Source organism: Pseudomonas syringae, assembly GCF_021605415.1.
Taxonomy (GTDB): domain Bacteria; phylum Pseudomonadota; class Gammaproteobacteria; order Pseudomonadales; family Pseudomonadaceae; genus Aquipseudomonas; species Aquipseudomonas syringae_S.
In genome coordinates, this window is record NZ_WKEQ01000017.1 from 56,235 (window position 1) to 103,855 (window position 47,621).

Genomic DNA, 47,621 nt, shown 5'->3' on the forward strand with positions numbered 1-47,621 from the left:
GCATACCCTGGAAGTCCAGGTCGACAAATCCATGGGCATTACGGCGCTGTTCGGCCAACTCGCTTTGCAGAACATTGAAGTGCTCAGCCTGCGCAATAAAACCAATCGCCTTGAGGAGCTGTTCGTGTCCCTGGTGGAGAAAAATCTGTCGAAGGTGGCGGTATGAGTTCCGAGCTGCAACCCAACCTCGTTGCCCTCAATACCATCGTTTATCGTGAAGTCAGACGCTTCACCCGGATCTGGCCGCAGACCTTGCTGCCCCCGGCGATCACCATGGTTCTGTACTTTGTGATCTTCGGCAATCTGATCGGCCGGCAGATCGGCGACATGGGTGGCTTCACCTACATGCAGTACATCGTGCCGGGGCTGATCATGATGTCGGTGATCACCAACTCGTACGGCAACGTGGTGTCGAGTTTCTTCGGCAGCAAGTTCCAGCGCTCCATCGAAGAGTTGATGGTCTCGCCGGTCTCGCCGCACACGATCCTGATCGGGTACACCCTGGGCGGTGTGCTGCGCGGCTTGATGGTCGGCTTCATCGTGACCATGCTGTCGATGTTCTTCACTGATTTGCAGGTGCATCATCTGGGCGTGACGATTCTGGTGGTGGTACTGACGGCGACGATTTTCTCGCTGCTGGGCTTCATCAACGCTGTGTTTGCACGCAACTTCGATGACATCTCGATCATCCCGACATTTGTCCTGACGCCGCTGACGTACCTTGGCGGGGTGTTCTACTCGATCAGCCTGTTGCCGCCGTTCTGGCAGACCGTGTCGCTGGCCAACCCGGTGCTGCACATGGTCAACGCCTTCCGTTACGGCATTCTGGGTGTGTCGGATATTCGTATCGGCATCGCGATCACCTTCATGCTGGTGGCGACGGTTGTGCTGTATGTCGGCTGTGCGCGGTTGCTGGTGAGTGGGCGCGGGATGCGTACCTGACGCCAGATTGCGTCAGCTTCTTCGCGAGCCCGGTCCCCACAAAAAAGCGGCCTCCACATCGGAGGCCGTTTTGCATTCAGGACTTTCTGTTTTTCTTGCGCCGCGCCCACTGCCGCGCGACCCACCAGCGCCAATACATCATCACCAGGCAATAGGCGAGGGCGCCGAGTACCAATCCGACCACGACCGAGCCAAGCAGAAAGGGTTGCCACAACGTCGACAACTCGCCGCTGATCCACTCCCAAGTCAATTCATCCGGCAGATGCCGTGCTGGAACATCCATCAGCCAGGCGCCGGTCTGATAGGTGCAAAAAAACACCGCCGGCATGGTGATCGGGTTGGTCAGCCAGACCAGACTGACCGCAATCGGCATGTTGCCACGCACCATGATCGCCAGCATGGCCGCCACCAGCATCTGCAACGGAATTGGCAAGAACGCCGCGAACAAACCGACCGCCATCGCCCGGGCCACTGAATGGCGATTGAGGTGCCAGAGGTTCGGGTCATGCAGCAACTTGCCGAGAAAGCGTAAGGATTTGTGTTCCTTGATGCTCGTCGGATCGGGCATGTAACGTTTGAATAAGCGCCGGGGCATAAGGCTTCTCGGTCGGTTAAGGCGGCAAGTATGTCTGGATTCGATGAACTGCCCATTCAGACTTTGTGACAATTGATAACGACGTCCGTGCGTAATCAACGCTATGCCTAGTGAGTGAACTCTCAAGGACGGGCGTATGCGCACAGGGATGGTGGCGCTGGCAGTCGGTCTGCTGCTTGCGGTTTTTTTGCCGGCGTTGCCACCGGTCGGGTTGATCGTGGTTTTGCCGGTATTGGGATTGATGCTGTTGCCGTTTCGCAGCTATCCGCTGGCGTTTTTCCTGTTCGGCTTTAGCTGGGCCTGCGTCAGCGCGCAATCTGCGTTGAACGATCGGCTGCCGGCGAAACTGGGTGGCGAAACTCGCTGGGTCGAAGGGCGCGTGGTCGGTTTGCCGCAGAACAGTGATGGAGTGGCGCGGTTCGAATTGGCGGACGCTCGCTCGCGTCATGAAAAACTGCCGCCGTTAATGCGCCTCGCCTGGTATGGCGGGCCAGCGATCAACAGCGGCGAGCGTTGGCGTCTGGCGGTGAAACTGAAAAGCCCCGGCGGCCTGCTCAATCCTGATGCATTCGATTATGAAGCGTGGCTACTGGCGCAGCGCATCGGCGCCACCGGCACCGTAAAAGACGGCCGGCGCCTGGCTGCGGCGCAGTGGGCGTGGCGCGACAGCATCCGTCAGCGGTTGCTCGAAGTGGATGCCCAGGGTCGGAGCGGCGCCCTGGCGGCACTCGTGCTGGGCGATGGATCCGGGCTCAGCCGCGAGGACTGGCAAGCCTTGCAGGACACCGGCACCGTGCACCTGCTGGTGATTTCCGGCCAGCACATCGGATTGTTGGCGGGGGTGGTTTATCTGCTGATCGCCGGTCTGGCGCGTTATGGATTGTGGCCGCTGCGCTGGCCTTGGCTACCGTGGGCCTGTGGTTTGTCGCTGGGCACCGCGCTGGGTTACGGCATGCTCGCAGGCTTCGATGTGCCGGTTCAGCGAGCATGTGTGATGGTCGCCCTGGTGTTGTTGTGGCGATTGCGCTTTCGTCATCTCGGCGCCTGGTGGCCGCTGCTGCTGGCGCTGGATGGCGTGCTGTTGCTGGATCCGTTGGCAAGCTTGCGACCAGGTTTCTGGTTGTCCTTCGCGGCGGTGGCGGTGCTGATTTTCACTTTCGGCGGTCGTCTCGGCCCCTGGCGTTGGTGGCAGGCGTGGACGCGGGCGCAATGGCTGATCGCGCTCGGGCTGTGTCCGGTGCTGCTGGGGCTGGGCCTGCCGATCAGCGTCAGCGGGCCGCTGGTCAATCTGTTCGCGGTGCCCTGGATCAGTCTGGTGGTGTTGCCGCCGGCGTTGCTCGGCACGTTGCTGTTGCCGGTGCCCTCTGTTGGCGAAGGGCTGTTGTGGCTGGCCGGTGGATTGATCGATTGGCTATTCCGCGTGCTCACCATTATTGCCGGGCAATGGCCAGCGTGGATCCCGGTGGCAATACCGTGGTGGGCGTTGTGCTTGGGCGGTCTCGGAGCATTTCTGTTGCTGTTGCCCCGAGGCGTTCCGCTTCGTCCTTTAGGCTGGCCACTGATGTTGCTGTTGCTAATGCCGCCTCGGGATCGGGTTCCCGAAGGCGTCGCCGACATCTGGCAACTGGACGTAGGGCAGGGCCTCGCCATCCTGGTTCGCACTCGCCATTACACGTTGCTGTATGACACCGGGCCGCGCTTCGGTGATTTCGACATGGGCGAGCGCGTGGTGCTGCCGGCCCTGCGCAAACTGGGCGTGGAGCGTGTCGATCTGATGCTGCTCAGCCACGCCGATGCCGATCACGCGGGAGGTGCGTTGGCGGTTACCCGGCGATTGCCGGTCACGCGAGTTTCCAGCGGCGATCCGCTGCCACTGCCCGCCGAGTTGCAGGCCGGAGGCTGTGAAAACGGTCGGCAATGGCGATGGGACGAGGTCAGTTTCCACCTCTGGCAATGGTCGGGTGCGAAGGAAAGCAACCAGCGCTCGTGCGTCCTGCAAATAGAAGCCAACGGCGAGCGGATACTGCTGACCGGCGACATCGACATCCACGCCGAACAGGCATTGCTGGAGAGTCCGCTGGCCGTCACCACCCATTGGCTGCAATCGCCGCACCATGGCAGCCGCAGTTCTTCTTCAATGGCATTGGTCAAGGGGCTTAATCCACACTCCGTGCTGATATCCCGTGGGCAGGGCAATTCATTCGGTCACCCGCATCCGACCGTGCTGGCCCGGTATCGCAAGCAGGGGCTGCGCATTTACGACAGTGCCGATGAAGGTGCCATTCATCTGCAACTGGGCACATTTCGCCCGCCCCGGACAATGCGCCAGCAGCGGCGTTTCTGGCGTGAACAGCCGCCGCAAGCGCCCTGAGCGCTGCCGACGGGCGCGATCACGGTCGTCGGGGCGGCGGGTCTCTATCGCCAGTCGGTATGCTAAAGTGGCGCACTTTTTCGAGGGGACTGTCACTGTGTGGGAATTGGTCAAATCCGGCGGCTGGATGATGCTGCCGATCATTTTGAGTTCCGTCGCCGCCATGGCGATCGTCGCCGAACGCCTGTGGACGTTGCGCGCCAGCCGTGTCACCCCTGAGCACCTGCTCGGTCAGGTCTGGGTGTGGATCAAGGACAAACAGCTCAACAAGGAAAAGCTCAAGGAATTGCGCGCCAACTCGCCGTTGGGCGAAATCCTGGCCGCTGGCCTGGCCAACTCCAAACATGGTCGCGAGATCATGAAAGAGTGCATCGAAGAGGCGGCTGCCCGAGTCATTCACGAACTCGAGCGCTACATCAATGCGCTCGGCACCATCGCTGCCATGGCGCCGCTGTTGGGGTTGCTGGGCACGGTGCTGGGCATGATCGATATTTTCAGTGCCTTTACCGGCAGCGGTATGACCACTAATGCGTCGGTGCTGGCCGGTGGTATTTCCAAAGCACTGATCACCACGGCGGCGGGCCTGATGGTCGGCATTCCGGCGGTGTTCTTCCACCGTTTCCTGCAGCGACGCATCGATGAACTGGTGGTCGGCATGGAGCAGGAAGCGATCAAGCTGGTCGAAGTGGTGCAGGGCGACCGTGACGTCGATCTGTCCGAGGGCAAAGCGTGAAATTCCGTCGCAAACCTCGGGAGACCGTGGATATCAACCTCGCTTCGTTGATCGACGTGGTGTTTATCCTGCTGCTGTTTTTCGTCGTGACCACAACGTTTACCCGTGAAACCCAATTGCGTGTCGATCTGCCGGAGTCGGTCAGCGGTTCGCCCGCCGAAGACCAGCAGGCCAAGCAAGTGGACGTGGCCATTAGTGCCGAGGGCGTGTTCTCGGTGAATAACCAGATCTTGCCAAAAAATGATCTGGCGACCCTGATGGAAGCCATGCAGCGCGAATCCAACGGTGATACCAACTTGCCATTGTCGATCAGTGCCGACGGCAAGACCCAGCACCAATCGGTGATCACTGCCATGGACGCGGCTGGCAAGCTCGGTTTCAGTCATTTGCGCATGACCACGGTCGAGGCGGCGCCGAAGCCCTGATGGCCATGTCCGATCGTTTGCTCGCCGCGTGGTATCAGGGACATCCGGCCCTGATGTTGTTGCGGCCGCTGGAATGGTTATACCGCCGTGTCGCGGTCGCCAAGCGCCAGCGCTTCCTGAACGGCGAAGGTGAGATTTACCAGCCGCCAGTGCCGCTGATCGTCGTCGGCAATATCACCGTGGGTGGCACTGGCAAGACGCCGATGATCCTGTGGTTGATCGAACACTGCCGGCGTCGCGGTTTGCGGGTCGGCGTGGTCAGTCGTGGCTACGGCGCCAAGCCGCCGCAGTTGCCATGGCGGGTCGAGGCCGATCAAAGCGCTGACGTTGCCGGTGACGAACCGCTGCTGATCGTGCAGCGTACCGAGGTGCCGCTGATGATCGACCCGGATCGCAGCGCCGCCGTCAAAGCCCTGGTGGACAGCGAGCCGCTGGATCTGATTCTGTCCGATGACGGCATGCAGCATTACCGCCTGGCCCGGGATCTGGAGTTGCTGCTGATCGACGCCGCTCGTGGTCTGGGCAATAAACGTTGCCTGCCCGCCGGTCCGTTGCGCGAGCCGGTCGAGCGGTTGCAGAGTGTCGATGGCGTGCTGTTCAACGGTGCCTTTGATGATCGTGACGACGGTTTTGCGTTTCGCCTGCAGCCGTCGGCGCTGGTCAATCTACGCAGTGGCGAACGCAGGGCGCTTGATCATTTCCCGGCGGGCCAGAAGCTGCATGCGGTCGCCGGGATCGGCAATCCGCAACGTTTCTTCAATACCCTCGAAGCGCTAGACTGGCGGCCCGTGCCCCACGCATTTGCCGACCACGCCGAATACAGCGAGCAGGCCTTGAATTTCATGCCGTCATTGCCATTGGTGATGACCGAAAAGGACGCGGTGAAGTGCCGTGCCTTTGCCGCTGGCGACTGGTGGTATCTGGCGGTCGATGCCGTGCCGTCACCGGCCTTCGTGGCCTGGTTCGACACCCAGTTGATGCGCCTGTTGCCGAATCGTCTTTTGCCTTAAACCATTTTTATCCAGGGAATGTTCATGGACACCAAATTGCTCGATATCCTCGCATGCCCGGTCTGCAAAGGCCCGCTCAAGCTCAGCGCCGACAAGACCGAACTGATCAGCAAGGGAGCAGGCCTGGCCTATCCGATCCGCGACGGCATCCCGGTGATGCTCGAAAGCGAAGCGCGCACCCTGACCACCGACGAGCGTCTGGATAAATGAGCACCGCGTTCACCGTTGTTATTCCATCGCGTTTCGCCTCGACCCGTCTGCCAGGCAAGCCGCTGTTGGCGATTGCCGGCAAGCCGATGATCCAGCACGTCTGGGAACAGGCGAGCAAAAGTAGCGCCGCCCGTGTAGTGGTCGCGACCGATGATCCGCGCATCGTCGAGGCCTGCAAAGGTTTCGGCGCTGAAGTGGTGCTGACCCGTGAAGATCACAACTCCGGCACCGACCGATTGGCCGAAGTCGCTGTGAAACTGGGTCTGGCCGCCGATGCCATCGTGGTCAACGTTCAGGGTGACGAGCCGCTGATTCCGCCGAGCGTGATCGATCAGGTCGCCGCCAACCTCGCGGCCCACACCGAAGCGCGCATGGCCACGCTGGCCGAGCCGATTGAGGACGTGCAAACCCTGTTCAATCCCAATGTGGTCAAGGTGGTCAGCGACCTCAATGGCCTGGCGCTGACGTTCAGTCGCGCAACGTTGCCGTGGGCGCGTGATGCCTTCGGCACAAGCCAGGACGTATTGCCCGAAGGCGTGCCGTATCGCCGTCACATCGGCATCTACGCCTATCGCGCCGGATTCCTGCAAGATTTCGTCAGATGGGGGCCGTGCTGGCTGGAAAACACTGAATCCCTCGAGCAATTGCGTGCCCTGTGGCACGGCGTGCGGATCCATGTGGCCGATGCATTGATCGCACCGCCAACCGGTGTCGACACCCCGGAAGACCTCGAACGCGTTCGTCGCCTGCTGGAGGCCTGATGCGCGTTTTGTTCGTGTGCCTGGGGAACATCTGCCGTTCGCCCACCGCTGAAGGTGTGTTGCGCCACAAACTGGGCGCCGCCGGGCTGCTTGAGCAGGTTGAAGTGGCCTCCGCCGGCACAGGCGACTGGCACGTCGGCAATGCCCCGGACAAGCGCAGCCAGGCCGCCGCGAAACTGCGCGGCTATGACCTGTCGGCCCAGCGGGCGCAACAGGTCAGCCGTGCCGATTTCGCCAGTTACGACCTGATCCTGGCCATGGACAACAGCAACCTGCGCAATCTCAAGGCGCTGCAACCGTCCACCGGCAAGGCCGAGCTGGATCTGTTCCTGCGTCGTTACGCAGGGCTGGTCGACGAAGTGCCGGATCCGTATTACGACGGCGATCAGGGTTTTGAGCAGGTGCTGGACCTGATCGAGCGGGCCTGTGATCAGTTGGTCATCGAAGTGAAAGGACGGTTATGAGTTTGCAGGTGCAGTCGCAGGTTTCCCTGAAACCGTTTAACAGCTTTGGCGTGGATGTGCAGGCGCAGTTGTTTGCCGAGGCCCATAACGATGAAGACGTGCGTGAAGCGCTGGCCTATTGCGCCGCTCATGATTTGCCGTTGCTGGTGATTGGCGGCGGCAGCAATCTGTTGCTGACCGCTGACATTCAGGCGCTCGTGTTGCGCATGGCCAGCCATGGTATCCGTGTCATCAGTGACGACGGCAACCGCGTGGTGCTCGAAGCCGAGGCCGGCGAGCCTTGGCATCCGTTTGTGCAGCACACCTTGGCGCTGGGCTTGTCGGGACTGGAAAACCTCAGCCTTATTCCCGGCACGGTCGGTGCCGCACCCATGCAAAACATCGGCGCCTACGGGGTTGAGATCAAGGACGTGTTTGCCGGCCTGACGGCACTGGATCGGCAGACAGGCGAACTGCGTGATTTCACTCTGGAAGAATGCAACTTTGCCTACCGCGACAGCCTGTTCAAGCAGCATCCGGGGCGCTGGCTGATCCTGCGGGTGCGCTTTCAACTGGATCGTGTCGCCCATCTGCATCTGGAATATGGCCCGGTGCGACAGCGCTTGACGGAGCAGGGCATCGAGCAACCGACGCCGAGCGATGTCAGTCGCGCAATTTGCAGCATTCGTAGTGAAAAATTGCCGGATCCGGCGGTGCTCGGTAATGCCGGCAGTTTCTTCAAGAACCCGTTGGTATCGGCGGCACTGGTTGCGCGCATCAAGGAACAGTACCCGGATCTGGTCGCGTACGCACAACCGGACGGGCAGATGAAACTGGCGGCCGGTTGGTTGATCGAGCGCGCGGGTTGGAAAGGTTTTCGCGACGCCGATGCCGGCGTGCATAAGTTGCAGGCGCTGGTGCTGGTCAACTACGGCGCGGCCACCGGCCTGCAACTGCTGGATCTGGCGCAACGCATTCAGAAAGACATTGCTGAGCGTTTCAACGTCGAACTCGAGATGGAGCCGAATAGGTATTGAGGCAGCTGTGAGCTTTAAGCTTTGAGCGGCAAGCTACAATCTTTTGTGCCGGTTCAGACTCTTTGCTTTTACTTGAAGCTTGCAGCTCGAAAGCTTGCAGCTAAAAAGAAGCCCTGCCGTGCAGGGCTTTTTTGTTAATGCTGGGTTAACTTAGCGAGCTAACGATGCGTATCATTTGCTCCACCAAAGGCCCGGTGCAGACGTTCCCGTCCGCGCAAGAGAGCCCATTAGCCTGAGTCGATCTGCGTGAACCACCGCCGACCTGTCGGCGGCAGATTGCTCGACCCCATGACCAATAGACAATATGCGGGCGTGCCCATGATTACCCTGAAGCTCAATGGCCAAGACCATCAACTCGATGTCACGGAAGATATGCCGCTGCTCTGGGCAATCCGTGACGTCGCCGGATACAACGGCACCAAATTCGGCTGCGGCATGGGCCTGTGCGGCGCTTGCACGATTCATATCGAAGGCGCCCCGGCGCGCAGTTGCATCACACCGATCGGCTCGGTGGTGGGGCAGAACGTGACGACGATCGACAACCTGCACACCGACCCGGTCGGTCAGGTCGTCCAGCAAGCCTGGCTCGATACCGCCGTGGCCCAATGCGGTTATTGCCAGGGCGGGCAGATCATGTCGGCCACTGCGTTGCTCAAGACCAATCCAAATCCGAGCGACGAGCAGATCGAAGAGGCAATGGTCGGCAACATCTGCCGCTGCGGCACCTACAATCGCATCAAGACTGCCATCCGCCAGGCCTCCACTCACCTGAAGGAGGCGAAAGCATGAGCCGCTTACCGAACGATTTTGCGCTGAGCAACTTCAGTCGCCGGGGCTTCCTTAAAGGCGTCGGCGCTACAGGCGCGTTGGTGCTGGCCGCAAGCTGGGGTTGGCAGGATGCGTTAGCTGATGAAAAAGAGAAAAAATTCGGCGCCGATGGCATGCCGAACGGCTGGGTCGACGATCCGAAGGTTTACATCAGCATCGCCGCCGATGGCACCGTCACCGTTGTGTGCAACCGCTCGGAAATGGGCCAGGGTGTGCGCACCAGTCTGGCCATGGTCGTGGCCGATGAACTCGACGCCGACTGGGCGCGGGTCAAGGTGCAGCAGGCGCCGGGCGATGAAGTGCGCTTCGGCAACCAGGACACCGATGGCTCGCGCAGCATGCGTCACTGGTACGAGCCGATGCGCCGTTGCGGCGCCGCCGCGAGAACGATGCTTGAGCAAGCGGCCGCCGAGCAGTGGAAAGTCCCGGTCGGCGAATGCCATGCGCAGTTGCACAAAGTTGTACACAAGCCTACCGGCCGTGAACTGGATTACGGCGCCCTCGCCGCAGCGTCCAGTGCGTTGCCGGTGCCGGCTCGGGACAGCCTGAAACTCAAACAGCCCTCGGAGTTTCGTTACATCGGCAAAGAAGGCACCAAAGCCATCGACGGCGCCGATATCGTCAATGGCCGCGCGGTGTACGGTGCCGACGTGCATTTCGACGGCATGCTTTACGCCACCATTGCTCGTCCGGCGGTGTATGGCGGCAAGGTCAAATCCGTCGATGACAGCGCTGCACTGAAAGTGCCGGGCGTGCTTAAAGTCATGCAAATCGAAGGTCGTCCGCTGCCCTCGGAATTCCAGCCCCTGGGTGGTGTGGCTGTGATTGCCAGCAATACCTGGGCGGCGATCAAGGGCCGGGAAGCACTGAAAATCGAATGGGACGACGGCCCCAACGCCAGTTACGACTCGATCGCCTATCGCAAAGAGCTGGAAGCCGCGTCGCTCACACCCGGCAAAGTGGTGCGCAACACCGGCAGCATCGATGACGCCCTGAAAGGCGCCGCCAGCACCCTTGAAGCGTCCTACTATTTGCCGCACCTGGCACAGGCGCCGATGGAGCCGATGGTCGCCATCGCCCGTTACAAGGACGGCGTCTGCGAAGCCTGGGCGCCGAGTCAGGCGCCCCAGGTCACCCGTGAACGAATCGCCGAGCGGCTCGGTGTGCCGTTCGATAACGTCACCGTCAACGTCACGTTGCTGGGTGGTGGATTCGGGCGTAAGTCCAAACCGGACTTTGTCGTTGAGGCGGCGATCCTTGCCAAGGAATTCCCGGGCAAAGCCGTCCGGGTACAGTGGACACGAGAGGACGACATCCATAACTCGTACTTCCACACCGTTTCCGCCGAATACCTGAAAGCCGGCCTTGATAAAAACGGCATGCCGTCCGGCTGGCTGCATCGTACGGTCGCACCGAGCATTACCGCGTTGTTCGCGCCGGGCATGAATCATGAGGCGGCATTCGAGCTGGGCATGGGCTTCACCAACATGGCTTATGCGATTCCCAACGTGCGTCTGGAAAACCCGGAAGCCAAGGTGCATACGCGGGTCGGCTGGTATCGCTCGGTGTCGAATATTCCCCATGGTTTCGCGATCCAGAGTTTCGTCGACGAGTTGGCCCACAAGGCCGGCGAAGACCCGCTCAAGTATCAGATCAAATTGCTCGGCCCGGATCGTCAGATCGATCCGCGCACGTTGAGTGAAGAATGGAACTACGGCGAGTCCCCCGAGCGATATCCGATCGACACCGGGCGCATGCGCACTGTGCTGGAAACTGCGGCGAAGGCAGCGGGCTGGGGACGCAAATTGCCCAAGGGTCGTGGCCTCGGGCTGGCGGTGCATTACAGCTTCGTCACCTACGTGGCGGCAGTCATTGAGGTTGAGGTGAAGGACGATGGCACGTTGATCGTCCATAAGGCCGACATCGCTGTGGATTGCGGGCCGCAGATCAACCCGGAGCGCATCCGTTCGCAGTTCGAAGGCGCGTGCGTCATGGGCCTGGGCAACGCTGTGCTGGGTGAAATCAGCTTCAAGGACGGCAAAGTGCAGCAGGACAACTTCCACATGTACGAAGTAGCGCGGCTATCACTGGCGCCGAAAGAAGTTGCCGTGCATCTGGTGACCCCGCCGGGTGATGTGCCGTTGGGTGGTGTCGGTGAGCCAGGTGTGCCGCCGATTGCGCCGGCGCTGTGCAATGCGATCTTCGCCGCGACCGGCCAACGCATTCGCAACCTGCCGGTGCGTTATCAGTTGCAGGGCTGGCAGAAGGCGCAAGCCTGATGGACAGCGCCGACCTCAATGTCCTGCGCAGTGTGCTCAAATGGCGCCGCGCCGGACAGCGGGTGATTCTGTTCAGCGTCGTTCAGACCTGGGGCACCGCGCCCCGGGCACCTGGGGCGATGCTGGCCTTGCGCGAAGATGGCGTGGTGATCGGCTCGGTATCCGGCGGTTGCGTCGAGGACGATCTGATCGCCCGTCTGCATGACGGGCGGATTTGTGCCGACGGGCCACCGGTGCAAATGATTACCTATGGCGTGACACGGGAAGAGGCGGCGCGTTTCGGTCTGCCCTGCGGTGGCACGTTGCGCCTGACCGAAGAGCGGGTAGAGGATCCGGACTGGGTGGCTGAGTTGCTCGCCCGTTGCGAAGCTCACCAAATCGTCGCCCGCGAGCTAAACATCGCCACGGGCGAAGTGGTGCTGCATCCCGCGACTAAAAACGACTCGCTGACCTTCGATGAGTACACCTTGCGCGCCATTTATGGCCCGCGCTGGCGCTTGCTGTTGATCGGCGCCGGCCAGTTATCGCGGTACGTGGCCGAGATGGCGCGTTTGCTGGATTTTGAAGTGCTGATCTGCGATCCGCGAACCGAGTTTGTTCACGGGTGGGAAGAGCAGCACGGCCGGTTTGTCTCCGGTATGCCGGACGACGCAGTGTTGAACATCGAGACTGACGAGCGCACGGCCATTGTTGCCCTGACCCACGATCCGCGTCTGGACGACATGGCACTGCTGACGGCTCTGGACTCCAAAGCGTTTTATGTCGGCGCGCTGGGTTCACGAGTGAACAGTCACAAGCGCAGGGATAATCTGGCTCAGCTAGGCTTGTCGGAACAGGCCATCGCGCGTTTGCACGGGCCGATTGGTCTGCCGATCGGCAGCCATTCGCCGGCAGAAATCGCCTTGTCGCTGATGGCGGAAATCGTTGCGATCAAAAACGGGGTCGCGTTGCAGCAGGAGCGTGTATGAGTTCGTCGATTGCAGTGATTGTGCTGGCAGCGGGCGAGGGTCGTCGTTTTCGTGAAGTGGCGGGTGCTGACAAGGACAAGTTGTTGGTCGATTGTGCCGGGCGCGACGGCGCGGTGCATTCGGTGATTGAACAGGTGTTGGTGAGTTTGCCGGCATCGCTGGATAAGCGGGTCTTGGTCACCACCGAAGCACGACCGCAAGCGATGCGCATGGCCCAGGTGTATGGCTGTGACATTGTTCCGATTGAGTCGACCGGTATGGGCGATAGCATCGCCGCCGGTGTCGCGGCGTGTGCGGATGCCGATGGCTGGTTGATTGTGCTCGGGGACATGCCGTTTATCTTGCCGTCGACGATTGAACGAGTTATCGCGGCAATGGCTGACGATGCTGTGAGTGTGCCGGTGCTCAACGGCGAATATGGGCATCCCGTAGGATTTGGCCGATCCTTCGGGCCGGGGCTGATGGCGCTGACCGGTGAGCGCGGCGCCAGGCCGTTGTTTGCGCGGGCGCGGGTGGTTGAGGTTGCAGTGGATGATCCTGGTGTGTTGTGGGACATCGACATCCCGGAAGCATTGAAATTTCCTCATCCCCTGTAGGAGCTGCCGAAGGCTGCGATCTTTTGATCTTGACGTATAAAAAAAGCCCCGCCTGGATTACCAGGCGGGGCTTTTTAACGGCTATTGGAATCAGACGAGAGGTTTGGTCTCGTGTTCTTCTTTCTTGGCCTGTTCGTGTTGCTCGACCGCGTCCTGAACGGAGCGTGGAGCTTCTTCAATCACCGCTTCAACCACGGCTTCTTCGGCGACCGGGGCAGGCGCTGCCTCGACAACATCAGCAACCACAGGCTCGGCAGCAACCGGAGCAGCAGCGGCAGCCAGTTCAGCTTCCTTCTGCAGACGCTCTTCTTCACGCTTGCGGCGACGCACTTCACGTGGGTCGTTCGGCGCGCGGCCACTCGGGGTCAACGCGCTGACCGCTTGAGCCACCGCAGCCGGTGCTTCGGCAATCACCGGCGCTTCGATTGCCAACGGTGCAGCTGCAGGTGCTTCAACGACGGGCGCTGGAGCAGGTTCGGCAGCGACGATCACTGGCTCGGACACCATGGCTTCAGCGACTTCGGCTTCGGCGACAGGTGCCGGCGTTTCAGTCACAGCCGGCTCGGCAGCCCAGTTGAACGTGGTTTGTTCTTCACGAACTTCGCGCACGGTCTCGGTTACGGTTTCAGCAACCACTTCCTCGGCTGGCTCGGCAACCACGGCCGGAGCTTCGACTTCCGGGAGGTTTTCCTGAACCGGTGCCACTTCGATTTCCGGAGCGGCGGTCACTTCAACCGGCGTGGTCGCTTCAATCACTGGCGCTTCCACAGGCGTGGTTTCCAGGGTGGCGGCGGTGGCGCGTTCGGCTTGCTCATTGGCTTGAGCTTCGGCTGGCGCACTGATCACGCTGCTGGCAACGGCTGCGGTGACGGCCAGGCCGGCTGCCAGATCGGCAGTGCTTGGGGTCGCTTCGTTTTCGCCGGACTCGGATTCAGCCTCTTCCGAACCTTCGATCACATTGCCGTTGGCATCACGCTGACGCTCGCGACGGTTGCTGCGACGACGCTGACCACGGGAGCGACGACGTGGACGATCGCCTTCGGCGCCTTCCTGACCGTCTTCCGGCAGCTGCTCTTCGTTGCTGATCACTTCTTCTTCAGCAACGGCAGCAGCGGCCTGTTCAGCGCGTGGTTGACGCTCTTCACGCGGTGGGCGTGGCGCACGTTCTTCACGCGGCTGACGGGCCGGACGTTCTTCTGCGGTTGCGGCAGCAGTGGCAGCAACGGCCGGAGCGGCATCCAGTGGTTCGCGCAGTTCACGTACGCGTTCTTCACGCTCGCCACGTGGCTTGCGATCTCGCGGTGCACGTTCTTCACGAGGCGCGCGAGGGGCGCGTTCTTCGCGGGCTACCGGCGCATCTTCACGGGCTTCACGCGGTTCGCGGACTTCACGCGGCTCACGGGCTTCACGAGGCTGACGCTCTTCGCGTGGCTCACGCGGTGCGCGTTCTTCACGTGGAGCACGTTCTTCGCGCGGCTTGCGTTCTTCGTCGCGGCGACCGTTACGGTTGCGGCTCTGCTGACGACCGTTGCGACGCTCTTCGTTGCGGGCCGGACGCTCGGCTGGCTTTTCAACCGCCACCGGAGCAACAGGCTCTTCTTTAGTTGCGAACAGGCTGACCAGCGACTTCACCAGGCCTTTGAACAGGCTTGGCTCAGGCACGGCGGCCGGCGCAGGTGCCGGTGCAGCCGCTTCGGTCGGAACCGGCGCGTTGGCGCGGGCCGGAGCAGTCTTGACTGCGGCTTCCTGGCGAACCAGGGTGCGTGTCGCGGCGGCGGGCTGGACTTCTTCGACTTCAGCAGCGGCAGCAGCGATTTCGTAGCTGGACTGGTTGGTCGCGGCTTCCGGGCTGTCATCACGCAGACGCTGAACTTCGAAATGCGGGGTTTCGAGGTGATCGTTCGGCAGGATGACGATGCGAGCACGGGTGCGCAGTTCGATCTTGGTGATCGAGTTGCGTTTTTCGTTGAGCAGGAACGCAGCGACCGGAATCGGCACCTGAGCGCGTACTTCGGCAGTACGGTCTTTCAGGGCTTCTTCTTCGATCAGGCGCAGGATTGCCAGCGACAGCGATTCAACGTCACGGATGATGCCGGTGCCGTTGCAACGCGGGCAAACGATGCCGCTGCTTTCGCCAAGCGATGGACGCAGGCGTTGACGGGACATTTCCAGCAGGCCGAAGCGCGAGATGCGACCGATCTGCACGCGAGCGCGGTCGGCTTCCAGGCATTCGCGGACTTTCTCTTCCACGGCGCGCTGGTTCTTGGCAGGGGTCATGTCGATGAAGTCGATGACGATCAGGCCGCCGATGTCGCGCAGGCGCAACTGACGGGCGATTTCTTCGGCGGCTTCAAGGTTGGTCTGCAGGGCGGTTTCTTCGATGTCGCTGCCTTTGGTGGCGCGCGCCGAGTTGATGTCGATGGACACCAGGGCTTCGGTCGGATCGATAACGATGGAACCACCGGAAGGCAGCTCGACGACGCGCTGGAAAGCGGTCTCGATCTGGCTTTCGATCTGGAAACGGTTGAACAGCGGAACGCTGTCTTCGTACAGCTTGATCTTGCTGGCGTACTGCGGCATCACCTGGCGGATGAAGGTCAGGGCTTCGTCCTGGGCTTCAACGCTGTCGATCAGCACTTCGCCGATGTCCTGGCGCAGGTAGTCGCGGATGGCGCGGATGATCACGTTGCTTTCCTGATAGATCAGGAATGGCGCGGAACGATCCAGCGAGGCTTCTTTAATGGCGGTCCACAGTTGCAGCAGGTAATCGAGGTCCCACTGCATTTCTTCGCTGCTGCGGCCAAGGCCGGCAGTGCGCACGATCAGACCCATGTCGGCCGGGGCGACCAGGCCGTTCAGCGCTTCACGCAGTTCGTTGCGCTCTTCGCCTTCGATGCGACGGGAGATACCGCCGGCACGCGGGTTGTTCGGCATCAGAACGAGGTAGCGACCGGCCAGGCTGATGAACGTGGTCAGGGCGGCGCCCTTGTTGCCACGTTCTTCTTTTTCGACCTGAACGATGACTTCCTGGCCTTCGCTCAGGACGTCCTTGATGTTGACGCGGCCTTCGGGGGCTTTCTTGAAGTATTCGCGGGAGATTTCTTTGAGGGGCAGGAAGCCGTGGCGCTCGGAGCCGAAATCGACAAAAGCAGCCTCAAGGCTTGGTTCGATGCGAGTGATACGGCCTTTGTAGATGTTGGCCTTTTTCTGCTCGCGTGCACCGGATTCGATGTCCAGGTCGTAGAGGCGCTGGCCATCTACCAGTGCAACACGCAACTCTTCGGGTTGAGTTGCGTTAATCAGCATTCTTTTCATGTAGTACCGTCGGTTTCCGGGCTGCCGGAAACGGCGTTCGGCACACACGACTTCTCACGGTCGGTGTCAGGTGCGTCAGGAGTGGTTGGCCATTCCCGTGTCCAGCGATGTACGGCCAACTGGGCCTGCATCGCGACGTACGCGTCCTGCTTGCTGTGGCTACTTAAGCACTCAGTCAGGAGGAGGAATCAACCGGCGGCTGTGGACGAGATGAAGCGTCTTGATAAAGCCTATTGCTACACAGTCCAGCGGTTGTGCATCTCCACCCTACACGTATCCCTGATAATTCGGGTGCTGCCGCGCGCAGAATCCGCAGCGGGTTGGCATTTACCGTGAGCTCCGAAAGGGGAGGTCACGCATCATGGCTAATTTAGGCGATGTTTCCGAAGCCTTCGCTCGGGGTCATTCGCGGCTGACTGCACTTTGTGAACTGGCCTTGAATGTGTGCCTGCCAAGCGAGTAGAAACTCTGCCGGGCGGTGTAATTCAGGCCTCATGTCACCTGCGCTTGTTACAGCTGCTAACTCCACCGTTACGTAGCGAAAGCCCCGTAGGACGGCCTCGCGTCCTGGTGAATTGCGTTGGTCAGGGCCGGTTTTTGACCGTGGTTCCGCTGTCCAGGCCGCTTTTGGCGGCGTTCGCGACTATAGCAGCAATGATTAAGTGCTTCAATTCCATAAAAATTGTTATCATCCGCGCCATGACAACTACTGCCCCTTCGACTCCAGGCGTTCAACTGCTTGAGGTCTCGCCGGAATATGCCGGCCAACGCATCGACAATTTCCTCCTCGCCCGGCTCAAAGGCGTGCCCAAGACCTTGATTTATCGCATTTTGCGCAAAGGCGAAGTGCGCGTGAACAAAGGTCGGATCAAGCCCGAATACAAGCTGCAGGCCGGCGATATCGTGCGCGTGCCGCCGGTGCGTGTGCCTGAGCGCGACGAGCCGGTGCCGCTTGCCCAAGGCTTGCTGCAGCGCCTGGAAGCCTCGATCGTCCATGAAGACAAAGCGCTGATCGTGATCAACAAGCCCGCCGGCATTGCGGTTCACGGCGGCAGCGGCTTGAATTTTGGCGTGATCGAAGCCTTTCGTCAGTTGCGCCCCGATGCCAAGGAATTGGAATTGGTGCATCGCCTCGATCGTGATACCTCTGGTCTGCTGATGATCGCCAAAAAACGCAGCATGCTCCGTCACTTGCACGAGCAATTGCGCGGCGATGGCATCGACAAACGCTACATGGCGCTGGTGCGCGGCAACTGGGCGACTTCAATCAAGCAAGTCCGCGCGCCATTGCTCAAGAGTAATCTGCGCTCCGGCGAGCGCATGGTCGAGGTCAACGAAGAGGGTAAGGAAGCACTGACCCTGTTCAAGGTGCTGCGCCGTTTCGGCGAGTTCGCGACCATGGTCGAGGCCAAGCCTGTCACCGGCCGTACTCACCAGATTCGTGTGCACACCTTGCACGCCGGGCATTGCATCGCCGGTGACAGCAAATACGGTGATGACGATTTCACCAAAGAGATCCGCGATCTGGGCGGCAAACGTCTGTTCCTGCACGCCTACATGCTGACCGTGCCGTTGCCCGACGGTGGCAAACTCACCTTGCAGGCCCCGGTGGATGACATGTGGGCCAAGACCGTGGAGCGCCTCAGTGCGGCACCCTGATTACAAACTGCTGATTTTCGATTGGGACGGCACTCTGGCTGACTCCATTGGCCGGATCGTCGAGTCGATGCACGTGGCGTCCGAGCGATCGGGTTTTGTCCTGCGTGATGATTTTGCCGTCAAGGGCATTATCGGCCTGGGCTTGCCGGAAGCGATTCGTACCTTGTATCCCGAAATTGGCGACGGTGAGCTGATTGCGTTCCGTCAGCACTACGCCGATCACTACATCGCCTCGGAAGCCGTGCCGTCGCCCCTGTTCGAAGGTGTCGTCGAGTCAATGGCTTCCTTTCGCGATGACGGGTATCACTTGGCCGTGGCAACCGGCAAGGCCCGTCGCGGGCTTGATCGAGTGCTCAAGGCTCACGGCTGGGACGAATATTTCGATATCACCCGCGCCGCCGATGAAACCGCGAGCAAGCCGCACCCTCTGATGCTTGAGCAAATTCTCGCCCATTGTGGCGTGGCGCCCGAGCAGGCGCTGATGGTCGGGGATTCGTCTTTTGATCTGCAAATGGCGCGCAATGCCGGCATGGGGTCGGTGGCGGTCAGTTATGGCGCGCAATCGATTGAGGCGTTACAGGCTTTTGAACCGCGCCTGTCAGTGGATCGTTTTTCCGAATTGCATGCCTGGCTGGGCCAGCAGTCTTAATACGTTTTTGGGGTGGATGGCATGACCGACGAATGGAAAGCACCGACCAAGGCAAGTGCCGATGACGGTGACGCAAAGAGCTGGAAGCTGCTTGAAAAAACCTTGCTGGCTGGGGTCCAGGAGCAGCGTCGCTCCCGTCGCTGGGGAATCTTCTTCAAGCTGCTGACTTTTGTTTACCTGTTTGTCGCGCTGATTTTGTTCACGCCGCTGATGGACATTGAAAAGAGTGCGACTCGCGGCCCGAATTACACAGCGCTCATCGACGTCACTGGCGTGATTGCCGACAAGGAGCCGGCCAGCGCCGACAACATCGTCGGCAGCCTGCGCGCTGCGTTCGAAGACAAAAAGGTCAAAGGCGTGGTGTTGCGCATCAACAGCCCTGGCGGCAGTCCGGTGCAGTCGGGTTATGTCTACGATGAGATCAAGCGTTTGCGTGGACTGCATCCGGAAACGAAGCTGTACGCCGTGATTTCCGATCTCGGCGCCTCCGGTGCCTATTACATCGCCAGCGCGGCGGATCAGATCTATGCCGACAAGGCGAGTCTGGTCGGCTCGATTGGGGTGACGGCGGCCGGTTATGGCTTTGTCGGCACCATGGAGAAGTTGGGTGTCGAGCGACGCACTTACACCTCGGGTGAGCACAAGTCGTTCCTCGATCCGTTCCAGCCGCAGAAGCCTGAAGAGACCGCGTTCTGGCAGGGCGTGCTCGATACGACCCACAAGCAGTTCATCAACAGCGTGAAGCAGGGTCGTGGCGATCGTCTGAAGGATAAGGAGCATCCGGAATTGTTCTCCGGACTGGTCTGGTCGGGCGAACAGGCGTTGCCGTTGGGGCTGATTGATGGTCTGGGCAATGCCAGTTCCGTGGCGCGAGATGTGATTGGCGAGAAAGAGCTGGTGGACTTTACCGTTCAGGAATCGCCGTTTGATCGCTTTTCGAAGAAGCTCGGGGCCAGCGTGGCTGAGCAGTTGGCGATGTGGATGGGGTTCGGCGGGCCTTCGTTGCGGTAGTTTGTCTTAAGGTCAAAGGGTCGCAGCCCGCGACGGCTCCAGCGTGGGGCGGGTCGTGGCTGCAATTTTTTGCGTTTCAGGGGATTTGAATGCCTTCTGCCGTGAGCATGTCGATCAGGCGGATGAGCGGCAAGCCGATGAGGCTTGTGGCGTCCGGGCCTTCGGTGCGCTGGAACAGACTTACGCCCAGTCCTTCGGCCTTGAAGCTGCCGGCGCAATCATAGGGTTGTTCGGCGCGCAGGTAGCGTTCGATGGCGGCCTGATCCAGTGCGCGCATGTGCACGGTGAACGGCACGCAGTCGACCTGGCATTCGCCGGTCTGGCTGTTGAGCAGGGCGAGACCGGTCAGGAAGGTGACGCTGGCGCCGCTGGCGGCCAGCAGTTGCTCGCGTGCCTTTTCGAAGGTGTGCGGCTTGCCGATGATTCGCTCGCCGAGTACGGCGACTTGATCCGAGCCGATGATCAGATGAGCGGTATGGGTATCGGCCAGTGCCCGGGCTTTTTGTTCGGCCAGGCGTCTGACCAGATCGATGGCAGACTCGCCCGGGCGGTTGCTTTCGTCGATATCCGGTGAGCTGCAGCTGAATGGCAGTTGCAGGCGGGCGAGCAATTCACGGCGATAATTTGAGCTTGAAGCGAGTAATAAAGGCAGCATTCGCATCTCCTGAGGCAGGAGGGGATTCTAGCGGACGCTCGTAAGTGACGGACAGGGCGCAATTTCCTTTGACATGGCCGGGTGCATCCCTATAATGCTGCGCCTATGTTGAATGACCCGATTCCACCTCACGTTGACCCGCGCAAATTGGCTGACCGTGGCACCACCCTTCAAGGTGAACTGCTGCTGGCCGATTTGAAGAGACTCTGCGACCCGCTTTCCGACGATGTCGGTACGGTGCAGGCCAAATTCGTTTTTGAACGAGATGAACGTAAATCTGTGGTGATCCACAGTTTTATCGACACCGAAGTCAAAATGGTTTGCCAGCGTTGTCTTGAGCTGGTCACCCTGCCGATCCACAGCGAATGCAGTTACGCGGTGGTGAAGGAGGGTGCGAATACCCAGTCGTTACCGAAAGGTTATGACGTGCTGGAACTGGGCGAAGATCCATTGGATCTGCAGTCACTGATCGAGGAGGAGCTTCTGCTCGCCTTGCCCATTGTGCCTGCTCATCATCCGGAAGAATGCCAGCAGCCGGCGGGAGCAGATGAGCCCGAACCGAGCGAGGACGAGGTAACGCGGTCCAACCCGTTCAGTGTATTGGCGCAGTTAAAGCGTGACCCAAACGTTTAGGAGTTAATCAATTATGGCTGTTCAGCAGAACAAAAAATCCCGCTCCGCCCGTGACATGCGCCGTTCGCACGACGCTCTCGAGGCAAGCACCCTGTCTGTAGAAAAAACCACTGGTGAAGTTCACCTGCGTCACCACGTATCGCCAGAAGGCGTATACCGTGGCCGTAAAGTGATCGACAAGGGCGCTGACGAGTAATCACTTGTCCGCTCAAGTCATCGCGATTGACGCAATGGGCGGGGACTTCGGTCCCCGCAGCATTGTTCAGGCCAGCCTTGCTTGCCTTTCTGCTACGCCCTCGCTGCACCTGACCCTCGTCGGTCAACCCTCCCTTTTAGAAGAATTGATCTCCGGCCAATCGGCTGCCGATCGCGCACGCCTGACGATCATGCCGGCGTCCGAAGTCATTACCATGGACGAAAAACCCGCCCAGGCCTTGCGCGGCAAGCCGGATTCGTCGATGCGTGTCGCCCTTGAAATGCTGCGCGATGGCAAGGTGCAAGCCTGTGTCAGTGCCGGCAATACCGGGGCGCTGATGGCGTTGTCACGTTTTGTCTTGAAAACCTTGCCCGGCATTGATCGGCCGGCGATGGTTGCCGCCATTCCGACCCAGGCCGGTTATTGCCAGTTGCTCGACCTGGGAGCCAACGTCGATTGCAGTGCCGAGCAGTTGCTGCAGTTCGCCGTCATGGGCTCGGTCGCAGCGCAGACATTGGGTATTTCCCGGCCGCGAGTGGCACTGCTGAACATCGGTACGGAAGACATCAAGGGCAATCAGCAGGTCAAGCTCGCCGCGACCTTGCTGCAAGCGGCGCGAGGCATCAATTACATCGGCTTTATCGAAGGCGACGGGTTGTATCGGGGCGAGGCGGACGTTGTGGTCTGCGACGGGTTTGTCGGCAATATTCTGCTCAAGTCCAGCGAAGGACTGGCGACCATGATCGCCTCGCGCATTGAAGCGCTGTTCAAGAAAAACCTTGCCTCCCGCGCAATCGGCGCTTTGGCGCTGCCATTGATGAAGCGATTGCAGGCCGATCTGGCCCCGGCGCGACACAACGGTGCGAGTTTCCTGGGTTTGCAGGGCATCGTTGTGAAAAGTCATGGTTCGGCCGGTGTTCAGGGCTTCCAGAGTGCGATTCAGCGGGCCTTGATCGAGATTCAGGAGAACCTGCCCGGGCGCATTCACGGTCGTCTGGAGGATTTGTTGTCTTAGGCGTTTTCGTCTGACAATGCTTAAATGTGACCGCCCGGTTCAAAGGGCCATCCAAACTGTCAGTTTCTTGCGTCCTCAAAGCAGGGCGCCATTTCTCCGACGACAAGATCATTAGGGGCTTGTTACATGTCTGCTTCCCTCGCATTCGTCTTTCCAGGACAGGGCTCGCAGTCCCTCGGCATGCTGGCCGAGCTGGGCGCGCAATACCCGTCGATCCTCGAAACATTCAAAGAAGCCTCCGATGCACTCGGCTACGACCTTTGGGCGCTGACCCAGCAAGGGCCGGAAGAGCTGCTCAATCAAACCGACAAAACCCAGCCAGCCATTCTGACTGCCTCGATCGCCCTGTGGCGTCTGTGGCTGGCCGAAGGTGGTGCGCGCCCGGCATTTGTTGCCGGTCACAGCCTGGGCGAGTACAGCGCGCTGGTTGCTGCCGGCAGCCTGAGCCTGGCGGACGCGGTGAAGCTCGTTGAGCGCCGTGGTCAGCTGATGCAGGAAGCCGTTCCGGCCGGGCAGGGTGGTATGGCCGCCATTCTCGGACTGGAAGATGCGGACGTCCTGGCGGCCTGTGCCGAAGCGGCTCAGGGCGACGTAGTCAGCGCCGTCAACTTCAACTCCCCGGGCCAAGTGGTGATCGCCGGTGCCAAGGCTGCTGTGGATCGCGCCATCGAAGGCTGCAAGGCGCGCGGTGCCAAACGCGCCATGCCGCTGCCGGTCAGCGTGCCGTCGCACTGCGAGCTGATGCGCCCGGCCGCCGAGCGCTTCGCCGAGTCCATCGCTGCCATCGACTGGCAGGCGCCGCAGATCCCGGTGGTACAGAACGTCAGCGCTGCGGTGCCGGCGGATCTGGAGACCCTCAAGCGCGATCTGCTGGAGCAATTGTATAAGCCGGTTCGCTGGGTCGAATCGGTACAGGCACTGGCGGCCAAGGGCGCGACCAATCTGGTCGAGTGCGGTCCTGGAAAAGTACTGGCCGGCCTGAACAAACGTTGCGCCGAAGGCGTATCGACTTCCAACCTCAACACCCCAGATGCTTTCGCTGCCGCCCGCGCAGCGCAAGCCTGAATCAGGAGAAACTTGCATGAGTCTGCAAGGTAAAGTTGCACTGGTCACCGGTGCAAGTCGTGGCATCGGTCAGGCTATCGCGCTGGAACTGGGTCGTCAGGGCGCCATTGTCGTCGGTACTGCGACGTCCGCCAAAGGTGCCGAGGCCATTGCCGCGACCCTGAAAGAGCATGGTATCCAGGGCACGGGCCTGGAACTGAATGTCACTAGCGACGAATCGGTCAGCACAGTGATCGCGGCCATTCAGGCACAGTTCGGCGCGCCGGCGATTCTGGTCAATAATGCCGGTATCACTCGCGATAATCTGATGATGCGCATGAAAGATGACGAGTGGTATGACGTTATCGATACCAACCTGAACAGTCTATATCGCCTGTCCAAGGGTGTTTTGCGCGGCATGACCAAGGCGCGCTGGGGCCGGATTATCAGTATTGGTTCGGTAGTGGGTGCCATGGGCAACGCAGGCCAAGTAAACTACGCCGCCGCCAAGGCCGGCCTGGAAGGTTTCAGCCGTGCGATGGCGCGTGAAGTCGGTTCGCGTTCGATTACGGTCAACTCGGTGACCCCAGGGTTCATCGACACCGATATGACCCGCGAACTGCCTGAAGCGCAACGTGAAGCCTTGCAGGCGCAAATTCCGCTGGGTCGTCTGGGGCAGGCTCAAGAGATCGCGTCCGTGGTCGCTTTTCTTGCTTCCGACGGTGCAGCCTACGTGACTGGGGCTACAATCCCGGTGAACGGCGGGATGTACATGTAAGTAAAATGTGACGGATTGCTTCAAAAAAATGTCATACGAGCTGTCTAAAATCCGTTATAAAGCTGCAATCTATTTATAGGCGGCGGGCCACGGGGTTCGAGGAGTGAAGCTTTCAGTTGAAAAGCTGAAAAGTCTTTCTATACACTTACGCCCTGGCCAGCTGCCTGAATTTGTCCATTAGGAGTGAAAACAAGGTATGAGCACCATCGAAGAGCGCGTCAAGAAAATCGTTGCCGAGCAACTGGGCGTTAAAGAAGAAGAAGTGGTCAACACTGCTTCCTTCGTTGAAGACCTGGGTGCCGACTCCCTTGACACCGTTGAGCTGGTGATGGCTCTGGAAGAGGAATTCGAGACCGAAATCCCTGACGAAGAAGCTGAAAAGATCACTACTGTACAAGCTGCAATCGACTACGTTACTAGCCACCAGGCGTAATAGTTTGTAATCGTTGCTTGCTGTCATGGAAAAACCGCACTGCCATCATGGCGTGCGGTTTTTTCTTTAGGCCTGATGCAAAGTCGTCATTTGAAAAAGGAGAGTGCTGTGTCGCGTAGACGCGTCGTAGTCACCGGTATGGGTATGTTGTCGCCACTGGGCACGGATGTGCCGAGCAGTTGGCAGGGCATTCTGGCTGGCCGCAGTGGCATTGGTCTGATCGAACACACCGACCTTTCTGCCTATTCCACCCGTTTTGGCGGCTCGGTAAAGGGCTTCAATGTCGAGGAATATCTCTCGGTCAAGGAAGCACGCAAGCTCGACCTGTTCATCCAGTACGGTCTCGCGGCAGGTTTTCAAGCCGTTCGCAACGCAGGTCTGGAAGTCACCGATGCCAACCGTGAGCGCATTGGCGTAGCCATGGGTTCGGGGATCGGCGGCCTGACCAACATCGAAGAAACCAGCCGTACCCTGCATGATTCCGGCCCGCGTCGAATTTCGCCATTCTTCGTTCCAGGCTCGATCATCAATATGATTTCCGGGTTTCTGTCCATCCATTTGGGTGCACAGGGGCCTAACTACGCCATCGCCACCGCATGTACCACTGGTACGCACTGCATCGGGATGGCGGCGCGCAACATTATGTACGACGAAGCTGACGTGATGATCGCCGGCGGTGCCGAAATGGCCGCGTGCGGTCTGGGCATGGGCGGCTTTGGTGCCTCCCGCGCACTGTCGACCCGCAACGATGACCCAACCCGCGCCAGCCGTCCTTGGGACAAGGGGCGCGACGGTTTTGTGCTGTCCGACGGCGCCGGTGCCTTGGTGCTTGAAGAGCTGGAGCACGCCAGGGCGCGTGGCGCGACCATCTACGCCGAGCTGATTGGTTTTGGCACCAGTGGCGATGCGTTCCACATGACTTCGCCACCTGCCGACGGCGCCGGTGCCGCCCGTTGCATTGCCAATGCGCTGCGCGACGCGAAGATCAACGCCGATCAGGTTCAGTACATCAACGCCCACGGCACGTCGACGCCGGCCGGCGACCTCGCCGAAGCCAATGCGTTGAAAACCGTGTTCGGCGATCACGCCTATAAGCTGGCCGTCAGTTCGACGAAATCGATGACCGGTCACCTGTTGGGTGCGGCGGGCGCGGTCGAGGCGATCTTCAGTGTGCTGGCGATCAACAGCCAGGTTGCCCCGCCGACCATCAACCTCGACGAGCCGGACGAAGGCTGCGATCTCGATTTTGTGCCGCACACCGCGCGCAACATGGACATCGATGTCGTGCTGTCCAACTCCTTCGGGTTCGGCGGCACCAACGGTACGCTGGCGTTCCGTCGGTTCGCAGGCTGATGGACAGCTGGGTCGACGGTCAGCCGGCGCACGCTCTGTCGCTGAAAGATCGCGGCCTGGCTTACGGCGACGGTCTGTTCGAGACCATCGCCGTGCGTGGCGGCCAGCCGTTGCTGCTGGATCGTCACCTGACGCGTCTGACCGATGGCTGCATGCGCCTGGCGATTGCGGCGGATATCGATCTGGTTCGTACTGAATTATTGGCCTATGCCTCGGCGATGGGCGAGGGCGTGCTCAAGCTCATCCTGACCCGTGGCGATGGTCTGCGTGGTTATGCGCCTGATCCGACTGCGCAAGGCCGGCGCATTCTGCAAGGCAATCCACCCGCTGCGTATCCTGCGGCCCACGGCGAGCAGGGTATTCGCTTGTTTCCCTGCGCCACACGGCTGTCCACCCAGCCTTTGCTCGCCGGGCTCAAGCACCTGAATCGTCTGGAGCAAGTCATCGCCCGTGCGGAATGGCAGGACGCCGAACACGCCGAAGGGCTGATGCTCGACCAGGCGGGACGCGTGATCGAAGGCGTATTCAGCAATCTGTTTATGGTGCGAGACGGTGTGCTGATCACCGCCGATCTGAAGCGTTGCGGCGTTGCCGGTGTGATGCGTGCCGAAATATTGTTTCAGGCCGAGTCGTTGGCTATCCCCGTACAAATCACCGACATCAGCCTCGAACAGCTGCAATGGGCTGATGAAGTCTTCGTCTGCAACAGCGTTTATGGCATCTGGCCGGTAAACGCTTATGCCGCTCTGCGCTGGCCGGTTGGCCCGCTCACCCGTAAACTGCAAACCATTGCCCGCGCGCTACTGGATGCTTGATTCGTGAGACGTAAACTCTTGCTGCTGCTGGAAACCGGACTGGTTCTGGCAGGGCTGCTGTTGGGCGCCAGCGCCTGGAAAATCCATTCGGCGCTGGAACAGCCCCTGAACATCACGCAGGAAGAACTGCTGGATGTCCCCAAAGGCTCCACACCGACCCGTACCTTTCTTGAGCTCGAAACCGATGGCGTCATCAAGGATGCTTTCTGGTTGCGCGTCTATTGGCGTTTCAATCTCGCCGGCACGCCGATTCACAGCGGTGAATACCGCATGCAGCCGGGTATGACCGTCAACGGTCTGATTGATCTGTGGAAGCGCGGCGATGTCGTGCAGTACAGCCTGACCCTGGTCGAAGGCTGGAACTTCCATCAGGTGCGCGCTGCGCTGGCCAAAGACGAAAAGCTCACGCAAACCCTCAATGGTTTGAGTGACAGTGACGTGATGGAGAAGATCGGTCATCGCGGACTCTTTCCTGAAGGCCGGTTCTTCCCGGATACCTACCGTTTTGTACGTGGCATGTCCGACGCTGAACTGTTGAAGAAAGCCTTCGACCGTCTCGATGAGGTGTTGGCGAAAGAATGGCAAAACCGCTCCGCTGATGTGCCGTACACCGAACCGTATCAAGCGCTGATCATGGCTTCGCTGGTCGAGAAGGAAACCGGTGTGCCGCAGGAGCGCGGGCAGATTGCCGGCGTGTTCGTGCGTCGCATGGGTCTGGGCATGCAGTTGCAGACCGATCCGACGGTGATCTACGGTCTGGGCGATCGTTACACCGGTAAATTGACCCGCGCGCATCTCAAGGAAGCCACGCCGTACAACACTTACATGATTCCCGGTTTGCCACCGACGCCGATTGCGATGGTCGGGCGCGAAGCGATTCACGCCGCGCTCAATCCGGTTGCCGGCACCAGCCTGTATTTTGTCGCCCGTGGCGATGGCAGCCATGTGTTCTCCGACGATCTGGATGCGCACAACAATGCGGTGCGCGAATTCCAGCTCAAGCGTCGTGCCGATTACCGTTCCAGCCCGGCGCCGACACCGGCCGAAGCGCCAGTAACACCGCAAGTGGCACCTGCTGCCGAAGAGGCGATTCCGGCGGCGTCACCGAACACCGCGCCGGAATCCCTGCCACAGGTGCCACCGCAGGAACCCGCGTCGACCCCGGACGCTGCCGCACCGCAAAAAGCGCAATGACTTTGATAAAGGACTGCCTGTGACTGGCTTGTTTATTACATTGGAAGGCCCGGAAGGCGCGGGCAAAAGCACCAACCGCGAATACCTCGCCGAGCGCCTGCGCGCCGCCGGTATCGAGGTAGTGCTGACCCGCGAGCCTGGCGGCACACCGCTGGCCGAGCGCATTCGCGAAGTACTGCTGGCTCCGGTCGACGAAGTCATGAATCCTGACACCGAGTTGTTGCTGGTGTTTGCCGCCCGTGCCCAGCATCTGGCCGAGGTGATCCGCCCGGCATTGGCACGTGGCGCGGTGGTGCTGTGCGACCGTTTCACCGATTCAACCTACGCCTATCAGGGCGGTGGGCGCGGTTTGTCGTTGGAGCGCATCGCCAGTCTGGAAAATTTTGTGCAAGGCGATCTGCGTCCGGATCTGACACTGATTTTCGATCTGCCCGTGGAAATCGGTCTGGCCCGCGCCAGTGCCCGTGGTCGACTGGATCGTTTCGAGCTGGAAGGCCGCGCGTTTTTCGAAGCGGTGCGCAGTGCATTCCTGGCGCGCGCCGAGGCCGACCCCTCGCGTTATGCAATCGTTGACGCTGGACAACCGCTTGCAGCGGTTCAGCAATCGCTGGACGAGTTATTGCCGCGTTTGCTGGAGCTGAGCCGTGGCTGAGGCCTATCCATGGCAGGACAACCTCTGGCAGCACCTGGCCGGACGGAGTCAGCACGCTCACGCCTATCTGCTGCATGGCCCGGCCGGTATCGGCAAGCGCGCCTTGGCCGAGCGTCTGATGAATCTGCTGCTGTGTCAGTGTCCGATCGGGCTCGAAGCCTGCGGCGAATGTAAATCCTGCCTGTTGCTCAAAGCCGGCAGCCATCCTGACAACTACATTCTCGAACCTGAAGAAGCCGACAAGGCGATCAAGGTCGATCAGGTACGCGATCTCGTCGGATTCGTGGTGCAGACTGCGCAAATGGGCGGTCGCAAGGTTGTGCTGATCGAACCGGTCGAGGCGATGAACATCAACGCCGCCAACGCCTTGCTCAAAAGCCTCGAAGAGCCTTCCGGCGATACGGTGCTGCTGTTGGTGAGTCACCAGCCAAGCCGTTTGTTGCCGACGATCAAGAGTCGTTGCGTGCAGCAGGCCTGCCCGTTGCCGGGCGAGGCCATGAGTCTGAAGTGGCTCGCCGACGCACTGCCAGACTGCTCCGAAGACGAGCGCGGCGAACTGCTGACCCTGGCGGCGGGGTCACCGCTGATGGCGGTCAACCTGCAATCGCAGGGTGTACGCGAGCAGCGGGCTCAGGTGGTTGAAGGGGTGAAGAAGTTGCTCAAGCAGCAGCAATCGCCCACCCAACTGGCCGAAGAATGGAAGAACATCCCGATGCTGCGCCTGTTTGACTGGTTCTGCGATTGGTCGAGCCTGATCCTGCGTTATCAATTGACTCAGGACGAAGCCGGCCTCGGCTTGAGCGACATGCGCAAGGTCTTACAGTACCTGGCGCAAAAAAGCGCCCAGGGCAAAGTCCTCAATATTCAGGACTGGATTCTCGCCCAGCGCCAGAAAGTGTTGAGCAAGGCCAACCTCAACCCAGCGCTGTTGCTTGAAGCGTTGCTGGTGCAATGGGTGGCTTTGCCTGGTCATAAATGACCGTGTGTGCCTAGACTCTGCACATCAGCAGTGGAGGTGAGCATGAATGAACCCGTGAATCCGGGGCCGCGAAACGGCATCCTGTCCCTGACGATCAAGGACACGTCGGTGCTGTATGCCGCGTACATGCCGTTCATCAAGAACGGCGGCTTGTTCATCCCGACCAACAAGAGCTACAAGTTGGGTGACGAGGTGTTCATGTTGCTGAATCTGATGGACGAGGCCGAGAAAATCCCGGTGGCCGGCAAAGTCGCCTGGATCACGCCCAAAGGTGCCCAGGGCAATCGCGCGGCCGGTGTCGGCGTTCAGTTCAATGAAGGCGACAATACCGCCCGCAGTCGCATCGAAACTCATCTGGCCGGAGCCCTCAAGTCCGACCGTCCCACTCATACGATGTAAGTTGCAGCCTTTTTTATGCTCGTAGATTCCCATTGTCACCTTGACCGCCTCGACCTTGCCGCCCATGACGGGTCTCTGGATGCCGCACTGGATGCGGCCCGCCAGCGCGGGGTCGGGCATTTCCTGTGCATCGGCGTCAGCGTCGACAACGCCGCTGATGTCAAAGCCCTGGCCGAGCGTTACGACGACGTCGATTGCTCGGTCGGCGTGCATCCGCTGGACGTGCAGCCGGGCGCTGCGCCAGCGCTGGATTGGTTGTTGCAGGAGCTCAATCATCCGCGCGTGGTGGCCATCGGTGAAACCGGTCTGGACTATCACTACGAACCGGAGGCCGCCGAATTGCAGCAGGAATCCTTCCGTCTGCACCTGCAAGCGGCGCAGCAAACAGGGAAACCGGTGATCATTCACACCCGTGGCGCACGCGCCGATACCCTCGAACTGCTGCGCGAAGCCGCGCTGCCCCAGGCCGGTGTGCTGCATTGCTTCACCGAAGACTGGGACATGGCTAAGGCTGCGCTGGACATGGGCTATTACATTTCCCTGTCCGGCATCGTGACGTTTCGCAATGCCGAAGCCTTGCGCGATGTGGCGAGCAAAGTCCCGGCGGATCGCCTGCTGGTGGAGACCGACTCGCCCTACCTGGCGCCGATTCCCCATCGCGGCAAACCGAACTTGCCGCAATATGTGCGAGAAGTGGCAGAGTTTCTGGCGATGTTGCGCGGTGAGTCCTACGAGCGATTTGCCGAGCAGACCACAGAAAACTTCAAGCGCCTGTTCCCCCTGGCCCATGTAAGACAACCCCTGTAGGAGCCGCGCATCAAATCGCAGGCAAAAAAAACCCGGGTTCTGGGGGGTGAATCCGGGTTAAGACCATTAGGAGTAAAACAAAGGCACGCGGTCCGTTGGTACCTTTATCGGCCCGGCACTTGGGGGAGATGCCGGCCGACATTTGAAGTATTGATCAGTCTGGCGCCTAGTCCAGCGGGTCGAACGCGGTTTTTAAACAAATTTGGAATACATCTGCTTCAGATGAGTTCTCATTACGCTGCGTTCGTTCGTGAAATGAACGTGAAACACAGATTTAGTCGATGATCCGTGCTTTTTTGTGCAAGTTAGGCATAATACGCGGCTTCGAATTTTGACCCCTACAGACCTTTTCTTATGCACAAAGAACCTCGTAAGGTCCGTGAGTTTCGTCGCCGCGAGCAAGAAATTCTCGATACCGCGCTCAAGCTGTTCCTCGAACAAGGTGAAGACAGTGTCACCGTCGAGATGATTGCTGATGCCGTGGGTATCGGCAAAGGCACGATCTACAAGCACTTCAAATCCAAGGCCGAAATCTATCTGCGCCTGATGCTCGATTACGAGCGCGATTTGAACGCGTTGCTGCATTCGGCCGATGTCGACAAGGACAAGGAAGCGCTGTCCCGCGCCTACTTTGAATTCCGTATGCGCGACCCGCAACGCTACCGCTTGTTCGACCGCCTGGAAGAGAAGGTGGTCAAGGGCAATCAAGTGCCGGAAATGGTCGAGGAGTTGCACAAGATCCGCGCCTCGAACTTCGAACGCCTGACGTTGCTCATCAAGGGCCGCATCAGCGAAGGCAAGCTTGAAGACGTACCGCCTTACTTCCATTACTGCGCGGCTTGGGCGCTGGTGCACGGCGCGGTGGCGCTGTATCACTCGCCGTTCTGGAGCAACGTGCTGGAAGATCAGGAAGGTTTCTTCCAGTTCCTGATGGATATTGGTGTTCGCATGGGCAACAAGCGCAAGCGCGACCCCGAAATTCCAAGCAGCTGAGCCATTCAGTTGTTTTATGCGCCATGTTTTCCCTACATGGCGCAGTACCGCAGGAATATACTCAGGCATAGGGCTTGCTAAAACTTGATTTGTGAGTCAAGTTTTAGTGGTTCGCTATTTTTTCGCCGGAGTGATCCATGATCGTTGACCGTCAAGGCAGGCGTTTTCGCAATTTGCGGATCAGTCTGACCTCAGCCTGCAATTACGCGTGTACCTACTGCGTGCCTAACGGCAAGCGGCTGGTGGCTGCGCAAGATGAGCTGTCGGCCGAAGCCATGGCGCGCGGTGTGGCCTATCTGATCGAAGCCGCCGGCATCGAGCGGCTGCGTATTACTGGCGGTGAGCCGCTGGTCAGCCCGAAGCTTGAATCATTCATGCAGGCCGTCGGCAAGATGGGCCTGGACGACATCAGCCTGACCACCAACGGTCAGCTCCTCGCGAAAAAATTGCCCCTGCTGGTCGACGCCGGAATACGGCGTATCAACGTTTCCCTCGATACACTGGACGCCGACGCGTTTCGCGGCATCGCCCGTGGCGGCGATCTGGCGACGGTGCTTCATGGCATGGACGAAGCGGCGGGCGCCGGGATGAAAATCAAGGTCAACATGGTGCCGTTGCGCGGGCAGAATCTTGATCAGGTGATGCCGCTGCTCGATTACTGTCTGGAGCGCGGCTATGAGTTGCGCTTCATCGAGTTGATGCGCATGGGCCATCTGGCCAAGGATTCCAATGCTTTCCTGCAACAATTCGTCAGCCTGCAGCAATTGCTGGAATTGATCGGCGAGCGTTATGAGTACGCGCAAGCCAATGCGCCGGTGGACGCCACTGCTGTGCGCTACGCGATACCGGGTGTCGGGCATTTTGGCGTGATTGCCAACGAAAGCGTGCCGTTCTGCCGAACCTGCTCACGATTGCGCCTGTCATCCACGGGTTGGCTGCATGGTTGCCTCTCGTCGAGTAACCGCCACTATGTCGGTGATCTGCTCGACAAGCCGCGTCACGAGGCCTTGCCGGCGTTGCAGCGGTTGTTGGTCAAGGCGTTGGGGGACAAGCAGGAAGTGGCGTTCTCCGGTGGTGCGACCGTCATGAAGATCATCGGCGGCTGATACACCCATTCGCGCACTTCAGGCAGAGCTGGCGCAAAAGCTGCATTCAACGCCCATTCGCCGGTTTTCCGTCACCGGCTTCTGGAGGATGAGGATGCGTAGCCTGGTTTTGCTGCTGGCCGTTTTGGCGCTTGGCGGCTGCATGAATGTCAGCGATATGGCCGAAGGCACTCGCTATCACATGAGTGACGCGGGATTGCTGGATCACAGCGACAGCCGTCGCGTGAACAACATCCGCATTCAGCCGGACTCGTTCATCTTTATCGCCCAAGGCGCCTTCGCTCCGCCGGGGGGTGCCTATCCTCGACCGAACGTTGTGGCCGAAGAAGCGTTCAAAGGTTTTATCGAATACTTCCCGATGGTTCGTCGCGCCCGCGCGCCGGAAGGCCTTGATCAGGCGATGGGCGAGGCCCGCGATGCCGGCGCGCATTATCTGCTGTACACCCGTTTCGCCAAGGCTGACGATCGCATCGGCAACTCCGATGAGTGGCTCGATCAGGAAGCCGTGGATCGTCTCGGCATCGACGGCGGCGTGATTCAGATCATGTTGATCGAGACCAGCACCCAGTATTTGATCGATACTGCACGGATCAAGAGTCGTGGCGGTTTACTGACGTTCCACGACAACAAGCCGGAAGACCTGATCGGCCCGCCGCTGGAACAATACGCACGCAGCTTGTTGGGCATCAGCGACCAATAATCCAAAAAGGAGTACGCCATGAGTGGCCCGCAAAAAGCCAATGATCTCTTGGGGCAAATCCCCAAAACCAAAGGCCTGCCGCCGGTGCATTTGTGGAACCCGGACTTCTGCGGCGACATCGACATGCGCATCGCCCGGGACGGCACCTGGTATTACCTGGGCACACCGATCGGGCGCAAGCCGATGGTCAAGCTGTTCTCCACGATCATTCGCCGCGACGGCGATGATTATTTTCTGATTACCCCGGTGGAGAAAGTCGGCATCAAAGTCGACGATGCGCCGTTCGTGGCGATTGCCGTCCATGTGGAGGGCGAGGGCGAAACGCAGGTATTGCGCTTCACCACGAACGTCGAGGAAACAACCGAGGCGGGCGCCGAGCATCCGATTCGCGTCGAGACCGATCCGGTTACCCAGGAGCCTGCGCCTTACGTGCATGTGCGTACGAACCTTGAAGCGCTGATTCATCGCAATGTGTTTTACCAGTTGGTGGAATTGGCGGTGAGTCGCGAGATTGAAGGGCAGCGCTGGCTTGGTGTCTGGAGCGGTGGCGAGTTTTTCCGTATCGGGCTGGAGCCGTAAGGCATTTCCTGTAGGAGTGAGCCTGCTCGCGATTGCGGTTTGTCAGTCGATATATACGTCACTGACCCATCGTAATCGCGAGCAGGCTCACTCCTACATTTTGATTTCGGTGTTGACACCCAATCATATGATCATTAGCGTGAGCCTCCATCGCGATCCGATTCGAGGTTGACCATGTCCAGCAGCTTTCACGCCTCAACCGTCGACTGGCTCGGTTGCTGGATTGCCGCCGGCCAAGTGAAGCCCGGGCAGACCATCAAGGTTGAAGCGGATCTGGGCGAGCAACTGGGTGTCAGTCGCACCGTCATCCGCGAAGCCATCAAGACTCTTGTGGCCAAAGGCATGCTCGAAGTCGGGCCGAAGGTTGGCACCCGAGTGTTGCCGGTGCGTCGCTGGAATCTGTTCGACCCGCAAGTGGTGGGTTGGCTGTCGCGCAGCGGTCTGCCGGAAAACTTTGTCGATGACCTGCTCGACCTGCGCCGAACCATCGAACCGATGGCCGTGCGCTGGGCCTGCGAACGGGCCACCGTCGAGCAAGTGCAAGCCGTGCAACTCGCCTATCACGCCCTTGAGCGCGCGGTGGACAGCGGCATTGACTACAACCGCGCCGACCAGTTTTTCCACGAATGCATTCTCGCCGCCAGCCACAATCAGTTCATCGAACAAATGGTGCCGGCCCTCGGTGCGTTGCTCGCCGTTTCGTTCGAAGTGTCTGCTGCCGACCCGGACGAATTGCGCCGTACCTTGCCGATTCACAAAGACATGGCTGACGCCATCGCCGCCCGGGATGCCGCGCGGGGTGTGTGGGCCTGCATGACCCTGATAGACAACGCGGATCTGGCGATCAAGCGCTTTTATCCGCAAGTGATGGCCGACAGAAAAACCGGCTGACAATATAGTTCTTCTAGGAGTGAGCCTGCTCGCGATTGTAGACAACATTTATTTTGTCCGTGCTGCCGCCATCGCGAGCAGGCTCACTCCTACAAAAACAAAACAACAATTGATGCTCAAGGAATTGCCATGACCTGGACTTCCGTCACCCAACACCGCGCCAGACTCGGCGAAGGTCCGTTCTGGGATGTGCGCACGCAGGCGCTGTACTGGGTGGATATCGCCGGTAAACAGGCGTTGCGGTTGATCGGCCAAAACGTCGAAATCTGGCAAATGCCCGAACATGTATCGGCATTCGTTCCCTGCGAGAGCGGCGATGCTTTAGTGACCCTGAGCAGCGGCATCTATCGGCTGGATCTCGATTCCCCAGGGCTCGAACCACGGTTGACGCTGTTCTGTGTCGCCGACCCGCAACCCGGCAATCGCGCCAACGAAGCCCGTTGCGATGCACAAGGCCGGCTCTGGCTCGGCACCATGCAAAACAACATCGGCGAACAGGGCGAAGACCTGCCGATCATCCGCCGCTCCGGCGGTCTGTTTCGCATCGACCCGGACGCACGCGTCACGCCGTTGCTGCGCGGTCTGGGCATCCCCAACACCTTATTGTGGAGCGACGACGCCACCACGCTGCTGTTCGGCGACAGCCTCGACAGCACGCTCTACCGCTATTTCATTCACACCGACGGCAACCTCGACACCGCTTATATCTGGAACGGCCCCGGCCAGAATCAGAGCCAGCACGGCGGCCCGGATGGCTCGGCGATGGATGCCGAAGGTTACGTGTGGAACGCTCGCTGGGACGGCAGCTGCCTGTTGCGGCTGACGCCGGAGGGCAATGTCGACCGCGTCATTGATCTGCCTGTCAGCCGCCCGACCAGTTGCGTATTCGGCGGCGAAGACTTGAAAACCCTCTATGTCACCAGTGCCGCGAGCCCACGCAATCACCCGTTGGACGGTGCGGTTCTGTCGATGCGGATGGACGTTGCAGGAAAAGTCTGTACGCGGTTTGCGGGTTAAATCCCAACATATGGGATGCAAAATTATATATTGAGATTATTTGGCGGTCGGGTTTATAGTCGGCCCCAGCAGTAACACGCACTCACACTTAAAAAGAACAAAACAGGTGAAGTGATGCAGCGAACGTCTATCCCGCTTCCCAGCGGAGCCGTGATCCATGGCTGAACCTCTTTCTCTGCCACCGGTGCCCGCACCGGCGAAGGGCGAGCGCCTGAAAGATAAAGTGGTGCTGTTGACCGGCGCTGCCCAAGGCATCGGTGAAGCGATTGTCGCCACCTTCGCGTCGCAGCAGGCGAAATTGGTTATCAGCGACATCCAGGGCGAAAAGGTCGAGCACGTTGCTGCCTTCTGGCGCGACCAGGGCGCCGATGTGCAAGCGATGCGGGTGGATGTAGCGCAGCAACAGGATCTGCTCGCCATGGCTGAACTGGCCATCGGGCTGCATGGGCGTATCGACGTTCTGGTCAACTGTGCCGGGGTCAACGTTTTCCGCGATCCGCTGCAAATGACCGACGACGATTGGCGTCGCTGCTTCGCCATCGACCTCGACGGCGCCTGGTATGGCTGCAAGTCCGTACTGCCGCACATGATCGAGCGGGGCGTCGGCAGCATCATCAACATCGCCTCGACACATTCAAGCCACATCATTCCCGGCTGTTTTCCCTATCCGGTGGCCAAGCATGGCCTGCTCGGCCTGACGCGCGCCCTCGGTATCGAATATGCGCCGAAGGGTATCCGAGTTAACGCGATTGCCCCTGGCTACATCGAAACCCAACTCAATGTCGATTACTGGAACGGTTTTGCTGACCCGCACGCCGAGCGCCAACGCGCCTTCGATCTGCACCCGCCACGCCGCATCGGTCAGCCGAGCGAAGTGGCGATGACCGCCGTGTTCCTCGCCAGCGACGAAGCTCCGTTTATCAATGCCTCGTGCATCACCATCGACGGTGGTCGCTCGGTGATGTACCACGACTGATGACGAACTTTCAGAGCCCAAACGCCGTCTGAAATCCAATCATCATACGATATGACTATTGCCCATAAGGATAAGCATCAGAACCTGTATCAGAGTCAGCCGCCACACGCTTCAATCGCTTCAACGCTTTTCAAATAATGCTCAAAAAAAATAACAAGGAGTCTGCTTATGAAACGTCGTTTCGGGATCCGATCCCTGTGCACCACCGCCCTGGCGGTCACTGCATTCAGTCTGAGCGGTTCGCTGCTCGCCGCCGATACCGTGAAGATCGGCTTCCTCGTCAAACAAGCCGAAGAACCGTGGTTCCAGACCGAATGGGCCTTCGCCGAAAAAGCCGCCAAGGACAAAGGCTTTGAGCTGATTAAAATCGCCGTGCCTGATGGCGAAAAAACCCTCTCGGCCATCGACAGCCTCGCGGCCAACGGCGCGAAAGGTTTCGTGATTTGCCCGCCGGACGTGTCCCTCGGCCCTGCGATCATGGCCAAAGCCAAAATGAATGACCTCAAAGTGATCGCCGTGGACGACCGTTTCGTCGACGCCAACGGCAAGTTCATGGAAGACGTGCCGTATCTCGGCATGGCCGCCTTCGAAGTCGGCCAGAAGCAGGGCGCCGCGATGGCTGCCGAAGCGAAAAAGCGTAACTGGGACTGGAAAGACACCTACGCGGTGGTGAACACCTACAACGAACTCGACACCGGCAAGAAGCGCACCGACGGCTCGGTCAAATCCCTTGAAGAAGCCGGCATGCCGAAGGATCACATTCTGTTCGCCGCCCTGAAAACCCTCGACGTGCCGGGCAGCATGGACGCTACCAACTCGGCGCTGGTCAAGCTGCCGAGCGCGGCGAAGAACCTGATCATCGGCGGCATGAACGACAACACCGTGCTCGGCGGCGTGCGCGCCACCGAAGCGGCCGGTTTTGCGGCCGCCAACGTGATCGGCATTGGTATCAATGGCACCGACGCCATCGGCGAGCTGAAGAAGCCTAACAGCGGCTTCTTCGGTTCGATGCTGCCAAGCCCGCACATCGAGGGCTACAAGACTGCCGAGATGATGTTCGAGTGGGTCACCACCGGCAAAGAGCCGCCGAAATATACGGCCATGGACGACGTCACCCTGATCACCCGCGAGAACTTCAAGCAGGAGCTGGAAAAGATCGGCCTGTGGAACTGAAGGCAGGTTGAAAGCAGCAACGGCCCTGGCGACGGGGCCGTTTGATCGGTGTGAAGAGGTGGCTTTATGCACGCGCAAGTACAGACACACAAACATGCACATCAACACAGCGGCGGCCGCAGCCTGCGCTTCAACGGGATCGGCAAGACCTTTCCTGGCGTGAAGGCGCTCGACGGCATCAGCTTCGTCGCTCATCCCGGGCAAGTGCACGCCTTGATGGGCGAAAACGGCGCCGGCAAATCGACGCTGCTGAAAATCCTCGGTGGTGCTTACATCCCGAGCAGCGGCGATCTGCAGATCGGCGAGCAAACCATGGCGTTCAAATCCACGGCCGACAGCATCAGCAGTGGCGTCGCGGTGATCCATCAGGAGCTGCACCTGGTGCCGGAAATGACCGTGGCGGAGAACCTGTTTCTCGGCCACTTGCCCGCGAGTTTCGGCTTGATCAATCGCAGCGAATTACGCCAGAACGCCCTCGCGTGCCTCAAAGGCCTGGCCGACGAAATCGATCCGCAAACCAAGGTCGGACGCCTGTCCCTCGGCCAGCGGCAATTGGTGGAAATCGCCAAGGCGCTGTCGCGCGGCGCCCACGTGATCGCATTCGACGAACCTACCAGCAGCCTTTCGGCGCGGGAGATCGATCGCTTGATGGCGATCATCGGTCGTCTGCGTGATGAGGGCAAAGTGGTGCTCTACGTCTCCCATCGCATGGAAGAAGTGTTCCGCATTTGCGACGCCGTGACCGTGTTCAAGGACGGCCGTTTTGTCCGCACGTTCGAAGACATGAGTGAACTGACCCACGACCAACTGGTGACGTGCATGGTCGGCCGCGACATCCAGGACATCTACGATTACCGCAGTCGCCCGCGGGGCGCAGTGGCGCTCAAAGTCGACGGACTGCTTGGCCCGGGCCTGCGCGAGCCGGTGAGTTTCGAAGCGCACAAAGGCGAGATTCTCGGCCTGTTCGGGCTGGTCGGGGCAGGGCGCACAGAGCTGTTTCGTTTGCTCAGCGGCCTGGAACGCAACACCGCCGGACGCCTGGAACTGCGCGGCCATGAACTGAAACTGCGCTCGCCGCGTGACGCCATTGCTGCCGGGATTCTGCTGTGCCCGGAAGACCGCAAGAAGGAGGGGATCATTCCGCTGGCCAGCGTCGCGGAGAACATCAACATCAGCGCGCGCGGTTCGCATTCGGGCCTTGGCTGCCTGATCCGAGGCCTGTGGGAAAAGGGCAACGCCGAGAAACAGATCAAAGCCCTGAAAGTGAAAACACCCCATGCCGGGCAGCCGATCAAGTTCCTCTCCGGCGGCAACCAGCAGAAGGCGATTCTCGGCCGCTGGCTGTCGATGCCGATGAAAGTCTTGCTGCTCGACGAGCCGACGCGCGGCATCGACATCGGCGCCAAAGCCGAGATTTACCAGATCATCCATAACCTGGCCGCCGACGGTATTTCGGTGATCGTGGTGTCCAGTGACTTGATGGAAGTCATGGGTATTTCCGACCGAATTCTGGTGCTCTGCGAAGGCGCCTTGCGCGGCGAAGTCAGCCGCGACCAGGCCAATGAATCCAACCTGTTGCAACTGGCTTTGCCGCGCCAACGCGCCGGCGCGGCGAACTAAGAGGTGACCATGATGACAACCCAAAACGAAACCCTGCCGACCGAGCGCAAACCATTGGACATGCGGCGTTTCCTAGATGACTGGGTCATGCTGCTCGCGGCCGTCGGTATCTTTGTCGCCTGTACGTTGCTGATCGACAACTTCCTTTCGCCGCTGAACATGCGCGGCCTCGGTCTGGCGATTTCCACCACCGGGATTGCCGCGTGCACCATGTTGTATTGCCTGGCGTCAGGGCATTTCGACTTGTCGGTGGGTTCGGTGATTGCTTGCGCCGGCGTGGTCGCGGCGGTGGTGATGCGTGACACCAACAGCGTGTTCCTCGGTGTCAGTGCGGCGTTGGTGATGGGCCTTATTGTCGGGCTGATCAACGGGATTGTGATCGCCAAGCTGCGGGTCAATGCGCTGATTACCACATTGGCGACCATGCAGATCGTCCGTGGGCTGGCATACATTTTTGCCAACGGCAAAGCGGTGGGCGTGTCGCAGGAATCGTTCTTCGTGTTTGGCAACGGTCAGCTGTTTGGTGTGCCGGTGCCGATTTTGATCACCATCGTTTGCTTTTTGTTTTTTGGTTGGTTGTTGAATTACACGACTTACGGTCGCAACACGATGGCCATTGGTGGCAATCAGGAAGCGGCATTGCTGGCGGGTGTGAACGTTGATCGCACCAAGATCATCATTTTCGCCGTGCATGGGGTGATTGGTGCGTTGGCCGGGGTGATTCTGGCCTCGCGCATGACGTCCGGGCAGCCGATGATCGGGCAGGGATTTGAGCTGACGGTGATTTCGGCTTGCGTGCTGGGTGGGGTTTCGCTCAGCGGCGGGATCGGGATGATTCGGCATGTGATCGCCGGGGTGTTGATTTTGGCGATTATTGAGAACGCGATGAACTTGAAGAATATTGATACGTTTTATCAGTATGTGATTCGTGGGTCGATTTTGTTGTTGGCTGTGGTGATTGATCGCCTGAAGCAGCGTTGATCCTTGGCGGCCTTCGGGCCGACCATGCTCATGCTCTTGCGGTGTATTTTGCTTCGTGTAGGAGCTGCGGCAGGGTGCGATCTTTTGATCTTTTGATCTTTCGGTCGTGTGCATATCCGTTGCTGCGGGGGCATCGACTTCGTCGATGAGTGCAGCTCCGCTGCCCGACGCTGCCCGGCGCTGCGCGCCATTTCCCCGGATGAACACCTCCACTCAGCCTTCCGAAGGGGCGGGTGGATCAAGATCAAGAGCTGCAGGCGAGCTGACACTCGGCCTGTTGAGTGATGAAAAGCGCGTGCGTTGCTTTTGCTTTTCTGTAGGAGTGAGCCTGCTCGCGATGGCGGCCTGACAGCCGACCGAACTAATTTCGGGCGTACTTGATCGTTCCCGCGCTCCGCGTGGGAACGCATCCCGGGACGCTCCGCGTTCCAGGCACGACGGGGTTATTGCTTCCACCTTCGATCACTTCCGAAAAATATTTCTTGCCCGTTCCTGCCCGTTTCGGTTATCAATTTGTACATGATTAGACAGGTACGATTCGACAAGAAACAACGGGTGGTCGACGAGCTGGTTCGGCGCATCGAAAGCGGCCTCATGGAGGACGGCTTTCTGTTGCCTGGCGAGCATCAATTGGCTCAAGAATTCAAAGTCAGCCGCGGCACGTTGCGTGAGGCGTTGGCCGAGTTGAAGCGGCGCAAGTACATTGCCACTCAGAGTGGGGTCGGTTCGATCGTGACGTATGACGGTGTTGTGCTTGATCAGCGCAACGGTTGGGCGCAAGCCTTGGCCGATAGCGGGGCGATGATCAACACTGAAGTGCTGCGACTTGAAGCGGTAACCCGGCCTGATTTGTTGCCGCTTTTCGGCACCGACCAATTCATTACCCTCGACCGTCGCCGTCGTTCCAACGAGGGTCGGCTGGTGTCGCTTGAGCGTTCGTTGATGCCGGCCACCGGAGGTCTGGAAAGCCTGCCGCGCGTCGGTCTGATCGACAATTCCCTGACCATTACCCTGGCCGCTTACGGTTACATCGGCGAGCGTGGCGATCAGTGGATCGGCGCCGAACCGTTGAGCGCGGCGGACGCTGAATTGCTCGGTCGGCCGGAAGGCACAGTGTTCCTCAAGGCGTTGCGCACGACGTACGACCGGCAGAACCGTTTCATGGAGCAGGTGGAAAGTCTGCTCGACCCGGTGCATTTTCGTTTGCATCTGCAGTTTGGAGTTCCGAAATGACCCCCCTCAACCGTGCCCTCGGCGCATTTTATGGCCTGGCGCTGGGCGATGCGCTGGGCATGCCGACGCAGTCGCTGAACCGCGAAACCATCAAGGAGCGTTTCGGCGCGATCTCTGATTTGCAGGACGCCGGCCCGTTGCAACCGATTGCGGCGAACATGCCCAAAGGCTCGATTACCGATGACACTGAGCAGGCGATTCTGGTCGGTGAGCTGCTGATCGAGGGCAATGGCCGCATCGAACCGGCGGTGCTCGCGCAACGATTGATCGAGTGGGAAGCCGAGATGCAGGCCAAGGGCTCCCAGGATTTGCTCGGTCCATCGACCAAGCGCGCGATTGAAATGATCCTCGCCGGTCATTCGCCGGAGGAGGCAGGGCGTTACGGCACTACCAATGGCGCGGCGATGCGCATCACGCCGGTGGGGATTGCGGCGGATGTTGCCGACCCAAAAAAATTTATCGCAGCGGTGGTTCAGGCCTGTCAGGTCACTCACAACACGACGCTGGGGATTTCCAGTGCGGCGGCGGTGGCGGCGGTAGTCTCGGCAGGTATCAATGGGCTGGATCTGGGCGAGGCGCTGAACATCGGTCAGCAAATCGCTCAGCAAGCCGAATCGCATGGTCATTGGGTTGCCGGTGGCCGTATCGCATCGCGTATCAGTTGGGCGCGGACAATCAGCGTCGACAGCGACAAGGCGCTGCTGGCGGATTTGCTGTACGACGTGATCGGTACGTCGGTGGCATCACAGGAATCGGTGGTGGTGTCGTTCGCCCTGGCGCAACAAGTGGCCGTTGGTGAAATGAGCGCGTTCGATGCGCTGTGCATGGCTGCCAGTCTGGGCGGCGACACCGATACCATCGCGGCGATTCTCGGTGCCATGCTCGGGGCCTGCCTGGGACTTGAGAGTTGGCCGGCGCAGATGATCAGCACCGTCAAAACCGTCAATCACCTGGATCTTGAGCCCCTCGTGATAGGACTCCTCACCCTGCGCTGATAAACAAAACCCGTGTAGGAGCAGCCTTCGACAGCTCCTACAGCGTGCGAGCCAGTAGGCGCCGAGCTGCTCGCGATGGCCGCCTCACCTATTCACCATTTCAACCGCAATGGATCGCGCAAACACGGCCAGGAACGGCCGCGATGTTTTATCGTTTTGCGTCATTGCCACAACCACAAAAAAGGCAACAGGAGCATTTTTCATGAGTTCATCGAACGCCGGGCAAAGCGCCGGGCAACTGGAAACCCGTGGCATCGAACCGGTGCCGGAAGACGAGTGCAACGGTCATCCGCTGCAACTGTTCTGGGTCTGGTTCGCGGCCAACATTTCCATCCTCGGTCTGCCGCTGGGCGCCACGCTGGTGGCCTTTCGTGGCCTGGCGATCTGGCAGGCAATCATTGTCGCCATCGTCGGCGCTGCCGGTTCGTTCGCGGTGGTGGGGATCATCTCGATTGCCGGCCGTCGGGGCCGCGCGCCGAGCCTGACCCTGTCGCGGGCAATCTTCGGTGTACGCGGCAACATCGGCCCGACACTGGTATCGCTGATGTCGCGCCTGGGCTGGGAGACCGTCAACACCACGACGGCCGCGTTCGTGCTGCTGTCGTTGTGTTCAATCCTGTTCGGCTCGCCGGTTGAAGCGAAAAGCGCGCCGGCACTGACGCTGCTGTTCATCGCGATTTTCGTGCTGCTGACGTTGTCCGTTTCCGGTCTCGGCCACGCGACGTTGTTGGTGATCCAGAAATGGGCGACCTATGTGTTCGGCGCGCTGAACATTCTGGTCGGCGGTTTCCTCTGCGCCACCATCGACTGGAGTGCAGTGTTCGATGCCACGCCGGCGCCGATGAGCGCGATGATCATCGGTATCGGCACCATGGCGGCCGGCACCGGCATCGGCTGGGCCAACGCCGGCGCCGACATGTCGCGTTATCAGCATCGCAGCGTCAAGGCTGTGCGCCTGGTTGCTTCGGCGGCGTTCGGTGCGGGGATTCCGCTGGTGCTGCTGATCACCCTCGGCGGCCTGCTGTCGGTGGGCAACAACGACCTCGCTTCGGCGACGGACCCGATCGTGGCGATCCGAGACATGCTGCCGACCTGGATGGCTGTGCCGTATCTGATCACCGCGTTTGGCGGCTTGCTGCTGTCGAACAACCTGTCGGTGTATTCCGCCGGTTTGACCACGCTGACCCTGGGTTTGAAGGTAAAGCGCGTTTATGCCGTGGTTGTGGACATCGTGGCGATCTTTGCCGGTTCGATTTACTTCATGCTGATTGCTGACAGTTTTTACGGTCCGTTCATTACCTTCATTTCGTTGCTGGCCGTGCCGATCACCGCGTGGGTCGGCATTTTCGTTGTCGACCTGATCCATCGTCATTACTACAGCCCGAAAGACCTGCTCGACGTCAGCCCGAGCAGTGCCTATTGGTACAGCGGCGGTATCGAGTGGCGCGCGTTCGGCGCGTGGGCGGTTGCCATCGTGCTCGGTTTCAGCTTCACGACCATCGGCACAACCGCTGAAAACGTCTGGTTCAAAGGTTTCCTGTCCGATTCGTGGTTGGGCCACAACGGTCTGGGCTGGATCGTGACGTTCGTGGTCGCCGGCGGGATTTACTGGGTACTCGGCGGGGCCAGGGATCGTCGCGCTGCATCGAACGAGAATGCTCATGCCTAAGATGTTGCATACCGGCCAGGTCATCATCGATCTGGTCATGGCCGTGGACAAACTGCCGCAGATCGGCGGCGACGTGCTGGCGAAATCGGCCAGTTTCGAGGCCGGCGGCGGCTTCAATGTGATGGCGGCGGCGGTGCGTAACGGCTTGCCGGTGGTGTATCTCGGTCGTCACGGCGTTGGTCAGTTCGGCGATCTGGCGCGTCAGGCGATGCAGCTTGAAGGCATCCAGATTGGCATCGCTCAACCGGCGCCGCGCGACACTGGGATCTGCGTGGCACTGACCGATGCATCGGCGGAGCGCAGTTTCATTTCGTACATCGGCGCTGAAGGTGAGGCGACGGTTGATGATTTGAACAGTGTGGCGGCAGAGGCGGGCGATTATGTCTATCTCAGCGGCTACAGCCTGTTGCATCTCGGCAAGGCGCAACCGTTGATGGACTGGACGCTGGCATTGCCGGCGGCGGTCAACGTTGTGTTCGATCCGGGGCCGCTGGTGGATTCACCCGATGCGGCGTTGATGCAGGCCTTGCTGCCATGCATCGATGTGTGGACGAGCAACAGTGTCGAGGCCTTGCGCTTCACCGGCGCGGCGGACATTGGCGAGGGGCTGGATCGTCTGGCCTTGTTACTGCCGGCGGAGACGTTGCTGGTGGTTCGCGATGGCCCGCAGGGTTGCTGGATTCAACAGCATGACGAGCGTCGGCATGTGCCGGGGTTTGCGGTGAAAGCGGTGGACAGCAACGGTGCTGGCGATGCCCACGCCGGAGTGTTGGTTGCCGGGTTGGCGCAAGGCTTAACCGCGTTCGAAGCGGCGCGCCGTGCGAACGCCGCGGCGGCGCTGGCTGTGACACGGTGGGGGCCGGCGACTTCGCCGGGAGCGGCCGAGGTCAATGCACTCATCGGCGAGAGCCGCGGCGTCTGACACATGGCCATCGCTTGCAAGGCAGCTCCCACAGGTGATGGCGGTGTACGCAAAATCCGGGAGGCTCACAGACCCCTGTGGGAGCTTGGCTTGCCAGCGATGGGGCCGTCAGACTTGCCACACAAGCCGGAGCTATCCAGCCTTGCGCAACGCCTCGATCAATTCGTCCTTGCGCATGGTCGAACGCCCGGGAATCTTTTTGGCGCTGGCCTCCTTCCTGAGGCTTTCGACAGTCTGGGTATCTTTTGAGGCAGTGCTGTTACGTGAGTGCCCCTTGCGCGACGAAACCGCCCGACGCGATGACTCTTTACGATCCTCGGACTTCGCCGCCGCTGGCTTCTTGCGCCCTGATCCACCGGGTTTTTCTCCGCCACCGGATTGTTTGTTCACCGTAGCCCAGGCCCTGGCTTCGGCTTCACCCTTCGACACACCTTTGTCTTCATAGCTGTCTTCGATGTGTTCGGCCTTGCGCTTTTGCTCGGCGGTGTATTTGTCTTTGCTTCCACGAGGCATGGGATTTCTCCTTGCGTCTGATAGTGGATCTGCCGGTTTTTGTGCAGGCTGCGAAGAACAAGGTCAAAAGATCGCAGCCTGCGGCAACTCCTACAGTTGGGCGCCGTCGAGTTTGCGGGCGGCTTCGACGCCGGCAGCGCTGAGCTTGATCGGCAGGTTCAACGAGTGTTCACCGGCTTCATTGCACACCACACTGCCATGCTGGATCAGGCCGCTCTTTTGCAAATCGGCGAGGGTGCTGGCCACGACTTTTTCCCCCCGGTAATTGTCCAGAACCTCTTTGCCCAAACCGCTCGGATGAGCGTGAAGCAGACGGGTCAGGACTTCTTGTTCCAGGTTTTTATCGACGTTCATGGTTACCTCTTCATGGATGTAGATAGGGCCTTTGCATGGGTGAATGACTACTGCGAGCCGCCTTCGGAACCCGAACCACCGGTGGTGGTTTTCGAACTCGTGCCGGTGCGGGCGTTGTCAGACGGCACCGGATTGCCGGTGGTGCCACCCTGGCGACCCGGATCATTGCCTTGTGTGCGCGGGTCGGTGGTGGCCGGCGGCACGGTATTTCCTACACCGGAACCGTCGGTGTTTATACCGGGGGCGCTCTGAATCGCGGGAGCTTTTGGTCGTTCGACCGGATCGGTCGGGCCAGTGCCTGCGCCTGGAGCGGCAGTACCGGCAAACGCAGCGGGGCTGAGCAGGGTGGCGAAAATGAAGGCGGTCAACCTTGACGAGATCATTGGGCTTCTCCTGATTAAGAATGCTTACCTGATCTTGGGCTGCCCACTTGCGGCATTGGTGCCTGAAGAGCGACGAACGGTCGAGCGCGCAATCACAGATTCAGCAGACCGTTCCTGTGAATTGCTATGTGACGAGCGCCGCGCCGCGCCTTAGTATGGCGTTTTCCATTTGTACACAAGGCCCGTCCATGACGATCGAAATCCGCCCGGCGACCCCCAGCGATGCTCCGCAAATTCTCGCGTTCATCACCGAACTGGCAGACTTCGAAAAGGCCCGCCACGAAGTCATCGCCAGTGTCGTCGACATCGAGCGCAGCCTGTTCGGCGAAGGTGCCACCGCCCATGGCCTGATCTGCCTGCGCGAGGGCCTGCCGATCGGTTTCGCCGTGTTCTTCTTCAGCTACTCGACCTGGCTCGGCAGCAACTGCCTGTATCTCGAAGACCTCTACATCACTCCCGAACAGCGCGGTGGCGGCGCCGGTAAGACCTTGCTGCGCCACCTGGCGAAAATAGCCTGTGACAATGACTGCGGCCGCTTTGAATGGAGCGTGCTGGACTGGAACACCCCGGCCATCGAATTCTACAAGTCGTTGGGTGCGCAGCCGCAGGAGGAATGGGTGCGGTATCGGATGGATGGGAAGGTGTTGCGCGAGTTTGCGCAGGGCGATTAATACAAACAAGATAAAAAGATCGCAGCCTGCGGCAGCTCCTACACGGGTTATGTAGGAGCT

General features: G+C 60.0%; 51 protein-coding genes (1 of these 51 only partly in view). 45 read left to right on the forward strand and 6 right to left on the reverse strand.

All coding sequences use genetic code 11. The annotated features are described in order from the left end of the window. Positions 1-166, forward strand: the 3' end of a protein-coding gene (locus GIW69_RS14200) for an ABC transporter ATP-binding protein (RefSeq protein WP_236483304.1). 767 nt of this gene lie to the left of the window's left edge; only the last 166 of its 933 coding nucleotides appear in the window; its start codon lies off the left edge, out of view; the stop codon is at positions 164-166. Continuing rightward, positions 163-942 carry an ABC transporter permease gene (locus GIW69_RS14205; protein WP_236483305.1) on the forward strand — a complete coding sequence of 260 codons (780 nt, stop codon included), beginning with the start codon at positions 163-165 and terminating at the stop codon, positions 940-942. The genes GIW69_RS14200 and GIW69_RS14205 overlap by 4 nt, the downstream gene beginning before the upstream one ends. A 76-nt stretch (positions 943-1,018) precedes the next feature. Here GIW69_RS14205 and GIW69_RS14210 read toward each other — a convergent pair whose 3' ends face one another. Further along, entirely contained in the window at positions 1,019-1,537 is a 519-nt protein-coding gene (locus GIW69_RS14210) for a DUF2062 domain-containing protein (protein ID WP_236483306.1), read from the reverse strand. A gap of 136 nt (positions 1,538-1,673) precedes the next feature. Here GIW69_RS14210 and GIW69_RS14215 point away from each other — a divergent pair, with 136 nt between their 5' ends. The 12 genes from GIW69_RS14215 (at position 1,674) to GIW69_RS14270 (ending at position 13,198) form a co-directional block, all read left to right on the forward strand. Beyond that, complete coding sequence (locus GIW69_RS14215) at positions 1,674-3,908, forward strand: DNA internalization-related competence protein ComEC/Rec2 (RefSeq protein ID WP_236483307.1); 2,235 nt, start codon at positions 1,674-1,676, stop codon at positions 3,906-3,908. A 97-nt stretch (positions 3,909-4,005) separates the two neighbouring features. Then, positions 4,006-4,641: a flagellar polar localization protein PocA gene (locus GIW69_RS14220; protein WP_236483308.1), complete on the forward strand. Its 636-nt coding sequence runs from the start codon at positions 4,006-4,008 to the stop codon at positions 4,639-4,641. After that, complete coding sequence (locus GIW69_RS14225) at positions 4,638-5,066, forward strand: flagellar polar localization protein PocB (protein WP_236483309.1); 429 nt, start codon at positions 4,638-4,640, stop codon at positions 5,064-5,066. The genes GIW69_RS14220 and GIW69_RS14225 overlap by 4 nt, the downstream gene beginning before the upstream one ends. Next, entirely contained in the window at positions 5,066-6,076 is a 1,011-nt protein-coding gene (lpxK, locus tag GIW69_RS14230) for a tetraacyldisaccharide 4'-kinase (protein ID WP_236483310.1), read from the forward strand. The genes GIW69_RS14225 and lpxK overlap by 1 nt, the downstream gene beginning before the upstream one ends. Positions 6,077-6,100: 24 nt before the next feature. Next, the gene (locus tag GIW69_RS14235; protein ID WP_003179363.1) at positions 6,101-6,286 is read left to right on the forward strand and encodes a Trm112 family protein; all 186 of its coding nucleotides are present in this window, start codon (positions 6,101-6,103) and stop codon (positions 6,284-6,286) included. Continuing rightward, positions 6,283-7,047 carry a 3-deoxy-manno-octulosonate cytidylyltransferase gene (gene kdsB / locus GIW69_RS14240; RefSeq protein ID WP_236483311.1) on the forward strand — a complete coding sequence of 255 codons (765 nt, stop codon included), beginning with the start codon at positions 6,283-6,285 and terminating at the stop codon, positions 7,045-7,047. The genes GIW69_RS14235 and kdsB overlap by 4 nt, the downstream gene beginning before the upstream one ends. Next, on the forward strand, positions 7,047-7,511 hold the full coding sequence (locus tag GIW69_RS14245; RefSeq protein ID WP_236483312.1) for a low molecular weight protein-tyrosine-phosphatase: 465 nt from the start codon (positions 7,047-7,049) through the stop codon (positions 7,509-7,511). The genes kdsB and GIW69_RS14245 overlap by 1 nt, the downstream gene beginning before the upstream one ends. Continuing rightward, on the forward strand, positions 7,508-8,527 hold the full coding sequence (gene murB / locus GIW69_RS14250) for a UDP-N-acetylmuramate dehydrogenase (protein WP_236483313.1): 1,020 nt from the start codon (positions 7,508-7,510) through the stop codon (positions 8,525-8,527). Before GIW69_RS14245 ends, murB begins: the two co-directional genes overlap by 4 nt. Before the next feature lie 318 nt (positions 8,528-8,845). Beyond that, the gene (locus tag GIW69_RS14255) at positions 8,846-9,316 is read left to right on the forward strand and encodes a (2Fe-2S)-binding protein (protein WP_236483314.1); all 471 of its coding nucleotides are present in this window, start codon (positions 8,846-8,848) and stop codon (positions 9,314-9,316) included. Then, the gene (locus GIW69_RS14260) at positions 9,313-11,634 is read left to right on the forward strand and encodes a xanthine dehydrogenase family protein molybdopterin-binding subunit (protein WP_236483315.1); all 2,322 of its coding nucleotides are present in this window, start codon (positions 9,313-9,315) and stop codon (positions 11,632-11,634) included. The genes GIW69_RS14255 and GIW69_RS14260 overlap by 4 nt, the downstream gene beginning before the upstream one ends. Further along, entirely contained in the window at positions 11,634-12,602 is a 969-nt protein-coding gene (locus GIW69_RS14265; RefSeq protein WP_236483316.1) for an XdhC family protein, read from the forward strand. The genes GIW69_RS14260 and GIW69_RS14265 overlap by 1 nt, the downstream gene beginning before the upstream one ends. After that, complete coding sequence (locus tag GIW69_RS14270) at positions 12,599-13,198, forward strand: nucleotidyltransferase family protein (protein ID WP_236483317.1); 600 nt, start codon at positions 12,599-12,601, stop codon at positions 13,196-13,198. Before GIW69_RS14265 ends, GIW69_RS14270 begins: the two co-directional genes overlap by 4 nt. Before the next feature lie 90 nt (positions 13,199-13,288). Here the strand turns inward: GIW69_RS14270 and rne are convergent, their stop codons facing one another. Beyond that, positions 13,289-16,513 carry a ribonuclease E gene (gene rne, locus GIW69_RS14275; RefSeq protein ID WP_236483318.1) on the reverse strand — a complete coding sequence of 1,075 codons (3,225 nt, stop codon included), beginning with the start codon at positions 16,511-16,513 and terminating at the stop codon, positions 13,289-13,291. 699 nt (positions 16,514-17,212) lie between these two features. Here rne and rluC point away from each other — a divergent pair. Genes rluC through GIW69_RS14290 form a run of 3 tightly spaced genes read left to right on the forward strand, consistent with a single transcriptional unit; the run spans position 17,213 to position 19,832 of the window. Further along, entirely contained in the window at positions 17,213-18,172 is a 960-nt protein-coding gene (gene rluC / locus GIW69_RS14280; RefSeq protein WP_236483319.1) for a 23S rRNA pseudouridine(955/2504/2580) synthase RluC, read from the forward strand. Then, positions 18,159-18,821, forward strand: coding sequence for an HAD-IA family hydrolase (locus GIW69_RS14285; RefSeq protein ID WP_236483320.1), 663 nt, complete (start codon positions 18,159-18,161; stop codon positions 18,819-18,821). The genes rluC and GIW69_RS14285 overlap by 14 nt, the downstream gene beginning before the upstream one ends. Before the next feature lie 21 nt (positions 18,822-18,842). Beyond that, positions 18,843-19,832, forward strand: a complete 990-nt coding sequence (locus GIW69_RS14290; RefSeq protein WP_236483321.1) for a S49 family peptidase — start codon at positions 18,843-18,845, stop codon at positions 19,830-19,832. A gap of 76 nt (positions 19,833-19,908) precedes the next feature. Here GIW69_RS14290 and GIW69_RS14295 read toward each other — a convergent pair whose 3' ends face one another. Next, positions 19,909-20,487: a Maf family protein gene (locus GIW69_RS14295; protein ID WP_236483322.1), complete on the reverse strand. Its 579-nt coding sequence runs from the start codon at positions 20,485-20,487 to the stop codon at positions 19,909-19,911. A 105-nt stretch (positions 20,488-20,592) separates the two neighbouring features. Between GIW69_RS14295 and GIW69_RS14300 the strand changes: the two genes are divergently transcribed. From GIW69_RS14300 to GIW69_RS14430, 27 genes are all read left to right on the forward strand, one after another. Then, positions 20,593-21,120 carry a YceD family protein gene (locus tag GIW69_RS14300; RefSeq protein WP_003204262.1) on the forward strand — a complete coding sequence of 176 codons (528 nt, stop codon included), beginning with the start codon at positions 20,593-20,595 and terminating at the stop codon, positions 21,118-21,120. Between the two features lie 13 nt (positions 21,121-21,133). Continuing rightward, the gene (gene rpmF / locus GIW69_RS14305; protein ID WP_003179396.1) at positions 21,134-21,316 is read left to right on the forward strand and encodes a 50S ribosomal protein L32; all 183 of its coding nucleotides are present in this window, start codon (positions 21,134-21,136) and stop codon (positions 21,314-21,316) included. 4 nt (positions 21,317-21,320) lie between these two features. Then, on the forward strand, positions 21,321-22,331 hold the full coding sequence (gene plsX, locus GIW69_RS14310; RefSeq protein ID WP_268945471.1) for a phosphate acyltransferase PlsX: 1,011 nt from the start codon (positions 21,321-21,323) through the stop codon (positions 22,329-22,331). A gap of 126 nt (positions 22,332-22,457) precedes the next feature. Next, positions 22,458-23,396, forward strand: a complete 939-nt coding sequence (fabD, locus tag GIW69_RS14315) for an ACP S-malonyltransferase (protein WP_236483323.1) — start codon at positions 22,458-22,460, stop codon at positions 23,394-23,396. Between the two features lie 16 nt (positions 23,397-23,412). After that, complete coding sequence (gene fabG / locus GIW69_RS14320) at positions 23,413-24,153, forward strand: 3-oxoacyl-ACP reductase FabG (protein ID WP_236483324.1); 741 nt, start codon at positions 23,413-23,415, stop codon at positions 24,151-24,153. 196 nt (positions 24,154-24,349) lie between these two features. After that, positions 24,350-24,586 carry an acyl carrier protein gene (gene acpP, locus GIW69_RS14325; RefSeq protein WP_003175607.1) on the forward strand — a complete coding sequence of 79 codons (237 nt, stop codon included), beginning with the start codon at positions 24,350-24,352 and terminating at the stop codon, positions 24,584-24,586. Positions 24,587-24,694: 108 nt separating this feature from the next. Next, positions 24,695-25,939, forward strand: coding sequence for a beta-ketoacyl-ACP synthase II (gene fabF, locus GIW69_RS14330; RefSeq protein WP_236483325.1), 1,245 nt, complete (start codon positions 24,695-24,697; stop codon positions 25,937-25,939). Continuing rightward, a complete protein-coding gene (gene pabC / locus GIW69_RS14335; RefSeq protein WP_236483326.1) occupies positions 25,939-26,754 on the forward strand; it encodes an aminodeoxychorismate lyase in 816 nt (271 codons plus the stop codon). The genes fabF and pabC overlap by 1 nt, the downstream gene beginning before the upstream one ends. 3 nt (positions 26,755-26,757) lie before the next feature. Further along, complete coding sequence (gene mltG, locus GIW69_RS14340; RefSeq protein ID WP_236483327.1) at positions 26,758-27,948, forward strand: endolytic transglycosylase MltG; 1,191 nt, start codon at positions 26,758-26,760, stop codon at positions 27,946-27,948. Between the two features lie 19 nt (positions 27,949-27,967). Further along, on the forward strand, positions 27,968-28,600 hold the full coding sequence (gene tmk / locus GIW69_RS14345) for a dTMP kinase (RefSeq protein ID WP_236483328.1): 633 nt from the start codon (positions 27,968-27,970) through the stop codon (positions 28,598-28,600). Further along, positions 28,593-29,579, forward strand: coding sequence for a DNA polymerase III subunit delta' (locus tag GIW69_RS14350; protein ID WP_236483329.1), 987 nt, complete (start codon positions 28,593-28,595; stop codon positions 29,577-29,579). The genes tmk and GIW69_RS14350 overlap by 8 nt, the downstream gene beginning before the upstream one ends. A gap of 42 nt (positions 29,580-29,621) precedes the next feature. Continuing rightward, entirely contained in the window at positions 29,622-29,978 is a 357-nt protein-coding gene (locus GIW69_RS14355; RefSeq protein WP_236483330.1) for a PilZ domain-containing protein, read from the forward strand. Positions 29,979-29,993: 15 nt separating this feature from the next. After that, positions 29,994-30,785, forward strand: a complete 792-nt coding sequence (locus GIW69_RS14360; RefSeq protein ID WP_236483331.1) for a TatD family hydrolase — start codon at positions 29,994-29,996, stop codon at positions 30,783-30,785. A gap of 354 nt (positions 30,786-31,139) precedes the next feature. Continuing rightward, positions 31,140-31,778, forward strand: a complete 639-nt coding sequence (locus tag GIW69_RS14365; RefSeq protein ID WP_236483332.1) for a TetR/AcrR family transcriptional regulator — start codon at positions 31,140-31,142, stop codon at positions 31,776-31,778. Positions 31,779-31,915: 137 nt separating this feature from the next. Continuing rightward, positions 31,916-32,884, forward strand: coding sequence for a radical SAM protein (locus GIW69_RS14370; protein WP_236483333.1), 969 nt, complete (start codon positions 31,916-31,918; stop codon positions 32,882-32,884). 94 nt (positions 32,885-32,978) lie between these two features. Next, positions 32,979-33,584 (forward strand): DUF4823 domain-containing protein, encoded by a 606-nt coding sequence (locus tag GIW69_RS14375; RefSeq protein ID WP_236483334.1) that lies wholly within the window; start codon positions 32,979-32,981, stop codon positions 33,582-33,584. Positions 33,585-33,602: 18 nt separating this feature from the next. Next, a complete protein-coding gene (locus GIW69_RS14380; protein ID WP_236483335.1) occupies positions 33,603-34,163 on the forward strand; it encodes a DUF1285 domain-containing protein in 561 nt (186 codons plus the stop codon). A 174-nt stretch (positions 34,164-34,337) separates the two neighbouring features. Further along, a complete protein-coding gene (locus GIW69_RS14385; protein WP_236483336.1) occupies positions 34,338-35,054 on the forward strand; it encodes a FadR/GntR family transcriptional regulator in 717 nt (238 codons plus the stop codon). Between the two features lie 129 nt (positions 35,055-35,183). Next, positions 35,184-36,071, forward strand: coding sequence for an SMP-30/gluconolactonase/LRE family protein (locus GIW69_RS14390; protein WP_236483337.1), 888 nt, complete (start codon positions 35,184-35,186; stop codon positions 36,069-36,071). A gap of 157 nt (positions 36,072-36,228) precedes the next feature. Further along, a complete protein-coding gene (locus tag GIW69_RS14395; RefSeq protein WP_236483338.1) occupies positions 36,229-37,047 on the forward strand; it encodes an SDR family oxidoreductase in 819 nt (272 codons plus the stop codon). Positions 37,048-37,215: 168 nt separating this feature from the next. Further along, the gene (locus tag GIW69_RS14400) at positions 37,216-38,220 is read left to right on the forward strand and encodes a substrate-binding domain-containing protein (protein WP_236483339.1); all 1,005 of its coding nucleotides are present in this window, start codon (positions 37,216-37,218) and stop codon (positions 38,218-38,220) included. A gap of 66 nt (positions 38,221-38,286) precedes the next feature. Then, complete coding sequence (araG, locus tag GIW69_RS14405) at positions 38,287-39,840, forward strand: L-arabinose ABC transporter ATP-binding protein AraG (RefSeq protein ID WP_236483340.1); 1,554 nt, start codon at positions 38,287-38,289, stop codon at positions 39,838-39,840. Positions 39,841-39,852: 12 nt separating this feature from the next. Continuing rightward, positions 39,853-40,821 (forward strand): L-arabinose ABC transporter permease AraH, encoded by a 969-nt coding sequence (araH, locus tag GIW69_RS14410; protein WP_011335422.1) that lies wholly within the window; start codon positions 39,853-39,855, stop codon positions 40,819-40,821. 519 nt (positions 40,822-41,340) lie between these two features. Further along, a complete protein-coding gene (locus GIW69_RS14415) occupies positions 41,341-42,054 on the forward strand; it encodes a GntR family transcriptional regulator (RefSeq protein ID WP_236483341.1) in 714 nt (237 codons plus the stop codon). Continuing rightward, positions 42,051-43,049 carry an ADP-ribosylglycohydrolase family protein gene (locus GIW69_RS14420; RefSeq protein ID WP_236483342.1) on the forward strand — a complete coding sequence of 333 codons (999 nt, stop codon included), beginning with the start codon at positions 42,051-42,053 and terminating at the stop codon, positions 43,047-43,049. Before GIW69_RS14415 ends, GIW69_RS14420 begins: the two co-directional genes overlap by 4 nt. A gap of 202 nt (positions 43,050-43,251) precedes the next feature. Then, a complete protein-coding gene (locus GIW69_RS14425) occupies positions 43,252-44,718 on the forward strand; it encodes a cytosine permease (RefSeq protein WP_236483343.1) in 1,467 nt (488 codons plus the stop codon). After that, the gene (locus GIW69_RS14430; protein WP_236483344.1) at positions 44,711-45,640 is read left to right on the forward strand and encodes a PfkB family carbohydrate kinase; all 930 of its coding nucleotides are present in this window, start codon (positions 44,711-44,713) and stop codon (positions 45,638-45,640) included. The genes GIW69_RS14425 and GIW69_RS14430 overlap by 8 nt, the downstream gene beginning before the upstream one ends. A 132-nt stretch (positions 45,641-45,772) precedes the next feature. Here GIW69_RS14430 and GIW69_RS14435 read toward each other — a convergent pair whose 3' ends face one another. The 3 genes from GIW69_RS14435 to GIW69_RS14445 form a co-directional block, all read right to left on the reverse strand. Beyond that, on the reverse strand, positions 45,773-46,153 hold the full coding sequence (locus GIW69_RS14435; protein ID WP_236483345.1) for a Rho termination factor N-terminal domain-containing protein: 381 nt from the start codon (positions 46,151-46,153) through the stop codon (positions 45,773-45,775). A gap of 90 nt (positions 46,154-46,243) precedes the next feature. Continuing rightward, positions 46,244-46,507, reverse strand: a complete 264-nt coding sequence (locus GIW69_RS14440) for a hypothetical protein (protein WP_236483346.1) — start codon at positions 46,505-46,507, stop codon at positions 46,244-46,246. Between the two features lie 47 nt (positions 46,508-46,554). Beyond that, a complete protein-coding gene (locus GIW69_RS14445; RefSeq protein ID WP_236483347.1) occupies positions 46,555-46,890 on the reverse strand; it encodes a hypothetical protein in 336 nt (111 codons plus the stop codon). A 188-nt stretch (positions 46,891-47,078) separates the two neighbouring features. Here GIW69_RS14445 and GIW69_RS14450 point away from each other — a divergent pair, with 188 nt between their 5' ends. Next, entirely contained in the window at positions 47,079-47,561 is a 483-nt protein-coding gene (locus GIW69_RS14450; protein ID WP_236483348.1) for a GNAT family N-acetyltransferase, read from the forward strand. Positions 47,562-47,621: the final 60 nt, after the last annotated feature.

Bases quoted from the DNA above. Each gene is read 5' to 3' on its own strand.
- GIW69_RS14205 (WP_236483305.1), top strand. From the start codon at position 163: ATGAGTTCCGAGCTGCAACCCAACCTCGTTGCCCTCAATACCATCGTT.
- GIW69_RS14210 (WP_236483306.1), bottom strand. From the start codon at position 1,537: ATGCCCCGGCGCTTATTCAAACGTTACATGCCCGATCCGACGAGCATC.
- GIW69_RS14215 (WP_236483307.1), top strand. From the start codon at position 1,674: ATGCGCACAGGGATGGTGGCGCTGGCAGTCGGTCTGCTGCTTGCGGTT.
- lpxK (WP_236483310.1), top strand. From the start codon at position 5,066: ATGGCCATGTCCGATCGTTTGCTCGCCGCGTGGTATCAGGGACATCCG.
- GIW69_RS14235 (WP_003179363.1), top strand. From the start codon at position 6,101: ATGGACACCAAATTGCTCGATATCCTCGCATGCCCGGTCTGCAAAGGC.
- kdsB (WP_236483311.1), top strand. From the start codon at position 6,283: ATGAGCACCGCGTTCACCGTTGTTATTCCATCGCGTTTCGCCTCGACC.
- GIW69_RS14245 (WP_236483312.1), top strand. From the start codon at position 7,047: ATGCGCGTTTTGTTCGTGTGCCTGGGGAACATCTGCCGTTCGCCCACC.
- murB (WP_236483313.1), top strand. From the start codon at position 7,508: ATGAGTTTGCAGGTGCAGTCGCAGGTTTCCCTGAAACCGTTTAACAGC.
- GIW69_RS14255 (WP_236483314.1), top strand. From the start codon at position 8,846: ATGATTACCCTGAAGCTCAATGGCCAAGACCATCAACTCGATGTCACG.
- GIW69_RS14260 (WP_236483315.1), top strand. From the start codon at position 9,313: ATGAGCCGCTTACCGAACGATTTTGCGCTGAGCAACTTCAGTCGCCGG.
- GIW69_RS14265 (WP_236483316.1), top strand. From the start codon at position 11,634: ATGGACAGCGCCGACCTCAATGTCCTGCGCAGTGTGCTCAAATGGCGC.
- GIW69_RS14270 (WP_236483317.1), top strand. From the start codon at position 12,599: ATGAGTTCGTCGATTGCAGTGATTGTGCTGGCAGCGGGCGAGGGTCGT.
- rne (WP_236483318.1), bottom strand. From the start codon at position 16,513: ATGAAAAGAATGCTGATTAACGCAACTCAACCCGAAGAGTTGCGTGTT.
- rluC (WP_236483319.1), top strand. From the start codon at position 17,213: ATGACAACTACTGCCCCTTCGACTCCAGGCGTTCAACTGCTTGAGGTC.
- GIW69_RS14290 (WP_236483321.1), top strand. From the start codon at position 18,843: ATGACCGACGAATGGAAAGCACCGACCAAGGCAAGTGCCGATGACGGT.
- GIW69_RS14295 (WP_236483322.1), bottom strand. From the start codon at position 20,487: ATGCTGCCTTTATTACTCGCTTCAAGCTCAAATTATCGCCGTGAATTG.
- GIW69_RS14300 (WP_003204262.1), top strand. From the start codon at position 20,593: ATGTTGAATGACCCGATTCCACCTCACGTTGACCCGCGCAAATTGGCT.
- rpmF (WP_003179396.1), top strand. From the start codon at position 21,134: ATGGCTGTTCAGCAGAACAAAAAATCCCGCTCCGCCCGTGACATGCGC.
- fabD (WP_236483323.1), top strand. From the start codon at position 22,458: ATGTCTGCTTCCCTCGCATTCGTCTTTCCAGGACAGGGCTCGCAGTCC.
- fabG (WP_236483324.1), top strand. From the start codon at position 23,413: ATGAGTCTGCAAGGTAAAGTTGCACTGGTCACCGGTGCAAGTCGTGGC.
- acpP (WP_003175607.1), top strand. From the start codon at position 24,350: ATGAGCACCATCGAAGAGCGCGTCAAGAAAATCGTTGCCGAGCAACTG.
- pabC (WP_236483326.1), top strand. From the start codon at position 25,939: ATGGACAGCTGGGTCGACGGTCAGCCGGCGCACGCTCTGTCGCTGAAA.
- GIW69_RS14355 (WP_236483330.1), top strand. From the start codon at position 29,622: ATGAATGAACCCGTGAATCCGGGGCCGCGAAACGGCATCCTGTCCCTG.
- GIW69_RS14360 (WP_236483331.1), top strand. From the start codon at position 29,994: ATGCTCGTAGATTCCCATTGTCACCTTGACCGCCTCGACCTTGCCGCC.
- GIW69_RS14365 (WP_236483332.1), top strand. From the start codon at position 31,140: ATGCACAAAGAACCTCGTAAGGTCCGTGAGTTTCGTCGCCGCGAGCAA.
- GIW69_RS14370 (WP_236483333.1), top strand. From the start codon at position 31,916: ATGATCGTTGACCGTCAAGGCAGGCGTTTTCGCAATTTGCGGATCAGT.
- GIW69_RS14375 (WP_236483334.1), top strand. From the start codon at position 32,979: ATGCGTAGCCTGGTTTTGCTGCTGGCCGTTTTGGCGCTTGGCGGCTGC.
- GIW69_RS14380 (WP_236483335.1), top strand. From the start codon at position 33,603: ATGAGTGGCCCGCAAAAAGCCAATGATCTCTTGGGGCAAATCCCCAAA.
- GIW69_RS14385 (WP_236483336.1), top strand. From the start codon at position 34,338: ATGTCCAGCAGCTTTCACGCCTCAACCGTCGACTGGCTCGGTTGCTGG.
- GIW69_RS14390 (WP_236483337.1), top strand. From the start codon at position 35,184: ATGACCTGGACTTCCGTCACCCAACACCGCGCCAGACTCGGCGAAGGT.
- GIW69_RS14395 (WP_236483338.1), top strand. From the start codon at position 36,229: ATGGCTGAACCTCTTTCTCTGCCACCGGTGCCCGCACCGGCGAAGGGC.
- GIW69_RS14400 (WP_236483339.1), top strand. From the start codon at position 37,216: ATGAAACGTCGTTTCGGGATCCGATCCCTGTGCACCACCGCCCTGGCG.
- araG (WP_236483340.1), top strand. From the start codon at position 38,287: ATGCACGCGCAAGTACAGACACACAAACATGCACATCAACACAGCGGC.
- araH (WP_011335422.1), top strand. From the start codon at position 39,853: ATGACAACCCAAAACGAAACCCTGCCGACCGAGCGCAAACCATTGGAC.
- GIW69_RS14415 (WP_236483341.1), top strand. From the start codon at position 41,341: ATGATTAGACAGGTACGATTCGACAAGAAACAACGGGTGGTCGACGAG.
- GIW69_RS14420 (WP_236483342.1), top strand. From the start codon at position 42,051: ATGACCCCCCTCAACCGTGCCCTCGGCGCATTTTATGGCCTGGCGCTG.
- GIW69_RS14425 (WP_236483343.1), top strand. From the start codon at position 43,252: ATGAGTTCATCGAACGCCGGGCAAAGCGCCGGGCAACTGGAAACCCGT.
- GIW69_RS14430 (WP_236483344.1), top strand. From the start codon at position 44,711: ATGCCTAAGATGTTGCATACCGGCCAGGTCATCATCGATCTGGTCATG.
- GIW69_RS14435 (WP_236483345.1), bottom strand. From the start codon at position 46,153: ATGCCTCGTGGAAGCAAAGACAAATACACCGCCGAGCAAAAGCGCAAG.
- GIW69_RS14440 (WP_236483346.1), bottom strand. From the start codon at position 46,507: ATGAACGTCGATAAAAACCTGGAACAAGAAGTCCTGACCCGTCTGCTT.
- GIW69_RS14445 (WP_236483347.1), bottom strand. From the start codon at position 46,890: ATGATCTCGTCAAGGTTGACCGCCTTCATTTTCGCCACCCTGCTCAGC.
- GIW69_RS14450 (WP_236483348.1), top strand. From the start codon at position 47,079: ATGACGATCGAAATCCGCCCGGCGACCCCCAGCGATGCTCCGCAAATT.